Below are 56,075 nucleotides of genomic sequence, written 5' to 3' on the forward strand. Positions count from 1 at the left end.
GAATTTCGTGGCAGGGCGTAGCTCTTGCCTACAAACTCATAACCTGAAGGCCGCAGGTTCAAATCCTGCCCCCGCAACCATCTGAACTTGCGATGCCAACGCATCACGAACCCCAGTCCGGAAACGGACTGGGGTTTTTGTTTGTCCGCCCGACGCCACCGTCAGGATGCCGGCAAGATCGCCCCGGACATCGATCTGCAGTCCCTTGTCGGATGGCGTCAGGATGATTGCCTCGATCAGCGAGCGGATCACCTCGGCCGCCTCCTGGCGTTTCTCGTCCAGTTCGGAATGCAGCATGTCATGCAGCCGCGCGAGCTGCCGGTGGTAGAATTCCGCCATCTGGGGATGGAGCAGGGGCGGGGGCGCCTCGGTTGTCGCGAGGAAGTCCTTGAGTTCTGTCTTGCGGGCTTCGAGCTTTGATCCGCGTTCCTTGACCGTTTCGATCGAGATGGCTTCCGAGAGGTAGAGATCCATCAGCCGCTGGATGTCGCGCTCAACCCGCTTCAGTTCTGATTCCGCTGCGCCGATGTCGGCTGACGCCTCCATGCGCAGCCGGTTCATCTCGGTGGTGAACGCGGTGCAGAACTCGGCGAACAGGTCCGGGTCCATGAGATGGTGACGCAGGGCGTCGAGAACGCGCCGCTCCAGTTCCTCGCGGCGCATATTGGTCCGGTTGTCGCAGGTGCCCTTGTTGCGGGCCGTCGAGCAGCCCAGAAGTGCGCCGGAGATCATGGAATACCCGCCACCGCAGCAGCCACATTTGCTCAGGCCGGAGAACAAATAGCGGGGACGACGTTTCTCACGGAAATGATCGGGCGATGACGTGTCACGTGTGTCGCGGCTGGCGCTGACGCTGGCCTGCCGCGCCTTGACCGCGTCCCATAATTCCTGATCGACGATTCGCAGGTCCGGCACCTCCTGAATCACCCATTCGGCTTCCGGATTGGGGCGGCCCTGGCGCTTGCCGGTATCGGGATCCTTGATGAAACGCTGCCGGTTCCACACCAGCCTCCCCACGTACATCTCATTATTGAGGATACCGGTGCCGCGCGCCCGGTTGCCGTTGATCGTCGAGAAGCCCCAGGCACCGCTGCCAGGGGCAGGGATGCCTTCGTCATTGAGGCGGAAGGCGATGGCGCGCGGTCCCAGCCCAGCTGCGAAGTCGCGGAAGATGCGACGGACCACATCCGCCTCGTGCGGGTTGATGGTCCGGTCGCCCCGGATCGGCTCGCCATTGGTGTCGAGCTTACGCACGACATCATAACCATAGGCGTTGCCGCCGCCGGACTTGCCCAGTTCCACGCGCCCCCGCAGGCCGCGATGCGTCTTCTCGGCCAGGTCTTTCAGGAACAGGGCGTTCATCGTGCCCTTGAGGCCGACATGCAGGTGGGAGACTTCGCCCTCGGAGAGCGTGACGATCCGCACACCGGCATAGTTCATGCGCTTGAAGACGCCAGCGATGTCCTCCTGGTCGCGGGAAAGGCGGTCCATCGCCTCGGCCAGTACGATCGCAAAGCGCCCGCGCTGTGCGTCCGCGATCAGCGCCTGGATGCCGGGCCGCATTAAAGACGCGCCCGAGATGGCGTGATCGGTATACTCCTCGACGATGGTCCAGCCCTGTTTTTCCGCGTGGGTACGGCAGACCCGAAGCTGGTCGGCGATCGAGGCATCGCGCTGGTTATCGGAGGAATAGCGGGCGTAGAGCGCGACCTTCATGACGAGGCATCCCTTACGGTCCGGAGCGGCGGCGCTGCTCCTGTTGCTGCGACCGGAACCAGTCCCGTGCCGCACGACGGGCCATGAGGCGGACCAGCGCTACCAGGCGCGGGTCGGGGGCATTGGGCCTCAGGACGAGCCGTAATTCGGGCTCGGGCAGCCGATACGCCGGGGCAATGAACTGGCTGGGTCTGTCCGTCATCGTCGCTCTCTTCCGACCGCAAGGCAAGGAAAACAGACACACGATCCGGACAGATGACTGTTATTTCAATGGAAATACGCAATATGGAAAGTCGCGCTTGTGCGTGTTCCAGCGTACGGAATCGTAGTTATGGGTAGTCCCGGATACAGGCGCGTCGTACAAATACTGGTGTATGGCGGTGGCACGGAGAGAAAATTTGAACCCCTTCTGCTTTGGCCTGTCCATCGTAAATGATTTTGGAAGATTAGGACCGCCTGATATTGTGGTAGATGGGGGAGGGACACATGTACTACCAATGGTCTTTTTGCGAGTTGGCTGGTCCAATGTTCTCAGGTCATGAGGACCGTGAAATTATGGAAGACCTCAAGCTTCGGTCGCTGCCACCTGAGGATATTTTCTGCTTTCCTCTCGTTGACATTTGGCGTGCGCGTGTATGGAATTTGCTGAGTGACTACGTTACCGCTGATGTGAAAGCGGCATTCGTTCAAATGTCTCCTGAATGGATTGCGTCCGACGATCTCAGTTGGCTGGATGACCTGATCTTCGATGTTACTGGCAAAATATGTCAGACGAAGGATCTACTCGGCAGTCGCTTACGCCAAGAATATCGTGCTTTCCGAGTTGGGCACGCGACAAGAACGAACGATTTGTCATCCTTCTATAAACATGGATTGCGCTTTCTCAGGGCGGGAGAAATAGAGGATCGTGCGCGATCAATTTTTCTTAATGGCCAGTCGCTAGATGCGACAGAGGACCGGCTTCAGAAGGCTATCGACGACCTTCATGCGCGTGACACACCAGGCGGCCGGGAAGGCCATCTTTACTTCTGCGCAAACGAGCGCAGTCTTATCACACGATCTGGTGGTTCCGGCCACTATCTCATCTATGGCAGCGAATATCTTTATTGCTTGGGCATGCGCATGGCCAGTACTTGGGAGACCAAGAGGTTATTAAAAGGGATAGGGCGACCGACAATGTTCGTCTGCGATATACCGATGGCGTTCATACCTGCCTCGACGTTGCAGGAATTCGCTGGGATAATCATCGCTCATCTTTTTTGTGAGCTTGTCGATGAGCTGAATTCGGATGCTCTACACTCCAGCGCAGGGTCTGCTTTAAGTCTTGCTGTGGATATCTCTGCTGACCATATTGTTGGCCATTACCATCCGCAAAAGATCTACGACCCATTGTGGTCGGCATAACAAACGGCCAAGAGATAAATATTCGCGCGGTATTTTGTGAGGCGATACTTCTTCTGTTGGGGAAGTTGGGCCATTTAGAGCTTAAATTCTAGGTGGCATATGCGCGGTGTCCAAACGACGATGAATCAGGGAAACCATGGTGAGCAGGTCCTCTGCATCTTCCTTCGACATGGACCAGTGGATCCGTGCCTCGTGTGCGGTGGGGTTGCGGAACATCCCGAACGTACCGCGCACCAAATTGGCAAATCCGCTCTGTTCGCTACGCTCGCTTGCAGTCGCCCGTGTATTGATCGCTAGAAGGGGAGGGTTGCCACCAAGCACACGATCCACCAGAACTGCGCCGTCGTCCGTCAGGCCAGTACGATTACGCATTTTATCTGCGACACTTTTCACGGCTTCCTGGACCGCGTGGAAATAATTGTCGGCGAGAAGTTCGCTTCGGCAAAATGCCAGCACGTCCGGGTGCAGACCTCGCCCTTCAAGGTCAGCTCTCAGCTCTCGTGCGCGACGTTGGGCTTCGGGCAAAGTCTGAGCGGCTTCTGTAGTGGTGAGCGTGCCACTCTGATCGACCACCAGTCCAGAAAATGCCAGAGCCCGATTTAGCAAGGCTCTCATTGGCTCATATCGTTGAGGTTCACGGCTGTAACGCGCTGGCTTCATCGCAAGGCGGATGAACTCCAGAACATTCGTTCGATTTTGCTTACGGTTCTGACAGTCGACGAAAGCATTGTAGATGCGGATGCGTTTCGTCAGTGGGCCGGGGTCAACCATCTTGCTGGATACGAGGAGGTGTTGGATTTCAGAACCTGAAAGGCCGTCGGTCGTATCGCCTAGGGCATCCGCGATAGCTTCTAATTGATCTTGAGAGAAAAGAGCCATGTTCAACCTTATAGATCACAGGCAGTGGGTGGTCCGATAATAGATTCTGCATTTGTGCAATAATTTCGTTAAATCGTAATGGGTTATGTAATGTAGCACAAACTTAAACGTCATCGAACTGACGATCCTAAAACAATAGAGAAGACTTGGGGCGCTGCCCCCGGCGCACTTCGCAACGTCTTCCGCCCAGCTTCCTTCGCTGCGCTCCGTGCAGCCGGTTCCCCGCGAAGCCGTCACTCCGTTTGCACCCCCGCTGCTCGCCGCGAGGCAGAGGAACAGCGGGGGCTGTTCCTCGCGGAACAAAGGGCAAAGACCATGACCGGCAACACCACCACGGCAACCGATTCCCGCAACACAATCCTCAACGGCGACAGTGTGCAGCTTATGCGCGCACTCCCCCGTAATTCGGTGGATTTCATCCTGACAGACCCGCCTTACCTTGTGAATTATCAGGGCAGGGACGGACGGAAGGTGCGCAACGACGACAATGCGCGCTGGCTCCGGCCCGCCTTCAACCAGATGCACCGTGTGCTGAAATGGGGCGGCTTTGCCGTTTCGTTCTATGGCTGGAACCGCATAGATTTATTCGCCGATGCCTGGAAGGCGGCGGGGTTCCGCATGGTCGGGCATATCGTCTTTCGCAAGTCCTATTCGTCATCTTCCCGGTTTCTCCGGTATGAACACGAAAGCGCCTATCTGCTGGCCAAGGGCAACGTGACACTGCCCGCAAAGCCCATCCCGGACGTGATCGACATGCCCTATTCGGGAAACAAGCTGCACCCGACGCAAAAGCCGGTGGCGGCACTCCTTCCCTTGGTGGAAGCCTTCTGCCCAGTAAGTGGGCTTGTCCTGGACCCGTTCGCCGGCTCGGGTTCGTCGCTGGTCGCGGCGCAGCATGTGGGGCGTGATTGGCTCGGTATGGAACTGGACCCGGACCACGCCGCGACGGCAATCCGCCGGCTGGCTTGGCACGGGACGGGGAGGGTGGCGGCGTAAGCTGCCCCCTTCTTCACCTCACCGAATGGCCGGAAAATCGCGCCGGTCCCGATGGACCGGCGGCGGGGCGCGCCGCTGCCCGGCGCGTGCGGCGCTCGCCAGCGGGGCCGGCTCGCAAATGGCCTAGCCGGAAAGACGGCATTTCTGGTACCGGGGCCGCAACGCTACCTGGGCAACGCGCCGCGTCCACGGCGCGAGCGGAAGGCGCCAACAGGTGGCACCTCGGTCATAGTCGGTGCGCTCCGCGCGCTGTCCTGATCGTGAAAACAGATCCAGAAACCCCACGTCTATTTGATGGATATTCCTGAATCGTTGCGGCATGTGTGTGGTGTTCCCCCTCGAGGAAAGGACGCGATCCATGCTGCTCGGTCTCGGTATTATCCTCGGCTTTGCCAGTATCGGCTTCCTGTGCTGGCTTCTGTTTCTCTGCGCGGTGTATGCCGCGCCTCTGTTCGTGGCGGCGATGGTCTGCACCATGCTCTACGACCATGCCATGATGTCCGGCGCCCATGCTATCCTCGCGGGCATCGCCGCCGGGATCGTGGTGCTGGCGACCGGTCAGGCGATCCTCGCCTCCTCGCGCGATCCCGCCCTGCGGGTTTCCGTGTCCGCGCTGCTCGCCCTGCCAGCCGCGCTGGCGGGATTTGGCATGACGCTGGGTTTCAGTGGTGTGGGCGATATGGGCACTATCCCGGCCCACCTTTTCGCGACCTTCGGGGCGCTGTGCGTCGGCGGGGCGGCGTGGACACGGCTCTGTGCCATCCAGCCCGCGTAAGTTGCCGGTGGCAGGATCCCTGATCCGCGACCGGGTCAAGAAGGTCAGCGTGGGGCGGTCAGTCCCCGTTGCGCGAGTACGGGCGGACCAGGGTTCAGGATAGGCAGCGCCTTCCTTTCAGCGAGAGATGCCCGGCACAGTCCCAACCGGAGTAAAACGGCGACCAGCTTCGGTGCGGAAAACGCATGTCGTTCTGCCGGCGTGACTGGCGGTCTGGCGTCAACGTCCGGTCTGTCGAGCAGGAAGGACAGGGAACATGGTGCCAGCCAGTGGGTTATCCCGGCGACGGATACTGTTCGGTCTGTATTCTGTCTGGAAACGGATATTCCCCCGACAACCCGCGCCCCTGTCATGGAACACGACGGACTGACCTGTCTCTCCATAGAGCTGACGGCGCCGCACACCATGGCCTCTCGATATGGCCGATCTGCCCGAAGACCGGCTTCGCCTCGCCCGGCTATGGCGCAACGGCGTCCCGCAACTTTCTTCCCCTGGGCTGCGCCCATTCCTCGCGCATCAACAAAGTTGCGGTCCTGCCGTCCTCCGCGTTGCTCCGGCCTGCACGCAGGTGCGCCGCCGGCCGTCTCCGGGCTGACAATGGCCATCGAGGCCGTGGTGGTCGCGGCCCGATACAAGCCAGGAGACAGGACAATGATCATCGGTTCTTTCAAAAAGGTCGGCGAGGGGTACGAAGGCGAAATCGTCACCCTGACACAGAAAATCCGGGGTATCCGCTTCGTGCCCGAAGCCAACCGGGCCAGCGACAATGTTCCCAACTTCCGGGTCCAGATCGGCAAACTCGAAGCCGGGGCCGCCTGGATCAAGCACACCACGGACTGGCGCGAATATCTCAGCGTGAAGCTGGACGATCCGACCCTTCCCGGTCCGATCTTCGCCAGCCTCTTCGAAGAGGAAGATGGCGCCTACAACCTGGTCTGGAGCCGCCAGCGCCCGCGTAACGGGGACTGACCACCCCACACTGGCCCTTCCCGGCGCAGCCGGGAAGGGCTTTCTTCACCGGCGGGTTATGGCTTCCCGCCGGTCGGTGCCGCTTCTGTCGCGACAACGTGGCTTTCATCCAGTAACGCCGCCGGCCGCACGCCCAGCGCCTGCGACGCATGCCACAGCGAGAGCAGCGTCGCGTTCTGGCGCCCGGTCTCGATCCAGCTGATATAGGCGCGGTCCACGCCCATCCGTTCCGCCAGAGCCTCCTGGCTGAGACCGGCGGCGCGTCGCAGGCGCCTCACGTTCGCGCCGAAAAGTCCTCGGATGTCCATCCGCAGGATAGGAACGATTTGTGTATTATCGCGCTACGTATTATAATACACGGAACGTCAAACGCCTTCTCCCGTGATGCGCTATGGGCATCACATGATGTCGCGGAAACCGACGTTTCCGGCCCGTCTGGCGTGCATCTACCCCCGATATAGAAATAATCACGAGCCCACAGGATATTTTCGGGATCACCTTCCTGAGTCTTCGGGACTACCCGTTTCGGTCCTGCACCGGATACTGGCTCGAATCTATGACATATCGGGGGAGGAGGGCGTGCCGACAATCCGGCCGTGGGATGCCGCACCCCTTCGTCGCGCCTACGCCGGGCTCGACCCTGCCGGTCTCGCCCAGGAATGGCTGCGGCACAACCCGGCCTACCGGCGCGACCATGCAACAACCATGACGACGGGCAAGACTGACGCCGAGGCATGGCGTGCTTTCGCCCGTCGCTGGGGGTTGCGTTTTCCCTGTTGATCCTGATCTCCCCGCCTGGCTTGCTCCCGCGTTCTGGGATCCGGACATCGCGCCGGAGGTCGCCGTGCGTGGCGATGGGGGTGACATTCTGCTTCGGCTGGCACCGTATGTCCGTGTACGACACGATGGTCCCGATGGTATCCATCTCGTGCTGGACAGCGCAGCGGGTCCGCTGCGCATTGTCATAGTCGTCGATCGGCAGCCCGATGCACCAGGAACCTGGTTCATCATCGATGATAGGCACCTCACGACCCGTCTGGCCTGCATCGCGCGCTTCGGCCGCCTGCTTGCCGGCCAGGCGCCCGGTCCTCTTCCCTCCACCTTGCACCTGAGTCCACAACAGAAACTCCGTCAGGTTCGCATGCTCTGCATCGCAGAAGGCCGGCGCATGGGCGTGGCGACACGCGGGATCGCAGCCGGCATCTACGGCGAGCGCATCCTGCACCTGTCTCGCAATGAATGGCGTGCCAGTTCATGGCACCGGGCTTTCTACCGCGATCTCGACGGTGCCGCGTTCTACCAGAACGGCGGCCACCCCCCCCTCCTTCAGGGGCTGAAGCAGGGGGGTGACAGTCTGGCGGCCTGAACTTTGTCATCCCTCCCCACAGCTCATTCTCCGGCAGCGTCCTCTCATGAGCCGCGACATTCCGCACGCGGCCCGCTCCAACGGGAGGAAGACTCCATGCGTGTCCAGCCGACACTGCCACCGCGCTATCTGCGCACCCCGGACGCAGCCAATTTCGTTGGCCTGTCCATCCGTACCCTTGAAAAACACCGGAGTTGCGGCACCGGTCCGCTCTACCGCCAGCTTGGCGGCCGGATCGTCTATGCCGTGGAAGACCTCTGCGCCTGGGCCGATCTGAACGTCCGGCTTTCCACGGGTGACGGTGGCGGCATCCCGATGCCGTCCGATCCCCGCGCCTATATCATCCGTTTGCAGGCCAGGGCTCGCAAGGCGCAGCGGAGTGCCGGACGATGATGCCGGCCGCCGATAGCTGGCGTCGGCCCGATCGCCGCTTCATGGTCACGGGGTCGGCACGGCCCCGCGATATTCGCGATCTGATGGGACGTCCGTTCTTCGCGCTGGGGCACATAGCGCGCCTTGAACCCCTTCGCTACCGTTCGCGTCAGATGGAGATCGTTGTCGAAGCCTCGGCTCCTCTGGGCATGGCGACCATCCGGGACGCCGATGTCCTGCTCTGGCTGACCGGCCAGATCGTCGATGCCCTCAACCACGATCTGTGGGTGTCGCGCCATGTGCGCTTTACCCCGTGGCGGCTGTTCCAGGATCTGGGATGGGCTGACGGCACCCACCAGTATCGCCGGCTTTATGGCGCCCTCGCGCGTCTGGCGGAAACGCGCGTCACCACCAGCCTGCGGCAGGGGCCGGAGTGGCGCGAGAAGCCGTTCGCCTGGATCAGTGACGTCCGGATTTCCCGTGAGGACGGGGTAGCCCTGACCCTACCGGACTGGCTCATGGAGATGGCCTGTGATCGCTCCCATGTCCTGAGCGTCGATCCCGCCTATTTCCGGCTTTATGGCGGCCTGGAGCGGTGGCTTTACCGTCTGGCCCGACGCCATGCCGGTCGGCAGAAAGACGGGTGGCGTTTCGATCTTCGTGATCTTCATGCCCGGTCCGGCACCCTTTCTCCCTGGCGGAATTTCGTGATCGACGTCGCCGGCATTGCCCGTCGCCAGGTCGTCCCAGGTTACGACTGCAAGGTCATTTATGGCGGAAAACAGCCAGTCCTGCGTATCTCCCCAACGGTATTACCCACCGGTTCTGTGGATAACCGTGTGAATTCTACCGTTGGTCAGGATGCGGATCATACCATTGCTCACGGTGCGGAAATACCGTTGCTGACGGTGCAGAAAACGTCGCAATGTATTGTTTTCAAAAGCGGAATCAGTCCCGTAACTTATATAACTAATATAATAACTTATTATGTAGGGGATTCCGGTCTTTCGGTTTCCCTTCCGGCTGCCCGGTCGGGGTATGGAGAAAAGGCTCGGGAAGCGGTCGCGGATCGCATGGTCGGTGTCCCATGACCGCGCGCTCTTTCCGGCCGGACGACGTTGTCCTCACCACGGTCGAACTGACCTGGATCGAGAAGCACATCGAGCACTGGGTCCGCTTCGGCCGTCCCGTCGAGGATCGCATTCTCGACCGTCGGCGCAGGCTCATGAGCTTCACGCCGAACAGCGTGTTCGCGTTCATCCGCTGGGCCGCGAACGATTTCGGGACCGTCGTGTCCTGCATCGACATCGTGCGCGCCGTCGGGGCGCAGGAAGCATGCCAGACCGTGCCCTTTGTTCGTCCCGGCGGCGAGAGCCTGCTGCGCCAGAGCGGCTGGCCAAAAGTGCGCCGGGTGCTGGAGGCTATCGACGGCGTGGAGGCGTTGGGGATCGATCCTGTCGCCGCCTGTCCCGATCACTGGCGGCATCTGCATCACCGGCTCACGGCGGCGCAGGAGCCGCGTCCCTACACGTCAGAGCGCCACGAGGCGTGGCTGCGCCGGAGGGCGGCGTCATGACCCGGCGCGGCTGGTTTTTCACCACGTATTTCGCCGTGCTCGGCGTCGGTGCCTCGCTGGCGTTTCATCCCGCGCCACGCTGGGTCTGGAACGAAACGGCGAGTGTTCCGGTCGGGCTGTATCGCATCCAGCCCACGGTCCCGGTGCGCGTAGGTGACATCGTCGCCATCCGCCTGCCGGAGCGCGAGGCGACGCTGCTGGCGACACGCGGCTACCTGCCTTTCGGCGTGCCGCTGCTAAAGCCTGTGGCAGCACTGGCGGGGCAGAGTGTCTGCCGTAACGGCGCGCATGTCACCATCGACGGAAAGGCCGTCGGTGATGCGAAACCCATCGACCATCGGGGCCGGGTGCTGCCGGTCTGGCAGGGCTGTCAACGTCTCGGGCCGGGGCAGGTCTTCGTCATGAACGCTGCCGTGCCAACCAGTCTGGACGGGCGGTATTTCGGTGTCCTGCCGATGGACACCGTCATCGGACGCGCCGTGCCGGTGCATGTCAGGACGGGAGAGGCGGAGCCGCCGCCGCATTTCGATCCCCTCCCGGAACCGGATGATCCCGCGCGGAAGGGACTGCTTCTGGCTCCGCCCATGCTGCCCGCGAAAGAGAGCGAACCGCCCATCCAATGACGGTGACGTGGTCGTCGGATTTTCCGTCATTCCCACTCTGTCTGAAAGGATTTTTCCCATGAGCCAGATCGGATTTTTCACCCGCACCGCTGATGGTTTTGCCGGACGCGTGCGCACCCTGTCGCTGGATGCTGAACTGACCTTCGTGCCAGCGGAAAACAATGGCGCGGAGCATGCTCCGGATTATCGTATTCACCTGGGTGACGGGGATACTGGCCCCGAGCTGGGCGCGGGATGGAAACGCACCGGGGAACGTGCCGGCGAGTATGTTTCTGTGCTCCTGGACGATCCCACTTTCATGCAGCCGATCCGCGCCACACTGTTCCAGGCCGGACGTGGTGGCCGCGAGTGGCAACTGGTCTGGAACCGGCCTGCAAAACGCCCAGGAGGCCGGGAATGAGCGCCCGGTTTTTTATGTCCGCCGGCGTGCTGGCCGTGCTCGCGCTAACGCTCTCGCCGACCATCGCCCACGCGCAGGATTTCGACGATCTGGTGCGTCAGGCGGCGGAACGGAACGCGATCCCGCCAGCGTGGGTGCGGGCAGTCCTCCGTGCCGAAAGTGCTGGCGATCGGCACGCGGTCTCCGGCGCCGGTGCGATGGGGCTGATGCAACTCATGCCGGACACATGGAAGGATGTCCGGCGAACGCTCAATCTGGGGGCCGATCCTTTCGATCCGCACGACAATATTGCGGCTGGTGCAGCCTATCTGCGATGGCTGCACGACCGCTACGGCGATGCAGGATTTCTCGCTGCCTACAACGCCGGTCCCGGTCGTTATGACGATCATCTGGCGACTGGTCGACCTTTGCCTGCCGAGACGGTTTCCTATGTCGCGTCTGTCGCCCGGCTGATCGATAACTCGTCGTTCAGCGTGCAATTTTCTATCCCGTTTTCCATCGCTCCGGCGCGTGACCGGACCGCTGCCACGCTCTTCATTTCCGGCAATGAAAGTGCGTTTCCATCGTCCTCTCAAGGAATTTTTTTAAGCCGATCCGGGCGGGGGAGTTTCACTCCGTCCGCGCTCTTCGCAGGTCATGTCCGCAGCATGCCCGGAGTGGGTTCGACACAGGGGTCGGAGCAGAGGAAGTGAATCACGAAAACTCCGGAAAAGGAGTGAAAAAGTTAGGGCTGGATAAAAGGCCGCACATCGCGGCCCGGTTGGGGGGCTGTTTTCCGGGGTTTTTGAACTCTTGTCGCGAGGTGCGTGGATTTCCCGCACCTCGCGACAAGGTGTTATCTCTTTGATCTGGCGCGATTTTTTGCGTGGTGCAGGACATTTTTCATGAACAGAGATGAAGAATTCCGGGTTCGGCTAGGGCGCATCCGCTCCACCCGCGCCCGGCAGGCGCGGCCTTTCGTGACGCAGGTGCTGGCGTCGGTGCAGCGGGCCGGTGGCAGGGTCTCCCGCGTGGGGAAAATCAATGCCGGGCGTCGCTCTACCTTCGGGCGTGGGAGGGCCGGCGCCCATGCCGCCAATCGCCTGCTGACTAGCCGTTCACGGGGCGTCGTGATCAAGGCCCGCGTCGTGCGACACGCGCCGCGTGCCACGCCACTGGCGGCACACCTCCGTTACCTGCGTCGAGAGGGCGTGACGCGGGACGGAGAGGATGCACATCTGTTCGGGAAGGATAGCGATAACATCCGCGCTTCGGACTTCGCGGAACGCTGCGATGAGGACCGCCATCATTTCCGCTTTATCATCTCGCCCGAGGATGCGCCGGAGATGTCGGACCTGCGGGCCTTCGCGCGGGATCTGATGGGGCAGATGGAATCTGATCTCGGCACGAAACTCGACTGGGTCGCCGTCGGTCACTGGAACACCGCACACCCGCATCTGCACGTTATCGTCCGGGGCGTCGTCGAGGACGGTTCCGACCTAGTGATCGCACGCGATTACATCCGCGAGGGCATGCGCGCCCGAGCCCAGGATCTGGTGACGCTGGAACTCGGACCGCGCACGGATCATGATATCCACCAGGCGGTTGAACGACAGGTGAACGCTGACCGCTGGACTCAGCTCGACCGTCAGCTTCAAAAGGATGCGGGGGAGAATGGTGTAATCGATTTCGGGCGCGTGCCCGGCGACAAGCCGGATGCTTTCGCCACGGTGAAGCTGGCTCGCCTGCGCCGTCTGGAAACGATGGGACTGGCGCACCAGGTCGGGCCGGATCGCTGGCGGATGGACGAGAGCGCGGAGGCGACGTTGAGGGAGATCAGCGAGCGCAACGACATCATCAAACGGATCCATCGGGGGCTGGCGGAACAGAGGATCGACCGCACCGCGTCATCCTGGGTAATGGCCGCCGAGGATACCACCGATCCCGTCATCGGTCGGCTGGTCGATCGTGGCCTCGACGATGAGCTACGTGGCACGGCCTATGCCGTCGTCGACGGAATTGACGGACGCACGCATCATGTCCGTCTGCCGCACCTCGACGCCGCTGGCGATGGATCGGTCGGTTCGATCGTGGAATTGCGGCGTTTTACCGACAAACAGGGACGTAACCGGGTCGCTCTGGCCGTGCGTTCGGACGTCACGCTGGAGCGGCAGGTGACGGCGGGGGGCGCTACCTGGCTCGACCGGCAGGCCATCGCGCGGGAACCTCTTACTCTGGCGTCCACTGGGTTCGGCGCCGATGTCAAAGAGGCGATGGAAAAGCGGATGGACCATCTGGTGGAGCAAGGGCTGGCCAGTCGCGACGGCGGGGGTATCCGCTATGCTAGGAACCTGATCGCCACGCTGCGTCAGCGGGAGCTGGAAACGCTGGGCCGGAGCCTCGCCGTGACATCAGGGATGCCGTTGCGATGGAGCGGAGAGGGCGATCCCGTTACCGGCACCTATCGCCAGCGTTTCAACCTGGCGTCGGGCCGGTTCGCGATGATCGATGACGGGCTGGGCTTTGAGCTGGTGCCCTGGTCGCCGTCTCTGGAAAAACAGCGAGGGCGGGAGGTGTCGGGCATCATGCGTGGCGATGGGGGTATCGACTGGTCGTTCGCGCGCAAACGGGGACTGGGTCTATGACCGAGTTGGGGGGGGGTAAACGGAAGGTCCGCTTGCGGCTTATCCAAAGACGGAACCGGGCTCGCCCGACTACCAAAATCATGCCAGGACAGTCGCTATGCTGTTGGAGCGATATGACAGAACCATCATCGCGAGGGTCAGTCCGAGAGGGTAATGACGATTTTCCCGACATGGCTGCCAGTCATGAGATGTTCAAATGCCTCCCTTGCCCGAGCAAAGGGAAACACACTGTCGATCACAGGCTTTACGCCGGACGCGGTCCATGCACGGACGAGGTCTTCCAACATCGGTCTGTCACCCACAGCTACAGAACGGACGACTGCACCGTTGCTATTGAGATGGAAGTAGTCAATTTCCGGATTGTTACTACTTAGAAACCCGACCAGCACAACCTCTCCACCCCACCGAACAGCATCGAGAGACTGATTGATCGTCGCAGGACCACCGACTTCAACGACACAATCCACGCCTGTTCCACCGGTGATGTCATCTTTGATGTAGCGGCCCCAGCTCGGAATATCCCTGTAATTTACAATATGCTCCACCCCCAATTCCTTCAGCCAGTCGGCCTTTTCCGCACTGGACGTCGTTGAGATCATGGTCGCTCCCACGGCTTTGGCAAGCTGCACCGCAAATATCGAAACTCCGCCTGTTCCAAGAGTCAGGACTGTCTGTCCGGCTCGCATGGGGGCACTGCCCGAAAGCGCGTTTCAGGCCGTTACTGCAGCACATGGCAGTATGGCTCCTTCCTCGAACGAAATTTTCTTAGGCTCAGGACCTGTTAATTTATTGAACTGAGTGGGTTGTTGTGATTCACAGGTTTACCGATGAAGGCGATGGAGGTTACCTGGCGCGTGCTGGCGGGTATTCATCGCCAAACAAATGCAAAAGCCGGCCGTATCTCGCCTTTTGTGTTGAGTGCCACCGGCAAAACGCCCGTTTCTGGGTTCTCTGTGGCCACCAGCGGCTTAAAGCCCTAATTATGCTGGAACGGGCAGAGTATAAGGCGGAGGGCCTGAAAATTGGGCCGCATGTGGCTGATAGGGTGCTGAACCATATTGAAGGCACCATTAGCGGCGTAGGTGCCGTTTACCAGCGCAGCGAGTTTCTGCGGGAATGTGCAGAGGCACTGGATGGTTGGGCGGTGTATGTGTTGAACGTGGTGAATGGGATGGGATTCAAACCCACGGCAGAGCATGTGGTGCGCTTGCAAAGATAAGGGAAAACCTGTTTAAGTATCAGATACTCTTTTAAGATCAGGAATATTTTATGACATTCGATAGCAATGAAGAATTTCTGGAAAAAGAAATTCCAAAATATAATCATTTAAAAAAATCTTGTATTTCGATTATAGAGCGGCTTTTGCATATAAATAATATTGAATATTTGAATGTGAGTGGAAGAGTAAAAGATAAAAAATCCGCGTTGGAAAAAGTAGAAAGGAAAAAGTATACAGATATAGAAAAACAGATGACTGATTTATGTGGTGTGCGAATTATTGTTTTTTTTGAATCTGATATAAAAAAAATAATCGATATGATTAGAGGAGCTTTTGAGATTGATGAGGATAATAGCCTAGATCAGACTTCGAAGCTTGGTAACGATAAGATAGGATATAGGTCGGTTCATTTTGTTTGTACTTTAGGAAAAAGGCGAGGGGATTCACCCGAGTACAAAGGGTTGGTTGATCTAAAATTTGAATTACAAATTAGAACCGTATTGCAACATGCATGGGCTGAATTAGCGCATGATAGAACTTATAAATTCAATTCTGGTTTGCCATCGGATATTAGTAGAAAAATCAATTTATATGCAGGACTTTTAGAAATAGCCGATTTGGGGTTTAATGAAATTATTAATGATATCAATAATTACTCAGATAAGATAAGTAAAGAAACGGCAGAAAATTTATCTAAAGAAGAAATAAATAGTATTACTTTAACTAAGTTTTTTCTAGATTTTTGTTCGAGGAATAATTTCGATTATTCAAAATCAAATTTAAATATGTTCAAATCAAATTCTATGCCGATAATAAATGAATTAAAAAGTTTCGGTATTTTTAATATTGATGAATTAAATAATATTTTTACGGAAGAATTCATTAATTATTTTAATTCTATTGTGATTGAGGAAAGCAATACAAAGGAAGTTTATATATACGGCCTAATCAGATGTATTTTAATGTATTCTGATATAGATAAGTACTTTAGATTATGTAATCCTGACTGGTCGGCTATAAGTAAAAGATTTTTGAATATACTATATAAAAAATATGGAAAAGAAAAAGTTATGAACGTTATTCATGAAAATGGCAAGAGTGTAAAAAAATAAATACTTTTATTCAATATCTTGCTCTAGGCTCAGGACCCATTGATTTTGTAGGGCTGGGCCCGATCTAGTGTCTGACCGAAAATGAGTTGAGTGATTTCAGCGGGTTATGATTCATGGGTTTGTGAGAACCTGATGAGATCAAGATGGCTTGGACTGAAATCGCCCGCGCGCACTATCGCCGGGACGACCTGGAATATGCAAGCGACCTTCGCGATGCGGAGTGGGCGCTGATTGCGCCTCTGATGCCCGAGAGGAAACGACTGGGAAGACCACGACGTACGGATTTGCGCCGGGTCATGGAGGCGATCCTTTATATCGTCACTACGGGTTGCTAGTGGCGACAATTGCCTCGTAACTTTCCCGCTTTCACGACCGTGCAGGGTTATTTCTGCCGTTGGATCCGCGAGGGATGATGGGAAGCGATGAACCATATTCTCGCGATCCTGTCGCGTGAGCAGGACGGGCGAGACGCCACGCCTTCGGTAGGCATTATTGACAGCCAGTCGGTTAAAACTGCTGACAACGGCGGTCCACGCGGTTATGACGCAGGCAAGAAGATCAGGGGCCGCAAGCGGCATATCACGACCGACACGCAGGGTCATGTCGTGGCAGCCGTCGTGCATCCCGCCGACATTCAGGATCGTGACGGTGCGCCGCTGGTAGCGACCAGAATACGCTCATTATTCCCCTGGCTTCGCCACCTGATCAGTGACGGCGGGTATGCTGGCGAGAAGTTGCGTAATGCGCTGGCTGAACTCGGCCGATGGACGATCGAAATAGTCAAGCGTAGCGATCGGGCCGAAGGCTTCGTCGTCCTGCCCAAACGCTGGATCGTGGAGCGCAGCTTTGCATGGCTCGGACGCTGTCGTCGCCTCACGAAGGATGTCGAGGCAACACTCTCGTCATCCCGCGCTTGGTTGATGATCGCCCATATCCGCAGAGTTCTGCGGAAAATCAATCAAACCGCTTTCTGATTCAGGCTCTAAGACGCGCAGCTAAAGCATCCGATGCATAGCCGTTCAACGATCGCAAGGCAGGTCCGGTTTCGGGAACATGCTCATGGGCATGTAGCGTCGGGAATGAGGCGGATTCTGCCTGTCTGCTTATGCATCGAGCGGACAGGCTGTCCGGAGAAGCGAACCGTCGTTTATTGGGCAGCGAGAGAGACAATCGGCCATCCGTAATGTCGATGTCCGTGACATAGCTACGCTGCCTAGACCTTGGTCAATTGGCAGTCGAGACGTATTGCCGAACCCCTCATTAGCCTTTAAAAATTGCCTCTCTGTGCTGCGCTAGATAGGTTGTCTGTGCATTCGTAAATGCGCCGACGTTAATAATGTTATCCAAGCCCCAAGCCGACCAAACTTCAGGCGGTAGCATGGCTGATTTCAGTAACGTTCCATCATTGGCAAAGCTAATCAGACCACGGTCAAACAATCGATCAACATGTGGCGACAACAGCAGGCCATTGCAGCCATCCAGTTTTTCCTGATCAGTGCAGTCACGCCAGGGTTTAATATGACTTGCAATCAGAAAACGTGGATCTGATACACCAGTTATACGACACCGTCTTTCGTTCAGTCGTACATTGGCCTTAAACACGCCTTGCCCGCGGCGAGCTAGAACCAATTGCTGTTTTTGAGTCTCGCCAATATCTGTGCGTCCCATCACGGCCGTTTGTGCCTGTTCGTCTGCAACTTCACCTGCTTCGTCAACTGGTTCTGTCGCCACGATCTTCGAGACAGAAAGACCCATTTTGCCTAGCAACACTTGGGCAAATTCTTCCGAGACTTCGGTAAGGTACACGCCCTGGTTGCCATTGCCGTTAGGCTGCAGCGGCGCATACTTAGTGGCTAAGTGAGGTGTTAACTCATCGATAAAGTCCTTGGGCCGTACGGGCCTCTCAGTGACCTCAAACTCAACCGGTACTAACCAACCCTCGTCGCTCCATTGGTCGCCTACACGACCCAACTCGGGCTTGCTCGCGGACTCAACAGGTCCCTGTGCAATGCCTACGGCTTTAATTTGTGTGTCGCAAAACGATAACACCAAGTCGCCCAGCTGCACTTCGGTCATCGTGTCATAAAAATGGTTGCGACCGCCATCTTTCCGGCGTTTGGGCGACCACAGGAACCCGCCTTCGATTTCTTGTTTGTAGGTTTGGTTTTGATTAACCCACCAATATCGCATGTTCACTTTGTGCTTTCGTATTGTATCCCGAGTGGGTATAGATAGTTCCAAAAATCGAGTATTCGCTACCGCCCAGTTCAAGATCAGCAATTTGTCGCTGTATGTTCATTAGCTTCATCATTTACCCTTAACTGCCGAATCTTACTGATCATGTGTGCCTTGCCCACCGTAGATGGGGGCCAAGCGGAAGCCGCACCTCCATCATGCCCTACTGACCAGTTCGTCCAGCGCCCTGATGATCATGTCCTGATCGCGTTCGGACAGGACGCCGACGGCGGCTCCAAGTCGCGTAGCAGGGACGGTCGCCAGATCGAAAGGATTGGCGAAGACGTCCTCTCCTTCGACATGCAGATGTGGCGTCAGCGGATGATCCGGTGGCGCGCTGGCAGACCGTCTGACGAGCGGCATGACGACGCGGCCCATGCTGCGCTCCAGGCGGCTGCTCTGGATCTGAACCACGAACGGAATGTCCCGGTTTCGACCGGGGTTTCGGTAGATCGCGAATTGCGGCATCGGATCAGAGCGTCGAGAATTCGTCGCTCAGGAAACCGTGCCGCGCGTGCAGATCGTTCACCGCGTCGATCACGCCGTCGAGCTTGCGCTGTTCGTCCTCGCGTTGCTGACGCGCGGATTGCAGGTAGTCGCCCAGCAGGGTCTCGACCGTTGCCGATAGATTGGGCGTCACTTCCCGGACCTGCGCCAGCAGATCGGTGTTGAGCGACAGATTGACCGGGCGGCGGGGAGCGTTCCGGTCATAGGAAACGCCGAGGTTGGTACGGCTGGGCATGATCCGACTCCTTATGCGCATGTCGTGCGCATAAGATGAGGATGCCGACACCAGACCGCAACATGCAAGTATTTCTTCGCTCCTGCCCGCTACGGTACGATGGGTGCCGGATCGTGCTTGCACGCCAGAAATCCCGGTTCTTCGCTGTCTCCCATGACAAGGGGAGGGATCGATGGACCAGCCGGGAACACGCATCCAGTGGGGACAGGCGCTGCTGGTCCTGTCCATGATCGTGCTGTCCTGGTGGACAGCGACGCAGTGGACAGCCTGGGAGCTAGCGTTCCAGCCGGAACTCGGCCGCCCGTGGTTTACGGTCCTGCATCGCTGGCCGGTCTATGCCCCGCCACTGTTCTTCTGGTGGTGGTACGAGTTCGACGCCTACGCGCCAGCGGTCTTCGCGCGTGGCGCCTGGATCGCGGGTTCGGGCGGGGTGCTGGCCTTTGCCGCCGCAGTGGCGCTGTCCGTCCATCGTGCCCGCGAGGCGAAGCGCGCGGCGACCTATGGCTCCGCCCGCTGGGCCGAGGACGCGGAAATCCGCGCGGCGGGGCTGCTGGGCGAGGATGGCGTCGTGCTGGGCAAATACCGCCGGGCCTATCTCCGACACGATGGCCCCGAGCACGTCCTGACCTTCGCGCCGACGCGTACGGGTAAGGGTGTGGGCATGGTGATCCCCACGCTCCTGACCTGGCCGGGTTCGGCCATCATCCATGACATCAAGGGCGAGAACTGGCAGATCACCGCCGGTTTCCGGAATCGCTTTGGGCGGGTGCTGCTGTTCGACCCCACCAATCCGGCGTCCTCGGCCTACAACCCGCTGCTGGAGGTGCGGCGCGGGGCGTCGGAAGTTCGTGACGTGCAGAACATCGCCGACATCCTGGTCGATCCCGAGGGTTCGCTGGAGCGGCGCAACCACTGGGAGAAAACCTCCCATGCGCTGTTGGTGGGCGCGATCCTGCATGTGCTCTATGCCGAGGACGACAAGACCCTCGCCGGGGTGGCGAAATTCCTCTCCGACCCCAAGCGGTCGATCGAGGCGACCCTGTCCGCCATGATGCGCACGAACCATCTAGACAGGAAGGGGCCACATCCCGTCGTAGCGTCTGCTGCGCGAGAACTGCTGAACAAATCGGACAACGAGCGCTCCGGCGTGCTGTCCACCGCCATGTCGTTCCTCGGCCTCTACCGCGATCCGGTGGTGGCCACCGTGACCAGTCGCTGCGAATGGCGGATCGGCGACCTGCTGGAGGGCGACCAGCCTGTCTCCCTGTATTTCGTCATCCCGCCGTCGGATATCAGCCGCACCAAGCCTCTGATCCGCCTGATCCTCAACCAGATCGGGCGGCGGCTGACGGAGGATCTGTCCGGCCGGGAGGGGCGGCGTCGCCTGCTGCTGATGCTCGACGAATTTCCCGCCCTCGGCAGGCTCGACTTCTTCGAGAGTGCCCTGGCCTTCATGGCGGGCTATGGGATCAAGGCGTTCCTGATCGCGCAATCCCTCAACCAGATCGACAAGGCTTACGGCCAGAACAACAGCATCCTGGACAACTGTCACGTCCGGGTCAGTTTTGCCACGAACGATGAACGCACCGCGAAGCGTGTGTCCGACGGTCTGGGTGTGGCCACCGAGATCCGCTCGCAGAAGAACTATGCCGGGCACCGGCTGTCGCCCTGGCTCGGGCATCTCATGGTCTCGCGTCAGGAGAGCGCGCGGCCCCTGATGACGGTGGGGGAGGTAATGCAGATCCCGGCACGGGAGGAAGTGGTCATGGTGGCGGGGTGTCCACCGATCCGCGTACGGAAAGCGCGGTATTTCCGGGATCGCCGCTTCGTCGAGCGCGTCCTGCCACCGCCTGATCCGGCGCAGTTGCCACGGCCCATCAGGCCCGATGACTGGAGTGACCGCCCACCTCCTGCCCCGCCTTCGCCGGAGCAGACGACGTCATCGGTAGCGCCCGACAAACCCGATGATGCCGATAGTGATGAATCCCTCGGCACGGGGCGGAAATGGTCGCGCGAGCATGACCCGGCGGATGCCGACAAACGCAAGCGGCGTGCGGCACCTGACCTCTTTGGCGAGGAACTGCCACCGGATCCGGAAGCACGGGACCGCGCGGATCTGACGCGGATTGCCCGGCAGGCCGGGCTCGACCGTGGCAACGATCTGGGGCTGTGAGGGCGTGATGAGGACATCCCCAAAGAAGGCGCGGCTGTCGGTCTATCTGGAACCGAAGCTGCTGGACGCCCTGACCGCCCACGCGGCACGGCGCGATCTGTCCCTGTCCCTGGTGGCGGAGGCCGCCATCGCATCCTTCCTGTCACCCGATGCTGATGAACGGCGGGAGGCGGCGATGAGCCGCAGGCTGGACCGCCTTGACCGGCAGGTCGCCCGCATGGAGCGCGATCTCGGGATCAGTCTTGAGACGCTGGCTCTGTTCATCCGCTACTGGATGACGGTCAGCCCGCCCTTGCCGGAACCGGCCGCAGCCGCCGCGCGGGCGCAGGGGGCGGAACGCTATGAGGCGTTCGTGGCTGCGCTTGGACGGCGACTCAGCCGAGGGCCGTTCTTCCGGCAGGAGATTCCCGACGATGTGTCTCCCACATCGGAATCCTGATCCCGCGATCCGCAAGTAAAAACCGCATCCGTTACGATCCTGTACGATCGCAGGAAAATGCTGTTGAAAACGGGAGAAAACAGCACTCTCTAATGATCCCCGTCGTCGTCCGGAGAGGCCGGATGACCCAAGCAGACGGGGGCTTCCATGGCGGTCACACCGATTGAGAGTGGCGCCCGACAGCGCGGGATTTCCATGCTGCGCACGGCGATGGGGCCGGCGATTGCCCGGCATCTCGCTGATCCTGCCGTGGTCGAGGTCATGCTCAACCCCGACGGGCGACTGTGGATCGACCGTCTGTCCGAGGGGGTGAGCGATACGGGCGACAGGATTACGCCCGCCGACGCCGAGCGCATCGTGCGTCTTGTCGCGCACCATGTCGGGGCGGAGGTGCATGAGGGTGCGCCCCGTGTCTCGGCCGAGTTGCCAACCGGCGAACGGTTCGAAGGATTGCTGCCGCCCGTTGTGACCGCCCCGAGCTTTGCGATCCGCAAGCCCGCTGTCGCCGTGTTCACCCTCGACGACTATGTCGAGGCGGGGATCATGACCGATGCCCAGGCGGATTTCCTGCGCCGCGCTGTCGTGGAACGGAAAAACATCCTGGTTGCCGGCGGGACATCGACCGGCAAGACGACACTGGTCAACGCCCTGCTGGCTGAGGTGGCGAAAACCGGTGATCGCATCGTGCTGATTGAGGATACGCGCGAACTGCAATGCACGGCGCCCAATCTCATAGCGCTGCGGACCCGCGAAGGTGTGATCACCCTTTCTGACCTTGTCCGCTCCGGTCTCCGTCTGCGACCAGACCGTATTCCCATCGGTGAGGTGCGTGGGGCTGAAGCGCTCGATCTGGTCAAGGCATGGGGTACCGGCCATCCGGGAGGTATCGGCACGCTGCACGCCGGATCGGTGCTCGCTGCCCTGTATCGTCTGGAACAGCTGATCCAGGAGGCGGTGGTGACAGTGCCACGCGCCATGATCGCCGAAACCATCGACGTGATCGCGATCCTGTCCGGGCGCGGCACGGCACGCCGCCTGTCCGAACTGGCTGAAATCGAGGGCCTCGATCCCACGACCGGAGCTTATCGCATCCGTCCGGTCAGCCTCTCGTCTCCCGAAACATCCTGCTCTGCCAATGGAGAATCATCATGATGCCGCCTTCACGTCTGCGCACCATCGTGTGCGCTGTCGCACGCCCTGACCGGCATGTGCCGGATCTCCGTGTATTCGGAACAGCCATGCTGCTGTCGCTTGCTTTCGCGTCATCGGCATGGGCGTCAGGATCCAGCATGCCGTGGGAAACGCCCCTGAACGAGATTCTGGAATCCGTGCAGGGGCCGGTGGCCAAGATCATCTCGGTGATCATCATCACCGTGACAGGCCTGACCCTGGCCTTCGGAGAAACATCGGGCGGGTTCCGCCGCCTGATCCAGATTGTCTTTGGACTCAGCATCGCTTTTGCAGCGTCCAGCTTCTTCCTCTCGTTCTTCTCCTTCTCCGGCGGAGCGCTGATCTAATGGCGCTCGGGTATGACGATGATGCGGTACCGGGATTTCATCTCCCGGTGCATCGCTCGCTGACCGACCCGATCCTGCTGGGCGGGGCGCCCCGTGCCGTCGCCATCGCCAACGGCACGCTGGCGGCTGCGATCGCGCTGGGCCTGCGGCTATGGCTGATCGGGGCCGTGTTCTGGATCGTCGGCCACGGGCTCGCGGTCTGGGGGGCGAAGCGCGATCCTTTCTTCATCGAGGTGGGGCGGCGGCATCTGCGCTATCCCGCTTGGCTGCGGGCGTAGGGAGGGCAGGGCCATGATGTCCCTTGGTGAATATCGTAATCGTGCCGCCCTCCTGTCAGATTTCCTGCCCTGGGCCGCGCTCGTGGAGAAAGGTGTCGTCCTGAACAAGGATGGTTCATTCCAGCGCACGGCGAAAATTCGAGGGCCGGATCTGGATAGCGCCACCCCTGCCGAACTGGTCGGTGTCACCGGGCGGCTGAACAACGCCCTGCGCCGTCTGGGATCAGGCTGGGCCGTGTTCGTGGAAGCGCAGCGCGTTCCCGCCACGCTTTATCCCGACAGCGATTTTCCCGATGCGGCCAGTCAGATGGTCGACCTGGAACGTCGTGAGCAGTTCGAGGACGAGGGCGCGCATTTCGAGAGCCGGTATTTTCTGACCCTGGTCTGGCTGCCGCCTGCGGAATCATCAGGCCGTGCTGAACGATTTCTCTATGAGGGCCGGGAGCACGATGGGCCGGACCCGCATAGCATATTGAATTCCTTCATCGATCGCTCCGACCGGCTTCTGGCCCTACTGGATGGGTTCATGCCCGAAGCGGCATGGCTGGATGACGGGGAGACGCTGACCTATCTGCATTCCACGATCTCGACGCGGAACCAGCGCGTGCGGGTGCCGGAAATTCCCATGCACCTTGACGCCTTGCTGGTGGATCAGCCGCTGTCGGGCGGGTTGGAACCAAAACTGGGCGACGCTTTCCTCAAGACCCTGACGATCACCGGCTTTCCGTCGCGGACCTTCCCCGGAATTCTGGATGACCTGAACCGGCTGGCAATGCCCTATCGCTGGTCCACCCGCGCCATCCTGCTCGACAAGACCGATGCCACGAAGGTGCTGACGAAGATCCGTCGGCAGTGGTTCGCAAAGCGCAAGAGCATCGCAGCCATTGTCCGGGAGGTCATGACCAACGAGGCATCGGTTCTCGTGGATAATGACGCCGCCAACAAGGCAGCCGATGCCGATCTCGCGCTCCAGTCGCTGGGCGCGGATGATGTCGGGCAGGCTTACATCACCGCGACCGTAACGGTGTGGGACGGTTCCGCCTCCATCGCGGCCGAAAAGCTTCGTCTTGTCGAAAAGATCATCCAGGGCCGCGACTTCACCTGCATGACCGAAAGCCTCAACGCGGTGGAGGCATGGCTGGGATCTCTGCCAGGGCATGTCTACGCCAATGTGCGCCAGCCGCCGGTTTCGACCCTGAATCTTGCCCATATGATTCCGCTGTCGGCCGTCTGGGCGGGGCCGGAGCAGGACGGGCATTTCAGGGCAGCGCCACTTTTCTACGGCAGGACGGCGGGCGCCACACCCTTCCGGTTTTCGCTTCATGCCGGCGATGTGGGGCACACGCTGATCGCGGGGCCAACAGGAGCGGGGAAGTCGGAGCTGTTGGCGCTGATGGTGCTCCAGTTCCGCCGCTACGTGGGTTCACAGATTTTTGCCTTCGATTTTGGCGGCTCGATGCGCGCCGCGACACTGGCGATGGGTGGAGACTGGCACGATCTCGGTGGCGGTTTAACCGAGGATGATCTGGCGGGAGAACAGGGCGGCAGTGTCTCGCTCCAGCCTCTGGCGCGAATTGATGATCCCGATGAGCGCAAATGGGCCAGCGAATGGCTCGGCCAGATCCTTGTTGGCGAGGGCGTGGCGCTGACGCCGGACGTCAAAGCTCATCTCTGGTCGGCGCTGAATTCCCTGGCGTCATCGCCCAGCCATGAACGCACGCTCTCCGGTCTGGTGGCACTTCTCCAGTCCAACGCCCTGAAGCAGGTTCTGGTCCCATACTGTCTCGGTGGTCCCTATGGCCGCCTGCTCGATGCGGACGCTGAGCGGCTGGGTGAGGCCGATGTCGTGGTGTTCGAGACCGAAGGTCTGATCGGCTCGGGCGCGGCATCATCCGTGCTGTCCTATCTGTTCCATCGGATCGAAGGCCGACTGGATGGCCGCCCGACGCTCCTGGTCATCGATGAGGGCTGGCTGGTGCTGGATGACGGCGATTTCGCGGGGCAACTCCGGGAGTGGCTGAAAACCCTGCGCAAGAAGAATGCCAGCGTCATCTTCGCGACGCAGTCCCTGTCCGATATCGCCACCAGCGCCATTGCGCCTGCTGTGGTGGAAAGCTGCCCCACGCGCATCTTTCTGCCGAACGAACGGGCGATCGAGCCGCAGATCATGGCACTCTATCGGGATTTCGGCCTGAACGACCGGCAGATCGCGATCATCGCTCGTGCGGCATCGAAGCGGGAATATTACTGCCAGACGCAACGCGGCAATCGCCTGTTCGAACTGGGACTGGGGCCGGTAGCACTCGCTCTCTGTGCAGCTTCGGGAAAAGACGATCATCGGTTGATCGACAGTGTGCTGGCGGAACACGGGCCAGACGCCTTTCTCCCGGCCTGGTTCGAAGCACGCGGCGTTGCGTGGGCGGCCGACCTTCTGCGTGACGATCGCCGATCGGAGGGCGTGCCATGACGGAAAAACTTTTCCGCATCCGGGCAAAATTTTTCCGTCGTATGGGGCTGTTGGCATCCGTCATGGCCCTGGCTGTTGGTGCCGGCGTCAGTTCGGTGCAACCCGCCCACGCGCAATGGGCGGTCTACGATGGGGCTGCGCATGTCCAGACCGTGCTGATCGCGGCGCGGGAATTGCAGCAGATCGACAATCAGATCACGTCCCTCGCCAATCAGGCGCAGATGCTGGTCAACCAGGCGAAGAACCTCGCCCTGTTGCCGCTCTCGACATTGTCGACGCTGCAATCGACGATTTCCCAGACCACGGCACTGCTCGGGCAGGCGCAGAACATCGCTTATTCGGTGACCTCGGTTGAGCAGCAGTACCAGCAGGCTTATACGTCAATTTCGTCGGGAATGTCCGACAGCGCCCTGTTCAGTCAGGCACAGACACGCTGGCAGAATTCCGTAGTCGGCTTTGAGGATGCCCTAAAGCTTCAGGCGCGGGTGGTAGGAAACATCCCCAGCGACAGTTCGGCCATGACGCAACTGGTTTCGGCCAGCCAAACATCGACCGGGGCGTTGCAAGCGGCGCAGGCGGGAAACCAGCTCCTGGCGCTACAGTCCCGCCAGTTGTCCGACATTCAGGCCGAACTTGCCGCCAATGGCCGCGCCACAGCCCTGCAACAGGCGCGCGATGCGGCGACGGAAGCAGAAAGTGAATTCCAGTATCAGCATTTTTCCCAGCATGACGCCTATGTGCCGGGCACGGTGTCGATGTTCGGCAGCAGCGGGAACTGACCGCCATGGCGATGGGCAATGTGGGCGTTATCGACACCTTCTTGAATACCTTCACCACCACCATCGACAGCGGCTTCGGTCTGGTGAAGGGGAATGTGATATCACTGGCCGGAACACTGTCCGTGCTGGATATGGCGCTGGCTGGCCTGTTCTGGGCCTGGGCTGCGGATGAGGACATCATCCAGCGGCTGGTGAAGAAGACGCTGTATATCGGCTTCTTTTCCTTTCTGATCAGCAATTTTTCCAGTCTGTCGAAAACCGTCTTTGACAGTTTTGCGGCCCTTGGCCTGAAAGCCGGTGGCGGCAATCTGGCACTCGGAGACTTCCTGCGGCCCAGCCGACTGGCATCCACGGGCTTCGATGCGGCGCAGCCGCTTCTGAACTCCGTTCACAATCTCCTTGGTCCGGTCGCCTTTTTTACGAACTTCATCCAGATCTTCGTGCTCTGCCTGTCCTGGCTGATCGTGCTCGCGGCGTTCTTCATTCTGGCCGTGCAGCTTTTTGTCGCCCTGATCGAATTCAAGCTGACCACGCTGGCGGGTTTCATCCTGATACCCTTCGCCCTGTTCAACCGCACCGCTTTCCTCGCCGAAAAGGTGCTGGGAAATGTCGTCTCGTCGGGTGTGAAGATCATGGTGCTGGCGGTCATTTCCGCCATTGCGTCCGTTCTGTTCGCCCAGTTCACAACCTCTTATGGCAGCGACGTGCCGACCATCGGCCAGGCTGTCTCGGTAGTGCTGGCCTCGCTTGCAATTGTTGGTCTGTCCATTTTTGGCGGCAGCATCGCCAATGGTCTGATCTCCGGCGCTCCGCAGCTTGGCGCGGGAGCGGCTGTTGGCACCGGTATGGCGGTGGGTGCGATGGGTGCTGCTGCGGCGGCCGGTGTCGGGGCTGTCGCTTCCGGTGGTGCCGCCGCCCTTGGTGCGACCGCTGCTGCTGCGCGGGGAGGGGCTGCGATCGCCGGGGCGGCTACTTCCGCCTATTCGGCTGGAGCCGCAGGCGCGTCTGGCGGCGCGGGCAGCATGGCCGCCGGGATCGGCGGCATGGGCCGCGCCGTCGGTGGGAATGTCGCGAATGCCGTCAAAGGGGCGGCCTCGCGTGCAGGCTCCTCCCTCAAGGAAAGCTATGCCGCCGGTGGACGCTGGGCCGCGCGCGGGATGGGGGAGGGAGGCGAATGCGGAGCCGGGGATAACGGACCGGCACCTTCTGGAGGCGGTGGCCCGGCTGGAGGAGGTGATGGCGGTGGAAACGGCGGTCCTTCTGGTGGCGGTTCCGGCGAACCGCCCCGCTGGGCGCAGAAGATGAAGCGCCGTAACGCCGCCGCCCATGCTGCCGAGGCCGCCCATATCATCCGCTCCGCCGATGGCGGAGGCGGGTCGGCGTCCATCGATCTGTCGGAAAAGGAATAAACGCGATGTTCCGTCGCTCCACCATCCGCTACGGGGCCACGCCCGCGCCGGTAACGCCCTATCAGAAAGCTGCGCAGATATGGGACGAACGGATCGGCTCCGCCCGCATCCAGGCCCGCAACTGGCGGTTGATGGCCTTTGGCAGCCTGTTCCTGTCAGCGGGGCTCGGGGCCGGGCTGGTCTGGCAGTCCACGCGCGGCACCATCACGCCGTGGGTGGTGCAGGTGGATCATCTGGGCCAGGCACAGGTCGTGGCCCCCGCAACAGCGGGCTATACGCCCGCCGATCCGCAGATCGCCTGGTATCTGGCGCAGTTCGTTCATGACGTGCGCGCCCTGTCGTCGGACCCCGTGGTGGTCCGGCAGAACTGGCTGCGTGCCTATGATTTCACCACCACGTCGGGCGCCCAGGCGCTGAACGATTACGCGCGGCTGAACGATCCCTTTTCGCGGATCGGGCATGAGCAGGTCGAGGTCGATGTGTCGTCGGTCATCCGGGCCTCTCCCGGAAGTTTCCGCGTGGCCTGGACCGAGCGCCATTACCGCGACGGCGCTTTTGTGGGCACGGAGCGATGGACCGCCATCGTCTCGGTCGTTTTGCGCACGCCACGCGATGCCGACCATCTCAGGAAAAATCCCCTCGGAATTTACGTCTCCGCCATCAACTGGTCGAAGGAACTCGGACAATGACGCGCTTCATTTTCGCGGCCCTTCCTGTGGCGCTCCTCTCGCTTGCCGGCTGCGCGCAGCATTACCATCCACCCATCATCCGTTACGATGACGCCGTGCAGGCCACGCGTCTGCCGGACCCGCCGAAACCGGTACAGGTCGTTGAAGTCCCGCAGCCACTTCCCCTGCCGGGCCAGCTCAAGCCGCTGCCCTCACGACGCGTCACCCATCCGGCCCACGAAGTTGCCGATCCGACCGCGCGCGTGACGCAGGCCAATCTGGCGGCGCGCATTCAGCCCACGCGAGCCGGGTTCATCAACGCAGTGCAGGTCTATCCCTACAGCCCCGGCGCTCTCTATCAGGTCTATACCTCGCCGGGCGAGATCACCGACATCATGCTCCAGCAGGGCGAAAAGCTGGTGGGCACCGGGCCGGTTGCTGCCGGTGATACGGTGCGCTGGATCATTGGCGATACCGAAAGCGGGGCTGGGGCGACAAAACGCATCCATATCCTGGTCAAGCCGACGCGGCCGGACCTCACAACCAACCTGATCGTCAACACCGAGCGGCGGACCTATCTCGCCGAACTGCGCTCCACGCCCGCGACCTATATGGCGTCGGTGTCATGGGATTATCCCGAGGACAGCCTTATCGCTCTGCATCGGCAGGACAATGCAGCCGATGACGCTGCCCCGGTGGATGCGGGGCTGGATCTCGATACCCTGAATTTCCGCTATGCCATCCAGCCGGTGAAAGGGGGCACACCGCCCTGGCTACCCGGCCGGGCCTTCGATGACGGCCACAAGGTCTATATCGCCTTTCCGGCCGGGGTCGGGCAGGGGGAGCTGCCGCCGCTCTTTGTGCTGGGAGCCGATGGCGGGCCGGAACTGGTCAATTACCGGGTGCGACAGAACTGGATGATTGTGGACAGGCTGTTCGCAGCCGCCGAACTGCGGCTGGGCGATAAACATTCCGAGCAAAGGGTGCGCATCGTCCGCACTGACGGACGGCGGACATGAGCGGGCAGGCATCGACAGCGGGTGAAAATCCTGCGGCCCCCGCCACAGGAGGAAATTCCGTATCACCACCGCCCGATCTGCGCCTGCGGGCGGAACGGCCGCGCGTTGTGCGTCTTAACCGCACCGTGGTCTGGGCGCTGGGTGGGGTAGGGATGCTCGCCATTGGTCTGGCACTTGGCTACGCGCTGGAGAACAGCAGTCACAAAATGCCCGCCCCCGCCAGCCAGGACACGGATGTGCGTCCATCGGCCGATGGGCTGGCGGGGCTGCCCTCAGACTATGTCGGCAACGGCGTGCCGAAGCTCGGTCCCGCGCTGCCCGGCGATCTGGGACACACTATCCTGAAAGCACAGGGGCAGGGGAAAGTCGCATCCGGCGGGGAGGACCGCCGTGCCGCGCAGGAGGTCGAGGCGGCGATTGCCAGCCGGCTGTTCGTGCAGACGGGGGAGCGTGACCGCGCCGGCGAACAGGCGATGCCGCCTGCGCCAGGCGTTCCAGCCTCTCAGGGACCAGCGGCCCCTGCGACCGACGCACAATCTGGCAACCGTGCCTTTCTGGCGGGCCAGCCGGACCGCATGACCGTCAGCCCCGACCGCGTCATGCCCCCGGCCTCACCTTATGTCCTGCAGGCGGGCACGGTGATCGCCGGCGCGCTGAATACGAAAATTAGTTCCGACCTCCCAGGTCGGATTACCGGTCATGTGACCCAGAACGTCTATGACAGCCCGACCGGCCGCTATCTCCTGATTCCGCAGGGAAGCCTGCTGTTCGGGGCCTATAACAGCGGAATTTCCTTCGGACAGCAGCGTACCCAGATCATCTGGACACGGCTGATTTTCCCCGACGGCGAGAGTCTGGTGCTGGAGAAGCTGCCCGGTGGCGACGCCATCGGCCAGTCCGGCCTGTCCGACGAGGTGAACAACCATTGGGGCCAGCTTTTCAAGGCAGCCTTGGTGACCACGCTCCTCAGCGTGGGGTCAGAGGCGGGGACCAGCCAGAGCGAAAACAATCTCGCCCAGGCGATCCGCTCCGGCGCCAGCAACGGCTTCTCCATGGTTGGCAACCGCCTGATCGACCGCAGCCTCAACGTCCAGCCCACCCTGACCGACCGGCCCGGACTGCCATTTACCCTGATCCTTTCCAGAGATTGGATCCTGAAACCCTGGCACGCGAAGGAACCAGCCCCATGACCACGCTCCGCATCACCGAAATCCCTGACGACAGGCCTGTCCGGATGACGATTCAGTTGCCGGCCGACCTGCATCGTGATCTGGTCGCCTATGCTGCGCTGGTCCGCCATAACGGCCGTCCGATCGAACCGGCGAAGTTGCTGCCCCATATGATCCGGGGATTTATGGATGCCGACCGCGCGTTTCAGAAGGCGCGTCGGGACCGTCCCCAGCAGGGCGTTACACCGACTGCCGCGTCGCCTTCAACGCGGTAAGAATGCGCAGGGTGGCTGGCGAGCCGCCCCCCTTCTTGGAGATGGCGCCGTAATCCAGATGGGGACGGCCCTCTCCGTCCAGGACTTCGATCGCCACAATCCGCTCTTTCATGCCATCAGGCAGGAAGCCGATCCATGCCTCCGGCAGCAGGGCGATCCCTTCGCCATTGGCGACCACCGCGATCACGCGCAGGCTGCCAATATCGTGATGGCGGACAATGGGGTGTAACCCGCCCTGGGTCATCCGGCGTTTCAGGAGAGCGTGCAGTTCATGCCCGGCGTTGTCCGTGCCGATCAGGAACGTCTCGCGAGCAAGAGTTGCCCACAGGACGGATTGCCGGTCCGCCAGTGGATGTTCGGCTGGCACGACCACAACGACCCGGTCGCTCCAGAGTGGCGTCATCGCCAGAACTGTGTCCGTTGAGGGGAGGGTGGTGATGGCGAGATCCAGAAAATCCATTTCCACGAGATGGCTCAGAAATTCACGGGTGCCCTCGCGATAACGGAATGAAATGTCGGGCTGGTGGATGCGGCAGGGCTCCAGCAGGACCGATGCCCGACCCGGCGGAATGCAGCTTTCGATGCCGACGGTGACCAGACCGCGTTCCCCGTTGCCCCAACGCCGCGTCTGCTCGTAAAGGCTTAGTGCGCCATCAAGCAGGTCATTGGCCTTCCGGAGAAAGGCTTCTCCAGCGGGTGTTAGCGTCGCGCCACCCGGCGAGCGTATGAAAAGTGCTGCCCCGACACGTCCCTCCAGCAGATGCAGGGTGCGGCTGAGCGAGGATTGCTTGTACCCCAGAGCGCGCGCCGCGCCGTGGATGCTGCCATGGGCCGCAATCTCGCGGACGATCCATAGCTCACGCAGATCAAGTGGCGGCCGGCGCATGGTGGTTCACACCTTGTGCTCGGCGGATGCTGTCGGGCGATCGAAACGCACATCTGGTAAATTGGTCAAGTTCGTCGCGAGCACCATCCGCAGCTTCCCTTCTTCTGTTTCCTTGCTATGCGAAACCGGCGTTCCATGTCCGATAGAGACAGGACGATTCCCGGCAAAAAATATTCAGAAAAACCGGCAAGACCGGCTGCGAGGCTGCCCCATCGACAAAGTCAGTTGCGGAAGTCCTGTTGTTCCCGTATGGGAAAATGAGAACCATTCTTAAATACACCTTCATGTCCGCCTAATACCGGATACGGAGATGGATCGACGCGGGGAAGGAGCCCCGAGGCAGTGCCGCGTGACAGGAAATTTTTGGCTTTATATGCCGCCCACCGTAATGCCCTGCTGAACTACGCGAGCACCATCACCGGCGATCGCGTAAACGCGGAAGACGTGGTGCAGGAAGCATGGGTGCGGTGCGCGGCGGCTGTCGCGCCACGGGAAAACCCGCTGAGCTATCTGTATCGTGTCGTGCGTAACCTTGCCATTGATGGACGCCGTAAGGCCGATCTGGAGCGTCGGCACTATGACGCCGGTGACAGCGACCGGATTGATCAGATTGCCGAGGATAGGGCCTCCCCCGAGGCCGAGCTGGCGGCTCGGGATAACATTCGGCGTCTTCAGGCCGCTCTTGCGGAGCTTCCGGAGCGCACCCGTCGCGCGGTCGAACTTTATCGGCTTGGCAACCACACATATAAGGAAGTCTCTGAACAGCTTGGTATTTCTGTCGGCCTTGCCCATGCTCTTGTTCTGGATGGGCTTGAGCATTGTCGGAAGCGCCTCGGCGGCATCGAATAAGTCCATATGCATTTATTTTTTGAAAATACGCGGCCTTCAATTCGTCTCTATCGCAGGGAGCGAAGCGCATCATCCGTAGCGTTCCGCAGCATCGTCGGATACTGAGAGCATGGCTACGGAACAGCAGGATCGGGCGGACGGCGCCATTCCGTCACCGCGTACGGCCACCGAGTGGTTGCTGGCACTGAACGAGGCACCGGATGACGTGCTTCTGCAGCGTCGTTTTCAGGCATGGCTGACCGAGGATCCGGCTCATGAACGGGACTGGATCAGCGTCAATAGCATGTTCGACCAGCTTGGGTCCGCTTTGTCGTCCGACACATCGCCTCTGGGAACCTCCACAGTGGTATCGTTTCCGCCTGACCGACGCGTGAAACGGCGGCGGCTGGCCCTTGTGGCTGTCGGGCTTGCGGCTGCCTGTGTGGCGGCTGGCGTTTTCAGCCCCGAAATCCTGCTCCACTTTCGCGCCGATCAGATGACCGGGATTGCCCAGCAACGCGCAGTCACGCTTGCCGACGGCAGCACGATCCGGCTCGCACCATCGAGTGCCATTGCGACTCATTTCACCGCCGGACGCCGTGATGTCCGTCTTCTGCGTGGCGAAGCCTTCTTCCAGGTGGCCCATGATACGAAGCGACCTTTTGTCGTGACGGTGGGCGCGGTCCAGACAACGGACGTCGGGACCGCTTTTGATGTCCGTCGTAACGACGCGGACACCACTGTCGCTGTCCGCGAGGGCGCCGTGCAGGTCGAAGGCAACGGATCGCCGGGAGGGTTGCCCGAAGTCCTCCATGCCGGAGACGAGATACGCGTCTCTACAAACGGAGGTAGCGTTTCCGGCGTCGCACGTCGGCATGTGGAGCCCGAAGAGGTCGCGCTATGGACGAGCGCACGGGCGATGGTCCGGGACCGAACAGTAGGGGATGCCATAGACGCCATTCGTCCCTGGTTCCACGGTGTTATTATCCTGCGTGGGGATATTGCCCGTCAGCCGCTGACCGGGGTCTACAATCTCTCTGACCCACTTGAGGCGCTGGCAGCCGTAGCGCACGCACAAGGTGCGGCTATGTATCGGATTTCGCCCTGGATTGTGGTTCTGTCCGCGCGCTGATCGTTCGTCCTCAAAAAAAATTCGAAAACTTTTTTTGAAGATCCGGATACCCGGTTTCGTCTCTCCATCAAGAAGCTGCTGTTGCGTCTGAATTGCAACAAGTCGCATTCAGAATTTGGATATGACGCGGACTGGAGACGATACGAACATGAAAACAGGTACTGCGTCCGGGCAGGCGGCTAAAGGACGTCCATGCTGGCTCGCGGCCGCGCTGATGACAACGACGCTGGCTGGCCTGGGCGGACATGCGGCGAGCGCTGCTACCGCGCAAACTCTAGCGGCACCTGCGCCGTCCTCGGCGCAAAGCTTCAATATTCCGGCGCAGAAGCTTGGTGACGCTTTGGCGACCTTTGGGGCTCAGAGCGGTTGGCAGGTTTCCGTGCGGGCCGACGTGATCCGCAGTGCCAACAGTCCTGGCGTTAGCGGTAGTCTGACGCCTGCTGATGCGCTTTCCCGTTTGCTGGCAGGAACGGGTTTTACATATCGCCTGTCGGGAGGGCACACGGTGACGCTCGTTCCGGCGTCCACCAACATTACACTTGGCCCAGTCCGTGTGGGCGGAACCGTTGCGCACCAAGATCCGACCGGGCCCGGCGTTGGGTACTTCGCCGAAAATACTTTATCTGGTACAAAGACAGATACTCCAATAATGGAGATTCCTAATTCTATCTATGTAATCACAAAGCAGGAGATGGTTGATCAACAGCCACAAAATATTCGCGAAGCACTTCGTTACGCGCCAGGTGTTGTTACTGGTACCGGCGGTATGGACGGTACGGGAGCGTCAGTTAATGACAGTGGTGACATCATGCAAAGAGGCTTTACCACGACGCAGTTTGTCGATGGCCTGAGAAGCACCTCGCAAGCTGCTGGAGAAACGGCCTTTGTCGATCGTGTAGAAGTGGTAAATGGACCGGCGTCAGTCATGTATGGGCAGGTTACTCCGGGCGGTATGGTTGGCATGAGCCTCAAATCTCCAACCCAAACTGCTTTTCATCAAGTATCCTTGGGATTCGGGAATTGGGGACGTTACGAGGCAACTTTTGATACTAGTGACAAAATAACAAAATCAGGCAATGTGCGTTATCGCATTGCCGGAATAGGTGTGACGCAGGGTACACAAATAGATCACGTCGATTACCATAGAGTCGGCATACTACCATCTATTTCATGGGACATAGACGAAAAAACCTCGTTAACCATACTTGGTTCTTATATGTACACACCGGGAACGGGAGCTACTGCCAGTGCACAATATCCAATTCAAGGAACGCTTTTCACAAATGATTTTCCTCAGATCCCGCGAAGTAATTTTCTAGGATTTACAAATTGGAATGAAGAAAGTGTAAAGGACGCGATGTTTGAATACAAATTCAAACACGATTTCAGCCAATATATAAAGTTTACCCAAACGTTTAGATGGGAAAAAAGTGATAGGCACGTTAAAGAGGCCATTAATGATGGATCCGTTAGTAGTAGCGATGTATCTGATCAATATTACTATGCAGATTATCACCATACAATTACGGATACAGTAGGTATGGATGCTCGACTTTTTGGGAAATTCTCAACGGGACCTATTCACCATACCTGGGTAGTAGGCTCCGACTTTCGACAGTACAATAATAACTTTCAGTCAACGACTTCAGATGTGGAAGATTCAATAATTAATGTTTATAATCCTGGAGCTACGAAATACACTCCATGTTTCAATATAAATTCTCACTCCGGATGCGCAAACGACCTCGAAATAACAAAATATGGGTATTTTCAAGAAGGAGTATACTTTCAAGATCAGTTGAAATGGAAAGGTATCACATTAATTGCCGGAGGAAGACAGGATTGGGTAAATACGACGACAAATGGCTTTAGCTACAGCAATGATAATTCGAGCAATACAAAAAAACTAGAAGATACTACGCATAAAACCCAACCTCAATCGGCATTCACGTGGCGATCAGGATTGACTTATCAGTTTAATTTCGGCCTTGCACCTTATTTTAGTTACTCTACATCTTTCGTCCCGCAGACTGCTACGGACTATAACGGGCAACCGTTCGCTCCGTTGACTGGATCTCAGTATGAAGCTGGTTTGAAATATCGGGTTCCCAATCATGATATTATGGTTACCGCTTCAGCATTTCATATTCTAGAAAACCATTACTCTATAAAAGATATGCAGCACTCAGGTTACAGTACTGATGCAGGAACAGTGAAATCTCAAGGGTTTGAAGTTTCCGTTAACGGGAACATTACAAAACAGCTTCGACTTGTAGCATCTTACAGCTTCACGGATGCGCGTTTCGCGAAGAACAATAGGACTGCAAAAAGAGTTAACCCGTATACTGGCGAAACTTATGGAAATGCTGTGTCCTATGAAGGAATGTCTGTACCTTATATACCGAGAAATATGGCATCTATATTTATTAACTATGAAATACCAAAAAGTTTTATCAAAGGTATATCTGTTAATGGTGGGATAAGATATATGGGTTCCTCTTATGCTGGATACGTAGAATCGTTTAAATCACCGGCTTACTTGCTGTTTGATATAGGAGCCAACTATGATTTTGGCACAGCAATGTCCGCTTTGAAAGGACTGAAGGCGCAGCTAGCAATATCTAATCTGACCAATAAATACTACGTTTCTTCGTGTGATAATTATGATTGCTATGTGGGCCAAGGTAGGCGCGTGTATGGGAACTTAACGTATAATTGGTAGAATTTTATCGCCCAAACTATCGTGTCTTTTCCACAGTAGATTCAACGTTTTGCCCCCCATCTCGATGCCAAATTCGAGGGGCAACATCGCAGCAACTTCCGGGGGCATCCCATGCAACAATCATGGGTTGCCCTTTACAACATTTGAGTGGCGAACCATGCCAACCGCGTGGGACGGTGCTGTGCAATATCCGTGACTTACGTTGGCGCGCATTAGACAGTCGCTCATCGCCCAAACTGAGAGCAAATTTCGGCCTGGGCACAAGACGTTACTCGTCGTCTCCATGCCAAATTCGTGTAGTCCACGCCTTGCAAGATGCGTGAGCCTGACCCTGCAAGATCCGTGCAGTGCCCCGTGCCAAACTCGTGGAGTGGAGGTGTGCAAAATGCGAGAGCTGTTCGTGCAAAATTCGTTGGGTAGAGGAGGCAGCTTTCATAAGGCTTTGTACAAAATTCATGAGGCATTTCTGGAAGTAGATACTTTGTGTGCTTTCAAGGTGTGAACGCACTTTGGATAAGAAACCAAGTCACCAGAAAAAATGAAAATATGTTCCCCCAGATCGTCTTAGAGAATGGGACCGGCTTTTAGTCCGGCATGGAACGCCCTGCGGCATATGATCGCATGGATGCACCTGCCGTGACTGGATAGGTCAGGAGCGAAGAGCAAAGGATCTGGTTTTGCGTGCATTTGATATTTGCGACTCACTCTCACACGCATTTGTGAGCGTGCGGGTTCTATGACCAATCGAGCCCTTCGTCGCTGGTTCGTGGTCCATAAATGGACGAGCCTGGTCTGCACGCTGTTCTTGCTGATCGTGTGCGTGACCGGCCTGCCGCTGCTGTTTTCCGAGCAGATCTGGGATACTTTCGTCGGCGACGATGACCCGGCCTATGAGGTTCTGCCGCCTGGAACGCCCAATGCCAGTCTGGATGTCATCGTGGATAAAGCGCGAGCGCTCTACCCCGGCCAGATCATCACTAGCGTCAATCCGGATGACGATGAACCGGCGGTGCTGGTCTCTATGGCGCCAAGCTGGCAGGCGCTCAAGGACGACGAGAACTATCCGGACCGCCACTCCGGTCACTGGATCAAGTTCGACGCCCGCACGGCAAAGGTGCTGGAGCAGTCGCGACCCGAGACAGAACCCAAGCCGCCCGGCACATGGACCGGCCTGATTATGGGGATCTGCCGTCGCCTGCACGTCAGTCTGTTCGCTTATCTGCCCGGCCGTTTATTTCTCGGTCTCATGGGCGGTGTCTTCGTGGCCTCGCTCGTGTCCGGAACGGTGCTGTATGGCCGGTTCATGAAACGGCGGCCGTTCGGCTCTATCCGGCGGGATCGGGCGTCACGCCTGACCTGGCTGGACCTGCACAACCTGCTGGGGGCCGCAACACTGGTCTGGGCAACCGTCGTAGGCTTCACCGGGCTGGTCAACGAACTCCAGACCCCACTGTTCGGCCTGTGGCGCGTGACCGATGTGCGGCAGATTTTACGTCCCTACGCCAATCTGCCCGTGCCCTCACAGGAGCATCTGTCCTCGGTGCAGGCCGCGTTCGATACAGCGGCAAAAGCCGCTCCCAGCAATGAGGTGACCGGCCTGTCCTTCCCCGGCGCGTCCTTCGGCAGTCCGGTGCATTACGTGCTCTGGACGCGCGGCGCGACCCCGCTGCGGGCGCGTCTGTTTACCCCAGTTCTGGTTGATGCCCGCACGGGCGAACTGACCGGGGCGTATCCCATGCCTTGGTATCTGCGCTTTTTGGAAATATCCCGCCCGCTGCATTTCGGCGATTACGGCGGCATGCCGCTGAAAATCCTCTGGGCGCTGCTCGATGTGGTGGTGATCGGGGTGCTGGTCAGCGGTCTGGTGCTGTGGGCTGGTAAACGGAAGATCGCCACCGACGCCCGGCTGCGGGCGCTGGGGTACGATCTGGATGACGTGGACGATGCGGCTGTTCCTGTCCTGACGGCGGAGACAGTCCGATGAACGCCGTCTCTCCCGAAATCCCCGTGTCATCCCCGCCTGTTTCGGCATCACGTCCGTCCGTCGCCGTCTGGCCGTGGCCGATCGCGCTGGGTCTGCTCACCATCTTCGGCCTGCTGTCTGCCCTGCTGGGCCAGCAGGGCGTCTGGCTGGCCCTGTCCTGGGCCGCTCTTTCCATTCCCCTCATTGTTACGGTCATCTGCCTGATCCGGGCGTGGCGCAGACCGTCTTCCAAAGGAGGTCTCTCATGACCGATCTTGCCCCCATTTCCTTTTCCCCGTGGGACATGTTCCTCAATGCCGGCCCCGTGGTCCGCTGCGTGATGATCCTGCTGGCTGTGGCCTCGCTGCTGACCTGGACCATCTTCATCGCCAAGTCGGTCGAACTGCTGCGTGTGCGCATGAAACTGGCAAAAGCCGAGCAGACGCTGGAGCAGGCCAATACTCTGGATCTCGGCGAAGAAGGCACGCGTCAGAACGGCATCGCCCACACGCTGGTCATGGCCGCCGAGACCGAACGCAAGCGTTCCGCTGATATTCCCGATGACAGCGAGGGGCTGAAGGAACGCATCGTGCTACACCTCGAACGGCTGGAAGCCGCTGAGGGGCGCAGGCTCATGCGTGGCACCGGCGTTCTGGCGACCATCGGGGCGACGTCGCCCTTCATTGGTTTGTTCGGCACGGTCTGGGGCATCATGACCTCGTTCACCGGCATCGCCGCCAGCAAGGCGACCAGCCTCGCCGTCGTGGCCCCCGGCATTGCCGAGGCCCTGCTGGCCACCGCCCTTGGTCTGGTGGCCGCCATCCCGGCTGTGGTGATCTACAACCATCTTGCCCGCCAGACGGCGTCCTGCCGCGCGCAGGTGGCGGATCTGACTGCATTGGTCATGCGCCTCGTGTCACGTGATCTCGGTCGCATGCAGGCCCTGACTGCCAGCGGACAGGTGGTGCGGTTGGGTGCGTCGCGTGACGCCCGCACGGTGGCCGGGGAGTAGGCGGCATGATCCGCATCCGCCATACCGATGAAAACCCGCATGAGGCCAGCGAGATCAATGTCACGCCGTTCATTGACGTGATGCTGGTCCTGCTGGTGATCTTTATGGTCACGGCACCACTGACCACGGTAAACGTGCCGGTGGACCTGCCATCCTCGACCGAAAAGCCGACGCCGCGCCCCGATGATCCGGTGTTCCTGACAGTGAAGGCCGATCACGGCCTGGCGCTGGGAGAAGACGATATCTCCGCCGATGCGCTTCCCGGCGCGCTGGAGAGTGCGACCAAGGGCAACAAGGACGAGCGCATCTTTCTCCGCGCCGACAAGACGGTCGATTACGGCACGCTGATGGGCGTGATGGATAAGCTGCGCACCGCTGGCTATCTCAAGGTCGCGCTAGTCAATCTTCAGGGGCAGGAGGAAGGCAGCGAGACAGGTTCGACGCCTGTGCCTTCTGGTAACGCTGCTGCGCCAGTACCCTCTACGACAGTTCCGGCAGCGGGTGCGACCCCATGAGCGGTGCCGCCGACATGACGCAGGCAGAGGGGAGTGCTGAGGCCAACACGGCCCCGTCCTCCTTCACCGAGTGGCAACGCGGGCAGCTCCGTCTGGCCCGGCGGGACGATGCCATCCGCTGGGGCCTGTCTTTCCTTGCCGTGCTGGCGGTCGGTGGCGGAGCGATCTGGTGGATCATGCGCCTGCCACCGCCCGTGATGGCTGTGCCCGAACCACCACCTGCGGCTATTGCCATCGACATGGCCCCAGAACCGGTCTCGACGCCGACGCCCCCGACTGACCTGCCGCCCGGACCACAGCAGACCCAGTCCATCCCCGATCCGGAGCCAGTCGAGCCACCCAAGATCACCGCACCACCTTCGCCCGCGCCCAATCCGCCGATCCCGGTGCCCAAGCCGGAGAAACCTAAAAAACTGGTGAAGAAGCACAAGCCGGTACCGATGCTCAAAAAGCCGATCCCGGACAAGACGCCACCGGCCGAGGCGACAACCGCGCCGCCGTCCTCAGAAGCGCCCCCGGCGCCCACACAGGCAGCGCCTGCGCCCGGCGCCTCGTCGTCCAAGGCATCGCATGACCCGGTCACCTGGCAGGGCGCGCTGCTGGCACAACTGGAAAAATTCAAGCGTTACCCGTCCGACGCCATGGCCGATCATCAGGAAGGCGTGCCGACCGTGACCTTCTCCATGGACCGCAAGGGGCACGTGCTCTCGGTCACACTCGCCAGCAGTTCCGGTCATGCGCTGCTGGATCAGGAGGCGGTCGCCCTGCCCAAACGCGCCCAGCCTCTCCCGATCCCACCGGATAGTGTCGCGGGGGATCCGATTACCCTGACCGTTCCGGTCGAGTTTTACATCCATGCCGGTGGAAACTGAGATTTTCGCCGTTCTGGTTTTACTCCCTTTCCCTGATCGTGACAGGATCAAACCCATGCTCGCCTTTTCCGAATACCGCCGTTCCTCGCCGTCCCTGAGTGAAATCCGTCCCGGCATGGGCGCCAGCCGCAGCGCCGTGCGCAGGCTGGAAGACCGCTGCGCAGAGGTCGGGATCAAGATGACCGATCTGCGGCGCATCCTGCTGCACGGCATCCTTGAAGCCGGACCACGGACAACGGCGGTGGAAATCTGGAAAACACTGGGAAAGATGATGGAGGATGGGCACGCGCCCTCGCAGGGATCGATCCAGCGTAATCTCAATCTCTTCGTGGAGCGCGCCATCCTGCGCCGGGATGTCACGCCCGACCGGCAGTGGCTCTACAGCGTGGCGCCGGAACGCAAGGCCGCTCTTGCGATTACCTTCGTGGAGGCCGGCACAGGTCGGAAGATCGCCTGCAACGCGCCGGAAGTCGCCACCGTGCTGCGCCGGGTCGCGGCCGAGCACGGTCTGGCGGTGCAGGCCGCCGCCATCACGGTCACACCGTCAGCCGGGCATGATCTGGAGGCCCGCTGACAGAAGCCGGATATTTTTTCGTCTTTTTTTGAAAAAATGCCCGCATCGATCGTCTTTATAGACAGAGCCCTCCCGCAGGGACGGGACATCTTCCTTGAAATTCATCGCCTGGTTCGTCCGTCGCCCGGTGGCGACGCTCCTGCTGCTGCTCTCCGCCGTGCTGTCGGGGCTGATGGTGCTGCCCCTCCTGCCGGTCTCAGACCTGCCCGATGTGGACCTGCCGGTGATATCGGTCTCGGCGTCGAATGCTGGCGGGTCGCCCGAGGTCATGGCCCGCACTGTAGCTGCTCCCCTCGAACGGCATCTGGGCAATATCGCGGGCGTCACGCAGATGGAGTCCACCTCCACGCGGGGACAGACCTCCATCTCGCTGGGGTTTGAGCTGGGGCGTGATCTCAATGGCGCCGCGCGTGACGTAGAAGCAGCCATCCGGGCAGCCCGGCGCGATCTGCCGACCACACCGGGGTCGGATCCGAGCTACCACCGTGCCAATCCCAATGCGACACCGGTGCTGATTCTGGCGGTGACGCCCGGCATGCAGTCCATGGCGAAACTGTATGATCTGGTGAACACAACGCTACGGCCGATGCTGCTGCAGGTGCAGGGCGTCGGGGATGTGACGCTCATGGGCAGTTCCGCGCCCGCCGTGCGGGTGGAGATGAACCCGCTGCTGTTCTTCAAATACGGCATGGGGTTCGAGAACCTGCGCGCCGCCCTCGCTTCGGCCAATGCCCATACGCCAAAAGGCGTGATCGACATGGGGGACCGGCGTTACCAGCTTGCCGTCAACGATCAGGCTGAACATGCCGACGCGTATCGGGATCTGGTCATCGCCTACAAGAACGGACGTCCCATCCGGCTGCGCGATGTCGCCACTGTCACCGACAGCATGCAGGACGTGAATGCCGCCGCCTTCTTTGACGGAAAACCGGCCCTGACCCTGATGGTGCGCGCCCAGCCGGGGGCCAATCTGGTGGGCATCGTTGATGCGGTGAAGGCCCGTCTGCCTCAATTGCGGACACTGATACCGCTGGGAGCGGATATCGCCGTGGCGCGGGATGGTTCGGCGGTGATCCGCTCCTCGCTGCACCATACGCTGGTGACACTGCTGGCGTCCTGTCTGCTGGCTCTGGCCGTGGTGTGGGTGTTCCTGCGCTCGTGGACGGCATCCATCGCAGCCGCGATCATCGTGCCATGCTGCCTGATCGCCAGCCTCGGGCCGATGCATCTGGCGGGGTTCGGGCTGGATAATCTCTCGCTTATGGCGCTGACCGTGGTCACGGGCCTGGTGGTGGATGACGCCATCGTGGTGATCGAGAACATCATCCGCATGCGCGAGCGGGGTCTTCCCATCGACGAGGCCGCCATTGCCGGGGCCAGCGAGGTGGCCTTTACGCTGCTCTCCATCACCGTGTCGGTGCTGGCGGTGTTTCTGCCGATCGGGCTGGCCTCGGGGCTGACAGGGCGACTGTTCCGGGAGTTTGCCGGAACCGTGGGGATCGCCGTGACGGTGTCGCTGGTTCTGTCCTGCGTGGTGACGCCGTGTCTGACAGCGTTGTGCATGCGGTTTGCCGAAAACAGAACAGCCGTTCATCCAGAAGGGAATGCCGCAGATTTTCTGGCCCATGAAAAACACAGCAGCAGTCTGTATCGCCGCACTCTGGAAGTCTGCCTGACCCACCCCGGCAAGACCGCGCTGCTTCTGCCATTGACCCTGCTGGTGGGGGTATTCCTGTTCACCCGTATGCCCAAGGTCGTGTTTCCCCGTCAGGATATCGGCATCGTCTCGGGCGGATCGCGCGGCAGCGGCAGCTCGCTGGCGCAGACCAAGGCCCGGCTGGAACGCTTCAGCAGGGTGTTGCTGGAGGATCCCGCCGTGACGCATGTGATCGCCTATCTGGATACGGGCGAGGGTTCCAGCCACGGCATGGTATTCGCCACCTTGCGCGACCTGTCGACCGGGCGGGCATCGGGAACTGAGGTGGCCGCCAGGGTCATCGCCCGGATGGGCAGGGACATTCACGCCGAATACCATGCCCAGGCGCCAGGCAACATCATGATGCGGGTGGGTTCGAACAGCAGCGGGGTCAGCTATATCCTGCGCAGCGAGGATGACCGGATTCTGGGACCGGCGACACGCAGGCTGGCGAAAGCCCTGCGGCACCATCCGGAGTTCACGGACGTGGACCCGGACGTCGATCCGCCCGGGCAGGGCATCACGCTGGCAATTGACCGCGATACCGCTGCCCGTGTCGGGGTCACGCCACAGGTCATCGGCAACACCCTGTCCGACGCGCTGGGCCAGACCACGGCCTCGGTCGTCTACACGGCACACGGTCAATACAACGTGGTGCTGACCGTGGAAAACCGCTTCCAGCGCGATCCGGAAATCCTGAAACAGTTCTGGATCAGCCCCTCGGGAGGCTCCGCCTCGGGCAGTTCGGCGTCGAACACCATCCGGGTAGTCACGTCGGCCACGGCCAGCACCACAGCCTCGACGAGTGCCACGGCGTTTCGGAACCAGATCGCCAATTCTCTGGCAGGCGGGGCGAATGCTTCCACCGGATCGGCGGTGGCGACCGGGGCGGAGACGCTGGTGCCGCTGTCGGTCGTGGCCCGGATGACACCGAGCCTCGATCCGGTGGCCGTCACCCATATCGGGTACGCCAGTTCCGCCTCGCTGGCGCTGGAACTGGCGCCCGGTGTCAGCCTGTCGCAGGCACAATCCGTCATCGATCAGGAATGGCGGAGCCTGCATCTGCCGGAGACCATCACGGGGGAATTGCAGAGCGATGAAGGGGATGTTGGCAAAAGCACGCATGACAGCGAGATCCTGATCATCGCGGCCATCCTGGCTGTCTGGATCACGCTGGGTATGCTCTATGAAAGCGTGTGGCACCCGCTGACCATCCTCTCCACCATTCCCTCGGCCGGGATCGGGGCGGTGATGGCGCTCGATCTGTTCGGCCTGCCGTTCTCGGGCATGGCGGTGATCGCCATGCTGTTGCTCACCGGAATCTCGCTCAAGAACGCGATCCTGCTGGTGGATTTTGCCATCCATGCCGAGCGCGAACGCGGCCTGATGGCGCGGGACGCCATCCGCGAGGCCTGTCTGCTGCGGCTGCGGCCGATTGTCATGACCACCTTTGCCGCTGCCCTGGGGGTGCTGCCGCTGGTGCTGATGGGCGGCTACGGGATGGAGCTACGCCAGCCGCTCGGCATCGCGCTGATCGGTGGACTGCTCGTCAGCCAAGCCCAGACCATGTTCACTACACCCGCGCTCTATCTGCTGGTGGAGCGGTTCGCACAGTGGGGGAAAGACAGAAGTGTCTGATGGCAACTATGGGGGGATAGTGTTGAAAAACTCATGGTGAAGAGTGAAAGTGTTGCCAAGCTACTTCGACATAAGTGCAGCTTTCTTGCCTCAGGTGGATAAGGCAGGCGCTCCGGGAGGTATCAGTTTCGCCATTTTGCGGAGATTTTGGGCAGCTGCGGCGAGATGGAACTCATCACGGGCGCCGTTTGGTCCTCTGAGCCTCAACCGATCGATCTTCAAAATGCGCTTGAGGTGAGCAAACAGCATTTCGACCTTCTTTCGTTCTCGTCTGGAGATAATATAGGCGTCAGTTAAAGCAATGTCGCGGGCCATATCACGAGCGCCTTCATGAATAGAGCGCAGAACCTTACGATTGGGCTGATTGGGGCAGCATTTTGGTTTGAGAGTGCATACGTCGCACGCCAGTTTCGACGAACGGTATCGAAGTAGGTTGTCGGGAGGGGCATTTGGTTGATCCGAGTTGATCTTGCGCCACTGCTGCTTCAGTTGCTGTCCTCCAGGACAGATGTAAAGATCATGCACGTGGTCATATGTGAAATCTCGACGTTCGAAAGTCCCGTCCTGCCGGGCAGATTTGTCGAAGACCGGAATGTGAGGTTCGATGCCACGCTCATGAACCAGCCACGCAAGATTTTCAGCGGATCCATAAGCTGTATCCGCAGCAAGCCTTTCGGGCCATATTCCAAATGTTTCCTGCGTACGCTCTATCATTCTGTGTTGCGCCGTAACCTCGGCCTGCCGGATGGCTGTCGTGGTTTCTACATCCATGATGACAGCCGATTTAAGGTCAATGAGGTAATTTGTGCAGTAGGCATAATAAGCAAGGCCACCGCTTGCAGCGTTCCAACGTGCCGCAGGATCGACCGGAGAGATATATTTTGGTTGCACGGGCGTAGCAGACCCAAATGCAGCATCGTCCAGCACCGAGAAATACTCCCGCACAGCACGTTGGGCTGCCTCGATCGGCAGTTTATCTGGGCTCGGAACACTGCGCTGCCGATTAGCGTCGGCCTTGATCGTGCTGGCATCGACCGCAAAGCCTTCACCGCCCACCAGTCCCTTGGCGATGCACTGCCGGACGGTCATTTCGAACATTTGGCGAAGCAGATCACTCTCCCGGAAGCGTCCGTGCCGGTTTTTCGAGAATGTCGAATGATCAGGCACAGGGCCGTTGAGACCAAGGCCACAGAACCACCGGTAGGCCAGGTTAAGATGGACTTCTTCACATAGCCGTCGCTCGGATCGAATACCCATCACGTAGCCAACGATTAACATCCTGATGATCAGCTCGGGATCGATTGAAGGCCGCCCCGTGCTGCTGTAAAATGAGCGAAGATGCTCACGCAGGCCATCCAGATCGACAAAGCGATCAATTGAACGCAAAAGGTGGCCAGCTGGCACATGATCTTCAAGACGGAACTCGTAGAACAGTGCCTCCTGTATTTTCGTTCGATCACCCATCATTTGCAGGTTCCTCCTGCGAAGAGTGAATCAGTGCTTCACTCTCAAAGCAAGCGCGACTTTTTCAACACTATCGGGGGAAAGAAGAATGTCTGCTTTCAGCTTTCCCCGCGATCCAAAGAAAACTCTATCATTCACGATTACGTTATTTCTTGTACTAATCCACTACGGAATAGATAATCATCACCCACGACGCTAGGAATAAATTCAATAGAATCATTTAGACTTCCAGCCTTTTGAGCAATTATATTGCCATAAAATTCTGGATCATTTTGCATTAATCCGATAGTTGTTTGAATTGAAGCATCAATAATTTCACCGGATGTGAGAGTAATCCAAGCATGCCCTGAAAATGACGGAATGCTACTCGGCGCATTACTCAATAACGTGTTAGCGGATGAAAGATCGAAAGAATAAATCTTTTTATTGCAGACAATTGCATCTCCAAGCGTAACAAAAGCATCAATGCCAAACGCATGTCTAATTTCATTTGCTAATTGCCAATGAATTCTAATACATTGACCAGCGAGAAGATATACATTATCCTGGCATAATTTTGAAACTGCGTCCCCAATAAACTCCAGGAATTTCTTATCAATGAAGGAATTTCTCGAAATTGTTTTTTTGTATTTACAGCCAATTATATTGTTAGTATTATTTATGGCATTTAAAAAATATCTATTATATTTTATCTGTTTTCTGCAATTTTTATATTTGTTCATAAATAACAACTCTTCATTGTGAATCACTCATGTAATTTATGAGGCGGCGTTGTAAAAGTCCATTAAGTTTTGCAGCGCCCGCTTTTTGCGTAATCTTTGAGCCTCACAAGTCCGCAATGAGGCGACTGCTGCCTGTCTGCTCCTGCATCACTAAGCAGACAGACAGATCAGGGGGGGTAAGCGAAACGGCGGCTTTTTGGATAAAGGTCAGGGCAAAGTTGACGGTCCCAACTTCGGATGGACACCATTCCTTTGGATGGTTGCTCATCTCTGGTATTGAATACGCAATACAGAAACCTGCTTGGACTCGTTATGAAATTAACTCGTTCTGCTCAAAATGTTCTAGATTATCTAGTAAGTATTCTTCCGTCTGTCCGACCAGGACGACCTGAGACGTTCAAAACATACGGTGAAGTTCACCGGGCATTGGGCTTGCCGGGCATACCACACGAATTGGTTAATCAAGGATTGGGAACGCTGGCTGACGCTGTTAGCGAGGCTGGTTTGCCTGGGATCACAGGGCTAGTGGTCACTCAAGACGGCCTCGTGCCCGGAAAGGGCTATTTTTCGTTGTATGGACGGCAGCCAGATGATTTTCAATGGTGGGAAGATGAGATCAAGAAAGTCATTGCATTTGATTGGTCTCCCTACTCACAGACTGCTAAACCAGCGACATCACTCAAACAGCCGCCGAAAACTCCAATTGCGTCCGATGGCAAGAAACCTGAACGAGTGGAAACCACAACATATCGAATTCTTCGTGAGACACTTCTAGCACGACGTGTGAAAGAGCTACACAAATACGCGTGCCAAATATGCGGAGAAACCATCGAACTTGTAGATGGTCGGCGATATGCTGAAGCTCATCATATTCAGCCGCTTGGTTCCCCGCATAATGGGCCAGACGAACTAGGGAATATTATCTGCGTTTGTCCCAATCATCATGCCATGCTTGATTACTTTTCTATCCCACTAAAATATAACGAGATAATAACCCACGCAGATCATGAAATTAACGACGAATATATTTCTTATCACAACAAAGAGCATAAAATTAGGAAGAGGTAAGGAATGGAATCTCAAGAATAATTCTAGTATTGTCTCATGCAAAGAAAATATCTCCATATCTTATCAAGTATTTTTGATAAGAAAATCTGTTTTATAGGAGTGAATGGGCTTCCATTCGGCTGCTCAAAAAGGCCGATCTACCATCGGTGCTGTCAACGTTCATGAAGAGTCCATACAGAACCGAGTATTCATTAAGCTGGCTTTGGCCGCCCTAGCCCAGTTTCGGCGCAACCCGATAGTTCAGTTTCGAATAATAGAGTGTCCGCTATGCGAAAAACCTTCTGCGAAGAACGTACGTCCTGAACGAGGCGTAAGCGGACATGGCTTTGAATAATTAAACGATCAGTTTGGCGAGGGCAGGGGGCTTATTTATTTCAGTGAGAGGGTTAAGCGCATGCAGAAAAAAGTGCATCAAAACAGCCTATTAATCCCGGTTTGTTCTCAACTTGCCAGTGCTGCAATTTGAGAGCTAATCCTGCCCCCGCAACCAGATATCTCCGTCTGATAAGACAAACAAAAAGCCACCCCAAAAGGGTGGCTTTTTTTGTGCCCGAAATCCTCCGCAGGAAACACATAGGAAACAGACGGAAAGGTACCGGGGCGCGATTTTGTCCATTTTCACAAATGCGTGATTTAAGAGCGAGGCACCCTGTCGTCTGTTTCGGGGTATCATTCTAGGCTTGTCGAGTCAGGACAGTCTGCCCTTCTGCTGTCCGCATCAGGAGACGCAGGATTACCCATGGCTGCAGATGAACTCACCGGACTGATCCGATATCTCGGCCAGGAGGACTGGCAGGACCGTTTTGGCGAAGTGCTTGGCGATCACATTGGTCCGGCGCTGGAAGCGGGCGACATCTCCTTCGAGGATCTGGCGGAGATGATCGGCCCTGACGTTGCCATGACGCTGTGGGGCTGCGCTTTCGAAGATTTTCTCGGGCAGGACTGGGACGATGGCCGGAATTTCGTCGACGTTTACCTCAAACGGCGGGGCTGGAAGGAAGGGCCGCGCAACAGCGCCTACATGCGTGCCCTCAAGGCTTCGGTCATGAGCCTGTATGAAGTCTCGGATATCAAACCCGGCCAGAGCCTGATGGCGCGTGACCTGCTGCGGGGTGGGGAACCCGTTCTGGTGTATGAAGGCACGGCTACCCGGACGCTGGAACAGTGGGACCGGATTGCAGCACGTCTTGTGCCGTCCGATGGAAAGACCATTCTGGCAGGTGGGCTGCTCGCCTATTCACGGGGTGCCTGCGAAGATCTGGCTGCGAACCTTTACAGGGCTCTGCGGAAAAGACGGGGCAAGGCCGAGTTTCCAAAAGTCGATACGCAGACGCTGCATGAACTTGCGCCGATGTTCACGCTGACCTGGCTGTTTCGGACACTGGAGGACATGGCCCGGCAGATGGAGGGGCCTGCGCTGTTCAATGGGGACAGAGAGGATTTGGTTTTCCACGAAGTGTGTTTCCGGCTGGCAAAGGGCGTGACACAGAAGACAGTGGCGGACGTGCTTGACGGGGTCATGGCCCTGCGACCGGAAAACCGGTCATTCTGGAACTGGCTGAAAGAGCCGAGTAATCCCGTGGGCAAGGCTGGACGAGATGAAAATGGGCGGTTCCTGCGCACCGAGATGGATGATGGTGCGATCGTGCTGGGCACGCTGGATCTGAAGGGGCGGCAGTTGCGGCTGCAGGTGAACTCGAAAGAGCGTGCCGAACGTGGCCGCGCCATGCTGCAGGCTGGTCTGGGAGATCTCGTGCGCGCTCCGCTCACGCAGATCATGACGCCGGCGCAGGCGATGGAAGACCGGGGGACGCATGGACGTGAGGTCTCGCCAGAACTGCAGATCCCGCCCGAGGAGGAAGCCCGGATTATCGGGCAGATGCTGGAGCGGCACTATCGGCAGGTGCTTGATGAGCCTGTTCCGGCTCTGGGGGATATGACGCCACGTCAGGCCGTCCAGACAGCCTCAGGGCGTAAAAAGGTGGCCATCTGGTTGAAGGATATCGAAAACACTACGGTCCACGCCCAAGGGAGTGGCGGTGCCATGGCTGCCTACGATTTTGGGTGGATATGGCGCGAACTCGGAATCATCAGGCTCAGGAAATAGTCCGCTTACGCCCTCATGTCGGTCATAATAGGAGCCTTGCGAATTTCCGGAAAGCAGACGGTGTGCAATAGTTCTCGTTATCCGTCGATATCCTTTCCAGACTTCTAATTGCTGCATCTGCAGCTGATCAGGAGAAAGTATCATGGAAAAGAAAACGCGTTTTCTATCGCCTACGCTGAAGGCGTCCGTGCCTTGGAATGCAGGAAAAATGGTTGGCGCCAAGCGGGCGCTCAAAGAAAAGCACGTCTGGGCTATTCGGTTCTGGCTGGGGAGCGAACAGCGTATCAGAGACAAGGCTCTGTTTGATCTTGCTCTCGATAGCAAGCTCAGGGGCTGCGATCTTGTCAGCCTTCGTATCGGCGACATCGTTACCAGCGGTCAGGTGCGTCATCGAGCCATGGTCGTCCAGCAGAAAACCCGAAGACCGGTGCAGTTCGAAATTACAGAAACAACGCGGGAAAGTGTGCGAGCGTGGCTGGAACATCGCGGTGGTGGCCTGAATGAGTATGTTTTTCCCAGTCGCTTAAGTGCCAAAGCTCACCTGAGCACAAGGCAATACGCCCGACTTCTGGATCAATGGGTTTAGGCGATAGGACTTATCCTGGGGGAATATGGAACTCATTCGCTCCGCCGGACTAAGGTTGCCATGATTTACAAACGAACCGGCAATATCCGAGCCGTGCAGATCCTGCTGGGTCATTCAAAACTGGATAGTACAGTTCGATACCTTGGGGTGGATGTAGAGGACGCTCTGGCACTGTCGGAAGCCACTGATCTCTGAAATCGAATATGCCTCAGGATTTCTCTACCTCCTCCTTCTGTGTACATGATATGATGACACATAAGGAGGAGACTATGAGCGAGCATCTTTCAGATAACGCACCATCCCCACAGAAAATCGGTGTTCGGGAGTTCCGGGGAAACCTGACAGCTTATCTGCGTCAGGTCAGACAGGGCAGTACGATCCTCGTGACGTCTCATGATGAGGTTGTGGCTGAACTGCGGCCACCAGCTCCTTCCTATCGCCCCCGTCGTCAGCCTGGAGCTCTTCGAGGACGGATCAGAATGAGCGAAGATTTTGATGAGACGCCGCCGGACATTCTTGAAAGCATGGAACGCAACCTGTGAAGGTTCTGCTCGATACGCATGCGTTGCTCTGGTGGCTTTCGGACTCCGACCGGCTGGGTGAGAATGCACGGGAGATCATTGCAGATCCGGTCCACGATATTCTGGTGAGTATCGTGTCATTATGGGAGATTGCGATCAAAATCCGTATCGGAAAACTGGGCGCGGATATGAACGATATTCTGGCAGCCATTCCTGCGGAAGGTTTCTCTCTGCTGCAAATACAACCCGAACACCTGCAGATCCTGATGTCCTTGCCTCTGCATCATCGTGATCCCTTTGATCATCTCCTGATGGCACAGGCACAAGCTGAACACGCCACATTCCTTTCGGAAGACGGACAGATGGATCATTACCCCGTCAAGCGAATACGCTGTTCGTGAAGCAGAAACTGCCGTCAGAATACGTCTTCATGTCAAGACATTCCGTCCCTCAGCGACGTTACCGTAAGTCGACATCGACGGACAGATTTCTGCGCGGCGATATTGCGGGAACTGAACGCACAACAGGGCAGGTGGAGAGGCCAGACGCTACCTGCTGACGCTAAACGTCTCGTCATCATGATGCGATCATCATTCGGTAATGAACGCCAGGATATCTGCATTGATGACGTCTGCATGTGTCGTGTGCATGCCGTGCGGATAACCGGGATAGATTTTCAGCCTGCTGTCCTGAAGCAGTCTGTCCTGAAGGACAGCTGCGTTTCGGTAGGGCACGACCTGATCATCATCGCCCTGCAGCACAAGCACCGGCACTGTGATGGCTTTCAGGTCATCCGTCTGATCCGTTTCGGAGAATGCTTTGATGCCTTCATAGTGCGCCCTGGCGCTGCCCATCATGCCCTGACGCCACCAGTTGCGGATCGTGCCTTCCGAAATTTCTGTTCCCGTGCGGTTGAAGCCGTAGAACGGTCCGCTGGCTACATCCAGGAAGAACTGCGCGCGATTGGCCGCAAGCCCTGCACGCAGTCCGTTCAGGACTGCGATCGGTGCACCGTCAGGGCTGCGGTCCGTCTGAACCATCAGGGGCGGCACGGAGCTGATGAGCACGGCCTTGGCAACCCGTCCCTGGGGCTGACCATATTTCGCGACATAGCGGGCAACCTGGCCCCCGCCGGTCGAATGTCCGACATGGATGGCATTTTGCAGGTCGAGATGTTCGACAACGGCCGATGTATCCGTCGCATAATGATCCATGTCGTGCCCGTCGCTCACCTGTGCCGAACGCCCATGACCGCGACGGTCATGCGCGATCACGCGAAATCCCTTGCTCAGGAAAAACAGCATCTGCGCGTCCCAGTCATCGGCGCTGAGTGGCCAGCCATGATGGAAGACGATCGGCTGGGCATCCTTCGGTCCCCAGTCCTTGTAGAAAATCTCTACGCCATCAGATGTCGTGATGAATGACATGATACGCCTCCTTGCCGATCAATAACGGGATACTGGTCAGAGCCTAACGTTGAAGATAGCTTCAAGGTCAAGCATGCGTTCATGACCGAGGGTAAATCATGAAGATTGGAGAACTGGCACGGCTAAGTGGCCTGACAGCGTCGAGGATCCGGTTCTATGAGCGCATCGGACTGCTGAAAACGGTTGACCGCCGGCCCAACGGATACCGGACCTATCCGCAGCAGGCCGTGATGATCCTGGGTCTCATCACAACGGCGCAGCGGGCCGGGTTTACACTGGATGAAATCCGCACTCTGCTGCCCCCTGACCTGAAACACTGGGACCATGCTACATTGATGGATGCCCTGACACGCAAGATTGCGGATATCGAAGCGCTGCAGGCACGCCTGGCCCAGAGCAGGGCGCATCTGCTCCGTCTTGTTGAAGATATTCAGGCGCGCCCCGATGACATGGACTGTGCGGCCAATGCGCATCGTGTTCTGACGAACATGCTTGCGGAACATCCCGAAGCCCTCGACGTCACGTCGGACGATATCCGCCTTCTGGATGCGACGGACCGCCGTCAGTCAGTCAGCTCTGGCCGCCGTAAAAAGACGGCCTCCCGTTAAGACCTATCCAGAAGCGCCACGACTTTTCTTGCCGTCGCTCTGGCGGAAAAGGGGTTCTGTCCCGTCACCAGCCGTCCATCCGTCACGACATGGGACATGAACGGAAGCAGCGCTTTTTCATAAATCGCGCCTCGTGCCTTCATCTGCGCTTCCGCGTTATAGGGGATTTCGCGTGCGACACCCGCAAGTCTCTCCTCGGTCCATGAAAATCCGGTGATTTTCCGACCGCGGACTAGAAACGAACCATCGGCAAGCCGGGTGTTCAGCAGTCCGCAATATCCATGACAGACAGCGGAGACCACGACGCCCTTTTCCCATAGCGCGCGGGTGATGGCCTGAAGACCCTCATTGTCTGGAAAATCCCACATCACGCCATGGCCGCCGGTGAAGTAGATCGCGTCATAATCGCCCGGATTGATGTCTGCGGGGCAATCTGTTGAAGACAGCAGGGCCATTTTTGCCGGATCGGCCAGCCAGGCCTTGGCAGAGGCATCGCGCATCGGCCATTTCAACGCACGCGGATCAAGCGGAACCCTGCCGCCTTTTGGGCTGACAATGCGTTGTTCATAACCACTGGCGGCAAAGACGTCCCACGCATGCGTCAGTTCCGACAGCCATAATCCGGTCGGCTGCGCGGAATTGGCGAAATGAGCGGTGTTGGTGACAACGTGAAGGATATGACGGTTCATGGCTGGCCCCTCCCATGCGGCAGCGTTTCTGATCACTGCCCTGTAACGTTCAAGCCCGGTTGAAGGTCAATCAGCGGTTTGACATTAAATCTGACTTCAAGGTTAATTGTGTAAGGGCAAACCTACCTGACATCATGGAGGCAGCCTCGCATGCAGACAATACTGGGCGCAAACGGTCAGATCGCCACGGAACTGGCGCGGACATTGCATCAGCATCATACGGGAGAGTTGCGGCTTGTGAGCCGCAATCCCCGCAAGGTAAACGAAGACGATACGCTCATGGCGGCGAACCTGCTGGATGCAGGGCAGACGACACAGGCAGTGAAAGGCAGCCGGATCGTCTACTTTACGGCAGGCCTGCCCCCTGACAGCAAACTCTGGGAAGAACAGTTTCCCGTCATGCTTAGGAATGCCCTGCAGGCGTGCCGTGCGGCGGGAGCCAGCTTTGCCTATTTCGACAATACCTACATGTATCCGCAGAACAGCCAGATCCAGACGGAGGAAACGCGCTTTGCGCCCATTGGCCGGAAAGGACGCGTGCGCGCGGCAATGGCCACCATGGTGCTGCAGGAAATGACACGTGGAGACATTCCCGTGCTCATCGCCCGCGCACCGGAATTCTATGGTCCGGGGAAAACGCAGAGCTTCACCAATGCCCTGATCATTGACAGGCTGAAAGCAGGTAAAAGGCCCTTGGTTCCTGTCCGTGACGACACCCGCCGGACCCTCATCTGGACGCCGGATGCGAGCCGCGCGCTCGCAACGCTGGGCAATGCACCGGGAGCTTTCGGGCAGACCTGGCATCTGCCGTGCTGTGACGAGCGGCCGACCTACAAGACATTTGTTACCATGGCGAGTAGGATTTTCGGACGTCCCCCTTCCTATTCGGTCATTGGAAAATGGCCACTGATCATCGCAGGCATTTTCTCAAAAAAGGTGTGGGAGATCAGGGAATTACTACCCCGTTATGAGCAGGACAATCTTTTTGACTCAAGCAAATTCAAGCGTCATTTCCCTGAGTTTCCCGTGACGACATATGAGGAGGGTCTGGAACTGATCAGGAAGGAATAGAGAGGCGGATACTGCCTCATGCCAGACATCGGCCGCTCCCACGTAGATCCTGATAAAGGACATGATTGTTTCAAAGCCGATCAGCCGGCTTGCGCAGGAAGCGAACCTGTCTCCGCCGGGCTCACTTCTCGAAAGTTTCTGTTCAGACAAAGCGCAGTGCTCGGTTCCCCGAGCCCTGAACTACCAATTTCTGCATGATTGCAAATGTCCGATCTTGGCACGGAACATGCGTCTATGTACAAATTAGGTCATGACCTTTAATCTGAAAAAAGCCCTTAGTCTTCCTAGCGTTCATCACTCTATCGCCAGACGCGACGAGGTAATAAACCGCTTCCAACCGCTCTTCCGTGACCCATCTAGCCTCACAGCGCAAGACTATCACGATTTTCTTAGTATTAAGCACAATCACCATTGGTCGGGATTGGAACGCCTTGGCCGCTCTGCGGCAGATGACATCGATAACCTTCGTGCGGCAATATCCATCCTTGTAGATGAAACTAAACCGCTTTCAGAAAGGTTCGACACGGCCTTATCGATGATTCATGGTGTCGGTCCGGCTACGCTCTCGCCGATGTTGCTGCTTGCATACCCTGATCGTTATGGCGTTTGGAATGGAACCAGCGAACCAGAAATGCGTGATCGCGCTATTTGGCCGACCTTCCCGCATGGGTCATCACCTGGAAACAAATACGAGATTATCAATTCGGTACTGATCGAGCTCTCTAAAGAACTCGGGGTTGATCTATGGACGCTGGATGCTCTTTGGTGGGTCA

General features: G+C 58.6%; 58 protein-coding genes and 1 pseudogene (1 of these 59 running past the window's edge). 46 read left to right on the forward strand and 13 right to left on the reverse strand.

The annotated features are described in order from the left end of the window. Positions 1–36 precede the first annotated feature (36 nt). On the reverse strand, positions 37–1,716 hold the full coding sequence (locus tag OQZ28_RS14655) for a recombinase family protein (RefSeq protein ID WP_458136532.1): 1,680 nt from the start codon (positions 1,714–1,716) through the stop codon (positions 37–39). A gap of 13 nt (positions 1,717–1,729) precedes the next feature. Next, entirely contained in the window at positions 1,730–1,918 is a 189-nt protein-coding gene (locus OQZ28_RS14660; protein WP_458136533.1) for a hypothetical protein, read from the reverse strand. A gap of 284 nt (positions 1,919–2,202) precedes the next feature. On the opposite strand from OQZ28_RS14660, the gene OQZ28_RS14665 reads away from it, so the two are divergent. Next, positions 2,203–3,120 (forward strand): hypothetical protein, encoded by a 918-nt coding sequence (locus tag OQZ28_RS14665; RefSeq protein ID WP_458136534.1) that lies wholly within the window; start codon positions 2,203–2,205, stop codon positions 3,118–3,120. An 81-nt stretch (positions 3,121–3,201) separates the two neighbouring features. Here OQZ28_RS14665 and OQZ28_RS14670 read toward each other — a convergent pair whose 3' ends face one another. Next, positions 3,202–3,999, reverse strand: coding sequence for a TIGR02391 family protein (locus OQZ28_RS14670; protein ID WP_291501501.1), 798 nt, complete (start codon positions 3,997–3,999; stop codon positions 3,202–3,204). A 315-nt stretch (positions 4,000–4,314) separates the two neighbouring features. On the opposite strand from OQZ28_RS14670, the gene OQZ28_RS14675 reads away from it, so the two are divergent. The 3 genes from OQZ28_RS14675 to OQZ28_RS14685 all read left to right on the forward strand — a co-directional run bounded on the left by OQZ28_RS14675 (position 4,315) and on the right by OQZ28_RS14685 (position 6,739). Continuing rightward, entirely contained in the window at positions 4,315–4,995 is a 681-nt protein-coding gene (locus OQZ28_RS14675) for a DNA methyltransferase (protein ID WP_458136535.1), read from the forward strand. 358 nt (positions 4,996–5,353) lie between these two features. Continuing rightward, a complete protein-coding gene (locus tag OQZ28_RS14680) occupies positions 5,354–5,770 on the forward strand; it encodes a hypothetical protein (RefSeq protein ID WP_458136536.1) in 417 nt (138 codons plus the stop codon). A gap of 651 nt (positions 5,771–6,421) precedes the next feature. Continuing rightward, positions 6,422–6,739 (forward strand): DUF736 domain-containing protein, encoded by a 318-nt coding sequence (locus OQZ28_RS14685; RefSeq protein ID WP_458136537.1) that lies wholly within the window; start codon positions 6,422–6,424, stop codon positions 6,737–6,739. 56 nt (positions 6,740–6,795) lie between these two features. Here the strand turns inward: OQZ28_RS14685 and OQZ28_RS14690 are convergent, their stop codons facing one another. After that, positions 6,796–7,047, reverse strand: coding sequence for a helix-turn-helix domain-containing protein (locus OQZ28_RS14690; RefSeq protein WP_289843744.1), 252 nt, complete (start codon positions 7,045–7,047; stop codon positions 6,796–6,798). A gap of 271 nt (positions 7,048–7,318) precedes the next feature. Between OQZ28_RS14690 and OQZ28_RS14695 the strand changes: the two genes are divergently transcribed. The 9 genes from OQZ28_RS14695 to OQZ28_RS14735 all read left to right on the forward strand — a co-directional run bounded on the left by OQZ28_RS14695 (position 7,319) and on the right by OQZ28_RS14735 (position 13,700). Next, positions 7,319–7,519 (forward strand): transcriptional regulator domain-containing protein, encoded by a 201-nt coding sequence (locus OQZ28_RS14695; protein WP_458136538.1) that lies wholly within the window; start codon positions 7,319–7,321, stop codon positions 7,517–7,519. Positions 7,520–7,667: 148 nt separating this feature from the next. After that, positions 7,668–8,105, forward strand: a complete 438-nt coding sequence (locus OQZ28_RS14700) for a DNA -binding domain-containing protein (protein WP_458136539.1) — start codon at positions 7,668–7,670, stop codon at positions 8,103–8,105. 96 nt (positions 8,106–8,201) lie between these two features. Further along, positions 8,202–8,498 (forward strand): helix-turn-helix transcriptional regulator, encoded by a 297-nt coding sequence (locus OQZ28_RS14705; protein ID WP_006560342.1) that lies wholly within the window; start codon positions 8,202–8,204, stop codon positions 8,496–8,498. Further along, entirely contained in the window at positions 8,495–9,568 is a 1,074-nt protein-coding gene (locus tag OQZ28_RS14710; RefSeq protein ID WP_458136540.1) for a replication initiator protein A, read from the forward strand. The genes OQZ28_RS14705 and OQZ28_RS14710 overlap by 4 nt, the downstream gene beginning before the upstream one ends. Further along, positions 9,565–10,053 (forward strand): DUF2840 domain-containing protein, encoded by a 489-nt coding sequence (locus tag OQZ28_RS14715; RefSeq protein ID WP_458136541.1) that lies wholly within the window; start codon positions 9,565–9,567, stop codon positions 10,051–10,053. Before OQZ28_RS14710 ends, OQZ28_RS14715 begins: the two co-directional genes overlap by 4 nt. After that, positions 10,050–10,676, forward strand: a complete 627-nt coding sequence (locus OQZ28_RS14720) for a S26 family signal peptidase (protein WP_039998471.1) — start codon at positions 10,050–10,052, stop codon at positions 10,674–10,676. The genes OQZ28_RS14715 and OQZ28_RS14720 overlap by 4 nt, the downstream gene beginning before the upstream one ends. Positions 10,677–10,734: 58 nt before the next feature. Then, entirely contained in the window at positions 10,735–11,076 is a 342-nt protein-coding gene (locus OQZ28_RS14725; RefSeq protein ID WP_007396840.1) for a DUF736 domain-containing protein, read from the forward strand. Further along, on the forward strand, positions 11,073–11,768 hold the full coding sequence (locus OQZ28_RS14730) for a lytic transglycosylase domain-containing protein (RefSeq protein WP_458136542.1): 696 nt from the start codon (positions 11,073–11,075) through the stop codon (positions 11,766–11,768). The genes OQZ28_RS14725 and OQZ28_RS14730 overlap by 4 nt, the downstream gene beginning before the upstream one ends. A gap of 192 nt (positions 11,769–11,960) precedes the next feature. After that, the gene (locus OQZ28_RS14735) at positions 11,961–13,700 is read left to right on the forward strand and encodes a relaxase/mobilization nuclease domain-containing protein (protein ID WP_458136543.1); all 1,740 of its coding nucleotides are present in this window, start codon (positions 11,961–11,963) and stop codon (positions 13,698–13,700) included. A gap of 137 nt (positions 13,701–13,837) precedes the next feature. On the opposite strand, the gene OQZ28_RS14740 is transcribed toward OQZ28_RS14735, so the two are convergent. Beyond that, complete coding sequence (locus OQZ28_RS14740; RefSeq protein WP_458136544.1) at positions 13,838–14,386, reverse strand: zinc-dependent alcohol dehydrogenase family protein; 549 nt, start codon at positions 14,384–14,386, stop codon at positions 13,838–13,840. 296 nt (positions 14,387–14,682) lie between these two features. On the opposite strand from OQZ28_RS14740, the gene OQZ28_RS14745 reads away from it, so the two are divergent. The 3 genes and pseudogenes from OQZ28_RS14745 to OQZ28_RS14755 all read left to right on the forward strand — a co-directional run bounded on the left by OQZ28_RS14745 (position 14,683) and on the right by OQZ28_RS14755 (position 17,005). After that, positions 14,683–14,919, forward strand: coding sequence for a hypothetical protein (locus tag OQZ28_RS14745; protein WP_458136545.1), 237 nt, complete (start codon positions 14,683–14,685; stop codon positions 14,917–14,919). Between the two features lie 50 nt (positions 14,920–14,969). Then, positions 14,970–16,031 carry a GTP pyrophosphokinase gene (locus OQZ28_RS14750; RefSeq protein ID WP_458136546.1) on the forward strand — a complete coding sequence of 354 codons (1,062 nt, stop codon included), beginning with the start codon at positions 14,970–14,972 and terminating at the stop codon, positions 16,029–16,031. Between the two features lie 143 nt (positions 16,032–16,174). After that, positions 16,175–17,005 (forward strand): annotated as a pseudogene (locus OQZ28_RS14755) (IS5 family transposase). Positions 17,006–17,291: 286 nt separating this feature from the next. Here OQZ28_RS14755 and OQZ28_RS14760 read toward each other — a convergent pair. The 3 genes from OQZ28_RS14760 to OQZ28_RS14770 form a co-directional block, all read right to left on the reverse strand. Beyond that, complete coding sequence (locus OQZ28_RS14760; protein ID WP_458136547.1) at positions 17,292–18,221, reverse strand: HNH endonuclease; 930 nt, start codon at positions 18,219–18,221, stop codon at positions 17,292–17,294. A gap of 201 nt (positions 18,222–18,422) precedes the next feature. Continuing rightward, positions 18,423–18,734 (reverse strand): CcdB family protein, encoded by a 312-nt coding sequence (locus tag OQZ28_RS14765; RefSeq protein ID WP_217421681.1) that lies wholly within the window; start codon positions 18,732–18,734, stop codon positions 18,423–18,425. Between the two features lie 4 nt (positions 18,735–18,738). Next, positions 18,739–19,008: a type II toxin-antitoxin system CcdA family antitoxin gene (locus OQZ28_RS14770; RefSeq protein ID WP_458136548.1), complete on the reverse strand. Its 270-nt coding sequence runs from the start codon at positions 19,006–19,008 to the stop codon at positions 18,739–18,741. A gap of 172 nt (positions 19,009–19,180) precedes the next feature. Here OQZ28_RS14770 and OQZ28_RS14775 point away from each other — a divergent pair, with 172 nt between their 5' ends. The 12 genes from OQZ28_RS14775 (at position 19,181) to OQZ28_RS14830 (ending at position 31,201) form a co-directional block, all read left to right on the forward strand. Further along, the gene (locus tag OQZ28_RS14775; RefSeq protein WP_458136549.1) at positions 19,181–21,181 is read left to right on the forward strand and encodes a conjugal transfer protein TraG; all 2,001 of its coding nucleotides are present in this window, start codon (positions 19,181–19,183) and stop codon (positions 21,179–21,181) included. Positions 21,182–21,188: 7 nt separating this feature from the next. Continuing rightward, a complete protein-coding gene (locus OQZ28_RS14780) occupies positions 21,189–21,620 on the forward strand; it encodes a CopG family transcriptional regulator (RefSeq protein ID WP_458136550.1) in 432 nt (143 codons plus the stop codon). Positions 21,621–21,767: 147 nt separating this feature from the next. Continuing rightward, the gene (gene trbB / locus OQZ28_RS14785) at positions 21,768–22,772 is read left to right on the forward strand and encodes a P-type conjugative transfer ATPase TrbB (RefSeq protein WP_458136551.1); all 1,005 of its coding nucleotides are present in this window, start codon (positions 21,768–21,770) and stop codon (positions 22,770–22,772) included. After that, positions 22,769–23,137, forward strand: coding sequence for a TrbC/VirB2 family protein (locus OQZ28_RS14790; RefSeq protein ID WP_458136552.1), 369 nt, complete (start codon positions 22,769–22,771; stop codon positions 23,135–23,137). The genes trbB and OQZ28_RS14790 overlap by 4 nt, the downstream gene beginning before the upstream one ends. After that, positions 23,137–23,415, forward strand: a complete 279-nt coding sequence (locus tag OQZ28_RS14795) for a VirB3 family type IV secretion system protein (RefSeq protein WP_458136553.1) — start codon at positions 23,137–23,139, stop codon at positions 23,413–23,415. The genes OQZ28_RS14790 and OQZ28_RS14795 overlap by 1 nt, the downstream gene beginning before the upstream one ends. Before the next feature lie 13 nt (positions 23,416–23,428). Continuing rightward, a complete protein-coding gene (gene trbE, locus OQZ28_RS14800) occupies positions 23,429–25,882 on the forward strand; it encodes a conjugal transfer protein TrbE (RefSeq protein ID WP_458136554.1) in 2,454 nt (817 codons plus the stop codon). Beyond that, positions 25,879–26,661, forward strand: a complete 783-nt coding sequence (gene trbJ / locus OQZ28_RS14805; RefSeq protein ID WP_458136555.1) for a P-type conjugative transfer protein TrbJ — start codon at positions 25,879–25,881, stop codon at positions 26,659–26,661. Before trbE ends, trbJ begins: the two co-directional genes overlap by 4 nt. A 5-nt stretch (positions 26,662–26,666) precedes the next feature. Beyond that, positions 26,667–28,070, forward strand: a complete 1,404-nt coding sequence (gene trbL, locus OQZ28_RS14810) for a P-type conjugative transfer protein TrbL (protein WP_458136556.1) — start codon at positions 26,667–26,669, stop codon at positions 28,068–28,070. 5 nt (positions 28,071–28,075) lie between these two features. Continuing rightward, the gene (trbF, locus tag OQZ28_RS14815) at positions 28,076–28,759 is read left to right on the forward strand and encodes a conjugal transfer protein TrbF (protein ID WP_458136557.1); all 684 of its coding nucleotides are present in this window, start codon (positions 28,076–28,078) and stop codon (positions 28,757–28,759) included. Next, entirely contained in the window at positions 28,756–29,757 is a 1,002-nt protein-coding gene (gene trbG, locus OQZ28_RS14820) for a P-type conjugative transfer protein TrbG (protein ID WP_458136558.1), read from the forward strand. The genes trbF and trbG overlap by 4 nt, the downstream gene beginning before the upstream one ends. Beyond that, on the forward strand, positions 29,754–30,947 hold the full coding sequence (locus OQZ28_RS14825; protein ID WP_458136559.1) for a TrbI/VirB10 family protein: 1,194 nt from the start codon (positions 29,754–29,756) through the stop codon (positions 30,945–30,947). The genes trbG and OQZ28_RS14825 overlap by 4 nt, the downstream gene beginning before the upstream one ends. Next, positions 30,944–31,201: a DUF2274 domain-containing protein gene (locus OQZ28_RS14830; RefSeq protein ID WP_458136560.1), complete on the forward strand. Its 258-nt coding sequence runs from the start codon at positions 30,944–30,946 to the stop codon at positions 31,199–31,201. Before OQZ28_RS14825 ends, OQZ28_RS14830 begins: the two co-directional genes overlap by 4 nt. Here the strand turns inward: OQZ28_RS14830 and OQZ28_RS14835 are convergent. Then, the gene (locus OQZ28_RS14835; protein WP_458136561.1) at positions 31,167–32,087 is read right to left on the reverse strand and encodes a LysR family transcriptional regulator; all 921 of its coding nucleotides are present in this window, start codon (positions 32,085–32,087) and stop codon (positions 31,167–31,169) included. The two genes, OQZ28_RS14830 and OQZ28_RS14835, sit on opposite strands and share 35 nt — an antisense overlap. Positions 32,088–32,429: 342 nt before the next feature. Here OQZ28_RS14835 and OQZ28_RS14840 point away from each other — a divergent pair, with 342 nt between their 5' ends. From OQZ28_RS14840 to OQZ28_RS14885, 10 genes are all read left to right on the forward strand, one after another. After that, positions 32,430–32,936 (forward strand): sigma-70 family RNA polymerase sigma factor, encoded by a 507-nt coding sequence (locus OQZ28_RS14840; protein ID WP_458136562.1) that lies wholly within the window; start codon positions 32,430–32,432, stop codon positions 32,934–32,936. A 109-nt stretch (positions 32,937–33,045) separates the two neighbouring features. After that, positions 33,046–34,047 carry a FecR family protein gene (locus OQZ28_RS14845; protein WP_458136563.1) on the forward strand — a complete coding sequence of 334 codons (1,002 nt, stop codon included), beginning with the start codon at positions 33,046–33,048 and terminating at the stop codon, positions 34,045–34,047. Between the two features lie 148 nt (positions 34,048–34,195). Next, entirely contained in the window at positions 34,196–36,769 is a 2,574-nt protein-coding gene (locus tag OQZ28_RS14850) for a TonB-dependent siderophore receptor (protein ID WP_458136564.1), read from the forward strand. A gap of 736 nt (positions 36,770–37,505) precedes the next feature. Then, entirely contained in the window at positions 37,506–38,753 is a 1,248-nt protein-coding gene (locus OQZ28_RS14855; RefSeq protein WP_458136565.1) for a PepSY-associated TM helix domain-containing protein, read from the forward strand. Next, on the forward strand, positions 38,750–39,001 hold the full coding sequence (locus tag OQZ28_RS14860) for a hypothetical protein (RefSeq protein ID WP_415504723.1): 252 nt from the start codon (positions 38,750–38,752) through the stop codon (positions 38,999–39,001). Before OQZ28_RS14855 ends, OQZ28_RS14860 begins: the two co-directional genes overlap by 4 nt. Then, positions 38,998–39,744: a tonB-system energizer ExbB gene (gene exbB, locus OQZ28_RS14865; RefSeq protein ID WP_458136566.1), complete on the forward strand. Its 747-nt coding sequence runs from the start codon at positions 38,998–39,000 to the stop codon at positions 39,742–39,744. Before OQZ28_RS14860 ends, exbB begins: the two co-directional genes overlap by 4 nt. Before the next feature lie 5 nt (positions 39,745–39,749). Then, positions 39,750–40,259, forward strand: a complete 510-nt coding sequence (gene exbD / locus OQZ28_RS14870) for a TonB system transport protein ExbD (protein ID WP_458136567.1) — start codon at positions 39,750–39,752, stop codon at positions 40,257–40,259. Beyond that, the gene (locus OQZ28_RS14875; RefSeq protein ID WP_458136568.1) at positions 40,256–41,131 is read left to right on the forward strand and encodes an energy transducer TonB family protein; all 876 of its coding nucleotides are present in this window, start codon (positions 40,256–40,258) and stop codon (positions 41,129–41,131) included. Before exbD ends, OQZ28_RS14875 begins: the two co-directional genes overlap by 4 nt. A gap of 55 nt (positions 41,132–41,186) precedes the next feature. Continuing rightward, positions 41,187–41,705: a Fur family transcriptional regulator gene (locus tag OQZ28_RS14880; RefSeq protein WP_458136569.1), complete on the forward strand. Its 519-nt coding sequence runs from the start codon at positions 41,187–41,189 to the stop codon at positions 41,703–41,705. A 94-nt stretch (positions 41,706–41,799) separates the two neighbouring features. Then, positions 41,800–45,039 carry an efflux RND transporter permease subunit gene (locus OQZ28_RS14885; RefSeq protein ID WP_458136570.1) on the forward strand — a complete coding sequence of 1,080 codons (3,240 nt, stop codon included), beginning with the start codon at positions 41,800–41,802 and terminating at the stop codon, positions 45,037–45,039. 90 nt (positions 45,040–45,129) lie between these two features. On the opposite strand, the gene OQZ28_RS14890 is transcribed toward OQZ28_RS14885, so the two are convergent. Together OQZ28_RS14890 and OQZ28_RS14895 are read right to left on the reverse strand one after the other, a co-directional pair. After that, complete coding sequence (locus OQZ28_RS14890; RefSeq protein WP_458136571.1) at positions 45,130–46,506, reverse strand: IS1182-like element ISGdi16 family transposase; 1,377 nt, start codon at positions 46,504–46,506, stop codon at positions 45,130–45,132. Between the two features lie 137 nt (positions 46,507–46,643). After that, positions 46,644–47,225 (reverse strand): hypothetical protein, encoded by a 582-nt coding sequence (locus OQZ28_RS14895; RefSeq protein ID WP_458136572.1) that lies wholly within the window; start codon positions 47,223–47,225, stop codon positions 46,644–46,646. A 237-nt stretch (positions 47,226–47,462) separates the two neighbouring features. Between OQZ28_RS14895 and OQZ28_RS14900 the strand changes: the two genes are divergently transcribed. From OQZ28_RS14900 to OQZ28_RS14920, 5 genes are all read left to right on the forward strand, one after another. Then, positions 47,463–48,293: an HNH endonuclease gene (locus tag OQZ28_RS14900; protein ID WP_458136573.1), complete on the forward strand. Its 831-nt coding sequence runs from the start codon at positions 47,463–47,465 to the stop codon at positions 48,291–48,293. Positions 48,294–49,032: 739 nt separating this feature from the next. After that, positions 49,033–50,400, forward strand: a complete 1,368-nt coding sequence (locus tag OQZ28_RS14905; protein ID WP_458136574.1) for a hypothetical protein — start codon at positions 49,033–49,035, stop codon at positions 50,398–50,400. 142 nt (positions 50,401–50,542) lie between these two features. Continuing rightward, positions 50,543–50,986: a tyrosine-type recombinase/integrase gene (locus OQZ28_RS14910; RefSeq protein ID WP_458136575.1), complete on the forward strand. Its 444-nt coding sequence runs from the start codon at positions 50,543–50,545 to the stop codon at positions 50,984–50,986. A gap of 203 nt (positions 50,987–51,189) precedes the next feature. Then, entirely contained in the window at positions 51,190–51,528 is a 339-nt protein-coding gene (locus OQZ28_RS14915) for a type II toxin-antitoxin system Phd/YefM family antitoxin (protein ID WP_458136576.1), read from the forward strand. Further along, the gene (locus OQZ28_RS14920) at positions 51,525–51,908 is read left to right on the forward strand and encodes a type II toxin-antitoxin system VapC family toxin (RefSeq protein ID WP_010510728.1); all 384 of its coding nucleotides are present in this window, start codon (positions 51,525–51,527) and stop codon (positions 51,906–51,908) included. The genes OQZ28_RS14915 and OQZ28_RS14920 overlap by 4 nt, the downstream gene beginning before the upstream one ends. Positions 51,909–52,097: 189 nt before the next feature. Here the strand turns inward: OQZ28_RS14920 and OQZ28_RS14925 are convergent, their stop codons facing one another. Further along, complete coding sequence (locus tag OQZ28_RS14925; protein WP_458136577.1) at positions 52,098–52,934, reverse strand: alpha/beta fold hydrolase; 837 nt, start codon at positions 52,932–52,934, stop codon at positions 52,098–52,100. Positions 52,935–53,032: 98 nt separating this feature from the next. On the opposite strand from OQZ28_RS14925, the gene OQZ28_RS14930 reads away from it, so the two are divergent. Next, on the forward strand, positions 53,033–53,542 hold the full coding sequence (locus OQZ28_RS14930; protein ID WP_458136578.1) for a MerR family transcriptional regulator: 510 nt from the start codon (positions 53,033–53,035) through the stop codon (positions 53,540–53,542). Here the strand turns inward: OQZ28_RS14930 and OQZ28_RS14935 are convergent. After that, positions 53,539–54,231, reverse strand: a complete 693-nt coding sequence (locus OQZ28_RS14935; protein ID WP_458136579.1) for a type 1 glutamine amidotransferase domain-containing protein — start codon at positions 54,229–54,231, stop codon at positions 53,539–53,541. The genes OQZ28_RS14930 and OQZ28_RS14935 overlap by 4 nt on opposite strands. 150 nt (positions 54,232–54,381) lie before the next feature. Here OQZ28_RS14935 and OQZ28_RS14940 point away from each other — a divergent pair, with 150 nt between their 5' ends. Beyond that, the gene (locus OQZ28_RS14940) at positions 54,382–55,302 is read left to right on the forward strand and encodes an SDR family oxidoreductase (RefSeq protein WP_458136580.1); all 921 of its coding nucleotides are present in this window, start codon (positions 54,382–54,384) and stop codon (positions 55,300–55,302) included. 250 nt (positions 55,303–55,552) lie between these two features. Then, on the forward strand, positions 55,553–56,075 hold the 5' portion of the coding sequence (locus OQZ28_RS14945; RefSeq protein WP_458136581.1) for a hypothetical protein. 398 nt of this gene lie beyond the right edge of the window; 523 of the gene's 921 nt are visible here — the first part of the coding sequence; its start codon is at positions 55,553–55,555; its stop codon lies beyond the right edge, outside the window.

This window comes from Komagataeibacter sp. NFXK3 (assembly GCF_054182245.1).

Excerpts from the sequence above, each read along its gene's own strand:
- OQZ28_RS14900 (WP_458136573.1), top strand. The coding sequence starts at position 47,463 with ATGGACACCATTCCTTTGGATGGTTGCTCATCTCTGGTATTGAATACG.
- OQZ28_RS14895 (WP_458136572.1), bottom strand. The coding sequence starts at position 47,225 with ATGAACAAATATAAAAATTGCAGAAAACAGATAAAATATAATAGATAT.
- OQZ28_RS14750 (WP_458136546.1), top strand. The coding sequence starts at position 14,970 with ATGACATTCGATAGCAATGAAGAATTTCTGGAAAAAGAAATTCCAAAA.
- OQZ28_RS14940 (WP_458136580.1), top strand. The coding sequence starts at position 54,382 with ATGCAGACAATACTGGGCGCAAACGGTCAGATCGCCACGGAACTGGCG.
- OQZ28_RS14735 (WP_458136543.1), top strand. The coding sequence starts at position 11,961 with ATGAACAGAGATGAAGAATTCCGGGTTCGGCTAGGGCGCATCCGCTCC.
- OQZ28_RS14660 (WP_458136533.1), bottom strand. The coding sequence starts at position 1,918 with ATGACGGACAGACCCAGCCAGTTCATTGCCCCGGCGTATCGGCTGCCC.
- OQZ28_RS14655 (WP_458136532.1), bottom strand. The coding sequence starts at position 1,716 with ATGAAGGTCGCGCTCTACGCCCGCTATTCCTCCGATAACCAGCGCGAT.
- OQZ28_RS14745 (WP_458136545.1), top strand. The coding sequence starts at position 14,683 with ATGCTGGAACGGGCAGAGTATAAGGCGGAGGGCCTGAAAATTGGGCCG.
- OQZ28_RS14715 (WP_458136541.1), top strand. The coding sequence starts at position 9,565 with ATGACCGCGCGCTCTTTCCGGCCGGACGACGTTGTCCTCACCACGGTC.
- OQZ28_RS14740 (WP_458136544.1), bottom strand. The coding sequence starts at position 14,386 with ATGCGAGCCGGACAGACAGTCCTGACTCTTGGAACAGGCGGAGTTTCG.
- OQZ28_RS14730 (WP_458136542.1), top strand. The coding sequence starts at position 11,073 with ATGAGCGCCCGGTTTTTTATGTCCGCCGGCGTGCTGGCCGTGCTCGCG.
- OQZ28_RS14725 (WP_007396840.1), top strand. The coding sequence starts at position 10,735 with ATGAGCCAGATCGGATTTTTCACCCGCACCGCTGATGGTTTTGCCGGA.
- OQZ28_RS14680 (WP_458136536.1), top strand. The coding sequence starts at position 5,354 with ATGCTGCTCGGTCTCGGTATTATCCTCGGCTTTGCCAGTATCGGCTTC.
- exbD (WP_458136567.1), top strand. The coding sequence starts at position 39,750 with ATGATCCGCATCCGCCATACCGATGAAAACCCGCATGAGGCCAGCGAG.
- trbB (WP_458136551.1), top strand. The coding sequence starts at position 21,768 with ATGGCGGTCACACCGATTGAGAGTGGCGCCCGACAGCGCGGGATTTCC.
- OQZ28_RS14795 (WP_458136553.1), top strand. The coding sequence starts at position 23,137 with ATGGCGCTCGGGTATGACGATGATGCGGTACCGGGATTTCATCTCCCG.
- OQZ28_RS14930 (WP_458136578.1), top strand. The coding sequence starts at position 53,033 with ATGAAGATTGGAGAACTGGCACGGCTAAGTGGCCTGACAGCGTCGAGG.
- OQZ28_RS14760 (WP_458136547.1), bottom strand. The coding sequence starts at position 18,221 with ATGCGATATTGGTGGGTTAATCAAAACCAAACCTACAAACAAGAAATC.
- OQZ28_RS14890 (WP_458136571.1), bottom strand. The coding sequence starts at position 46,506 with ATGATGGGTGATCGAACGAAAATACAGGAGGCACTGTTCTACGAGTTC.
- OQZ28_RS14925 (WP_458136577.1), bottom strand. The coding sequence starts at position 52,934 with ATGTCATTCATCACGACATCTGATGGCGTAGAGATTTTCTACAAGGAC.
- OQZ28_RS14705 (WP_006560342.1), top strand. The coding sequence starts at position 8,202 with ATGCGTGTCCAGCCGACACTGCCACCGCGCTATCTGCGCACCCCGGAC.
- OQZ28_RS14935 (WP_458136579.1), bottom strand. The coding sequence starts at position 54,231 with ATGAACCGTCATATCCTTCACGTTGTCACCAACACCGCTCATTTCGCC.
- OQZ28_RS14855 (WP_458136565.1), top strand. The coding sequence starts at position 37,506 with ATGACCAATCGAGCCCTTCGTCGCTGGTTCGTGGTCCATAAATGGACG.
- OQZ28_RS14690 (WP_289843744.1), bottom strand. The coding sequence starts at position 7,047 with ATGGACATCCGAGGACTTTTCGGCGCGAACGTGAGGCGCCTGCGACGC.
- exbB (WP_458136566.1), top strand. The coding sequence starts at position 38,998 with ATGACCGATCTTGCCCCCATTTCCTTTTCCCCGTGGGACATGTTCCTC.
- OQZ28_RS14765 (WP_217421681.1), bottom strand. The coding sequence starts at position 18,734 with ATGCCGCAATTCGCGATCTACCGAAACCCCGGTCGAAACCGGGACATT.
- OQZ28_RS14770 (WP_458136548.1), bottom strand. The coding sequence starts at position 19,008 with ATGCCCAGCCGTACCAACCTCGGCGTTTCCTATGACCGGAACGCTCCC.
- trbG (WP_458136558.1), top strand. The coding sequence starts at position 28,756 with ATGACGCGCTTCATTTTCGCGGCCCTTCCTGTGGCGCTCCTCTCGCTT.
- OQZ28_RS14775 (WP_458136549.1), top strand. The coding sequence starts at position 19,181 with ATGGACCAGCCGGGAACACGCATCCAGTGGGGACAGGCGCTGCTGGTC.
- trbF (WP_458136557.1), top strand. The coding sequence starts at position 28,076 with ATGTTCCGTCGCTCCACCATCCGCTACGGGGCCACGCCCGCGCCGGTA.
- trbE (WP_458136554.1), top strand. The coding sequence starts at position 23,429 with ATGATGTCCCTTGGTGAATATCGTAATCGTGCCGCCCTCCTGTCAGAT.
- OQZ28_RS14845 (WP_458136563.1), top strand. The coding sequence starts at position 33,046 with ATGGCTACGGAACAGCAGGATCGGGCGGACGGCGCCATTCCGTCACCG.
- OQZ28_RS14825 (WP_458136559.1), top strand. The coding sequence starts at position 29,754 with ATGAGCGGGCAGGCATCGACAGCGGGTGAAAATCCTGCGGCCCCCGCC.
- OQZ28_RS14850 (WP_458136564.1), top strand. The coding sequence starts at position 34,196 with ATGAAAACAGGTACTGCGTCCGGGCAGGCGGCTAAAGGACGTCCATGC.
- OQZ28_RS14670 (WP_291501501.1), bottom strand. The coding sequence starts at position 3,999 with ATGGCTCTTTTCTCTCAAGATCAATTAGAAGCTATCGCGGATGCCCTA.
- OQZ28_RS14915 (WP_458136576.1), top strand. The coding sequence starts at position 51,190 with ATGCCTCAGGATTTCTCTACCTCCTCCTTCTGTGTACATGATATGATG.
- OQZ28_RS14790 (WP_458136552.1), top strand. The coding sequence starts at position 22,769 with ATGATGCCGCCTTCACGTCTGCGCACCATCGTGTGCGCTGTCGCACGC.
- OQZ28_RS14665 (WP_458136534.1), top strand. The coding sequence starts at position 2,203 with ATGTACTACCAATGGTCTTTTTGCGAGTTGGCTGGTCCAATGTTCTCA.
- OQZ28_RS14875 (WP_458136568.1), top strand. The coding sequence starts at position 40,256 with ATGAGCGGTGCCGCCGACATGACGCAGGCAGAGGGGAGTGCTGAGGCC.
- OQZ28_RS14675 (WP_458136535.1), top strand. The coding sequence starts at position 4,315 with ATGACCGGCAACACCACCACGGCAACCGATTCCCGCAACACAATCCTC.
- OQZ28_RS14880 (WP_458136569.1), top strand. The coding sequence starts at position 41,187 with ATGCTCGCCTTTTCCGAATACCGCCGTTCCTCGCCGTCCCTGAGTGAA.
- OQZ28_RS14830 (WP_458136560.1), top strand. The coding sequence starts at position 30,944 with ATGACCACGCTCCGCATCACCGAAATCCCTGACGACAGGCCTGTCCGG.
- OQZ28_RS14860 (WP_415504723.1), top strand. The coding sequence starts at position 38,750 with ATGAACGCCGTCTCTCCCGAAATCCCCGTGTCATCCCCGCCTGTTTCG.
- OQZ28_RS14710 (WP_458136540.1), top strand. The coding sequence starts at position 8,495 with ATGATGCCGGCCGCCGATAGCTGGCGTCGGCCCGATCGCCGCTTCATG.
- OQZ28_RS14910 (WP_458136575.1), top strand. The coding sequence starts at position 50,543 with ATGGAAAAGAAAACGCGTTTTCTATCGCCTACGCTGAAGGCGTCCGTG.
- trbJ (WP_458136555.1), top strand. The coding sequence starts at position 25,879 with ATGACGGAAAAACTTTTCCGCATCCGGGCAAAATTTTTCCGTCGTATG.
- trbL (WP_458136556.1), top strand. The coding sequence starts at position 26,667 with ATGGCGATGGGCAATGTGGGCGTTATCGACACCTTCTTGAATACCTTC.
- OQZ28_RS14835 (WP_458136561.1), bottom strand. The coding sequence starts at position 32,087 with ATGCGCCGGCCGCCACTTGATCTGCGTGAGCTATGGATCGTCCGCGAG.
- OQZ28_RS14720 (WP_039998471.1), top strand. The coding sequence starts at position 10,050 with ATGACCCGGCGCGGCTGGTTTTTCACCACGTATTTCGCCGTGCTCGGC.
- OQZ28_RS14780 (WP_458136550.1), top strand. The coding sequence starts at position 21,189 with ATGAGGACATCCCCAAAGAAGGCGCGGCTGTCGGTCTATCTGGAACCG.
- OQZ28_RS14905 (WP_458136574.1), top strand. The coding sequence starts at position 49,033 with ATGGCTGCAGATGAACTCACCGGACTGATCCGATATCTCGGCCAGGAG.
- OQZ28_RS14685 (WP_458136537.1), top strand. The coding sequence starts at position 6,422 with ATGATCATCGGTTCTTTCAAAAAGGTCGGCGAGGGGTACGAAGGCGAA.